The sequence below is a fragment of the Flavobacterium sp. WG21 genome, from assembly GCF_000335775.1.
In the GTDB taxonomy this organism is placed as follows: Bacteria; Bacteroidota; Bacteroidia; order Flavobacteriales; family Flavobacteriaceae; genus Flavobacterium; species Flavobacterium tructae.
This window is the reverse complement of sequence record NZ_AMYW01000003.1, coordinates 173,014-230,684: the sequence shown is the minus strand read 5'-3', so window position 1 is coordinate 230,684 and position 57,671 is coordinate 173,014. Positions and strand designations below refer to the sequence as shown.

The 57,671-nt window shown below is 35.2% G+C and carries 62 protein-coding genes (2 of these 62 only partly in view); 27 read left to right on the top strand and 35 right to left on the bottom strand.

Annotated features, from left to right (window positions below):
- Positions 1–3, top strand: partial view of a virulence RhuM family protein gene (locus C245_RS0104180; RefSeq protein ID WP_017495326.1) — the 3' end only. The gene continues 1,005 nt to the left of window position 1, outside the view; 3 of the gene's 1,008 nt are visible here — the last part of the coding sequence; the start codon falls outside the window, past its left edge; the stop codon is at positions 1–3.
- A gap of 173 nt (positions 4–176) precedes the next feature.
- On the opposite strand, the gene C245_RS0104175 is transcribed toward C245_RS0104180, so the two are convergent.
- The 14 genes from C245_RS0104175 to C245_RS24340 form a co-directional block, all read right to left on the bottom strand.
- Positions 177–2,327: a peptidase domain-containing ABC transporter gene (locus C245_RS0104175; protein ID WP_017495325.1), complete on the bottom strand. Its 2,151-nt coding sequence runs from the start codon at positions 2,325–2,327 to the stop codon at positions 177–179.
- Between the two features lies 1 nt (position 2,328).
- The gene (locus C245_RS0104170; protein ID WP_017495324.1) at positions 2,329–3,471 is read right to left on the bottom strand and encodes an HlyD family secretion protein; all 1,143 of its coding nucleotides are present in this window, start codon (positions 3,469–3,471) and stop codon (positions 2,329–2,331) included.
- Positions 3,468–3,665, bottom strand: coding sequence for a hypothetical protein (locus C245_RS0104165; protein WP_017495323.1), 198 nt, complete (start codon positions 3,663–3,665; stop codon positions 3,468–3,470). The genes C245_RS0104170 and C245_RS0104165 overlap by 4 nt, the downstream gene beginning before the upstream one ends.
- A gap of 117 nt (positions 3,666–3,782) precedes the next feature.
- The gene (locus C245_RS24185) at positions 3,783–3,938 is read right to left on the bottom strand and encodes a hypothetical protein (protein ID WP_017495322.1); all 156 of its coding nucleotides are present in this window, start codon (positions 3,936–3,938) and stop codon (positions 3,783–3,785) included.
- 12 nt (positions 3,939–3,950) lie between these two features.
- Positions 3,951–4,094: a hypothetical protein gene (locus tag C245_RS24475; RefSeq protein WP_232424321.1), complete on the bottom strand. Its 144-nt coding sequence runs from the start codon at positions 4,092–4,094 to the stop codon at positions 3,951–3,953.
- Positions 4,095–4,477: 383 nt separating this feature from the next.
- Complete coding sequence (locus tag C245_RS0104145; protein WP_017495319.1) at positions 4,478–4,945, bottom strand: type II CAAX prenyl endopeptidase Rce1 family protein; 468 nt, start codon at positions 4,943–4,945, stop codon at positions 4,478–4,480.
- Positions 4,946–5,206: 261 nt separating this feature from the next.
- The gene (locus C245_RS24345; RefSeq protein WP_017495317.1) at positions 5,207–5,368 is read right to left on the bottom strand and encodes a hypothetical protein; all 162 of its coding nucleotides are present in this window, start codon (positions 5,366–5,368) and stop codon (positions 5,207–5,209) included.
- A 155-nt stretch (positions 5,369–5,523) separates the two neighbouring features.
- On the bottom strand, positions 5,524–6,765 hold the full coding sequence (locus C245_RS0104130; RefSeq protein ID WP_157495773.1) for a hypothetical protein: 1,242 nt from the start codon (positions 6,763–6,765) through the stop codon (positions 5,524–5,526).
- A gap of 100 nt (positions 6,766–6,865) precedes the next feature.
- Positions 6,866–7,000 (bottom strand): hypothetical protein, encoded by a 135-nt coding sequence (locus C245_RS24685; protein WP_017495315.1) that lies wholly within the window; start codon positions 6,998–7,000, stop codon positions 6,866–6,868.
- Positions 7,001–7,011: 11 nt separating this feature from the next.
- Positions 7,012–7,140, bottom strand: a complete 129-nt coding sequence (locus tag C245_RS23905; RefSeq protein WP_017495314.1) for a class IIb bacteriocin, lactobin A/cerein 7B family — start codon at positions 7,138–7,140, stop codon at positions 7,012–7,014.
- Positions 7,141–7,372: 232 nt separating this feature from the next.
- Entirely contained in the window at positions 7,373–7,528 is a 156-nt protein-coding gene (locus C245_RS24170; protein ID WP_017495313.1) for a hypothetical protein, read from the bottom strand.
- A gap of 245 nt (positions 7,529–7,773) precedes the next feature.
- Positions 7,774–7,974, bottom strand: a complete 201-nt coding sequence (locus C245_RS0104105) for a hypothetical protein (protein WP_017495311.1) — start codon at positions 7,972–7,974, stop codon at positions 7,774–7,776.
- 118 nt (positions 7,975–8,092) lie between these two features.
- Entirely contained in the window at positions 8,093–8,245 is a 153-nt protein-coding gene (locus tag C245_RS24165) for a hypothetical protein (RefSeq protein WP_017495310.1), read from the bottom strand.
- Between the two features lie 29 nt (positions 8,246–8,274).
- Positions 8,275–8,427 carry a hypothetical protein gene (locus tag C245_RS24340; RefSeq protein WP_017495309.1) on the bottom strand — a complete coding sequence of 51 codons (153 nt, stop codon included), beginning with the start codon at positions 8,425–8,427 and terminating at the stop codon, positions 8,275–8,277.
- Positions 8,428–8,820: 393 nt separating this feature from the next.
- On the opposite strand from C245_RS24340, the gene C245_RS23575 reads away from it, so the two are divergent.
- Complete coding sequence (locus C245_RS23575) at positions 8,821–9,531, top strand: helix-turn-helix domain-containing protein (protein ID WP_017495308.1); 711 nt, start codon at positions 8,821–8,823, stop codon at positions 9,529–9,531.
- Positions 9,532–9,718: 187 nt separating this feature from the next.
- On the opposite strand, the gene C245_RS0104085 is transcribed toward C245_RS23575, so the two are convergent.
- Complete coding sequence (locus C245_RS0104085; protein WP_017495307.1) at positions 9,719–11,320, bottom strand: Na+/H+ antiporter; 1,602 nt, start codon at positions 11,318–11,320, stop codon at positions 9,719–9,721.
- A 339-nt stretch (positions 11,321–11,659) separates the two neighbouring features.
- Here C245_RS0104085 and C245_RS0104080 point away from each other — a divergent pair, with 339 nt between their 5' ends.
- On the top strand, positions 11,660–14,008 hold the full coding sequence (locus tag C245_RS0104080; protein ID WP_017495306.1) for a mechanosensitive ion channel family protein: 2,349 nt from the start codon (positions 11,660–11,662) through the stop codon (positions 14,006–14,008).
- Between the two features lie 99 nt (positions 14,009–14,107).
- Here the strand turns inward: C245_RS0104080 and C245_RS23570 are convergent, their stop codons facing one another.
- Positions 14,108–15,103 carry a hypothetical protein gene (locus C245_RS23570; RefSeq protein WP_017495305.1) on the bottom strand — a complete coding sequence of 332 codons (996 nt, stop codon included), beginning with the start codon at positions 15,101–15,103 and terminating at the stop codon, positions 14,108–14,110.
- Between the two features lie 356 nt (positions 15,104–15,459).
- Here C245_RS23570 and C245_RS24335 point away from each other — a divergent pair, with 356 nt between their 5' ends.
- The 8 genes from C245_RS24335 (at position 15,460) to C245_RS0104040 (ending at position 21,336) form a co-directional block, all read left to right on the top strand.
- Positions 15,460–15,636 carry a hypothetical protein gene (locus C245_RS24335; protein ID WP_017495304.1) on the top strand — a complete coding sequence of 59 codons (177 nt, stop codon included), beginning with the start codon at positions 15,460–15,462 and terminating at the stop codon, positions 15,634–15,636.
- Positions 15,637–15,695: 59 nt separating this feature from the next.
- Positions 15,696–17,399: a tetratricopeptide repeat-containing sensor histidine kinase gene (locus C245_RS0104065; protein ID WP_017495303.1), complete on the top strand. Its 1,704-nt coding sequence runs from the start codon at positions 15,696–15,698 to the stop codon at positions 17,397–17,399.
- 7 nt (positions 17,400–17,406) lie between these two features.
- A complete protein-coding gene (locus C245_RS0104060) occupies positions 17,407–18,075 on the top strand; it encodes a response regulator transcription factor (RefSeq protein ID WP_017495302.1) in 669 nt (222 codons plus the stop codon).
- 204 nt (positions 18,076–18,279) lie between these two features.
- On the top strand, positions 18,280–18,882 hold the full coding sequence (locus C245_RS0104055; RefSeq protein ID WP_017495301.1) for a PH domain-containing protein: 603 nt from the start codon (positions 18,280–18,282) through the stop codon (positions 18,880–18,882).
- 3 nt (positions 18,883–18,885) lie between these two features.
- Positions 18,886–19,095 (top strand): TM2 domain-containing protein, encoded by a 210-nt coding sequence (locus C245_RS23900; protein WP_081603505.1) that lies wholly within the window; start codon positions 18,886–18,888, stop codon positions 19,093–19,095.
- Positions 19,096–19,117: 22 nt separating this feature from the next.
- Positions 19,118–19,540, top strand: a complete 423-nt coding sequence (locus C245_RS0104050) for a hypothetical protein (protein ID WP_157495772.1) — start codon at positions 19,118–19,120, stop codon at positions 19,538–19,540.
- A 24-nt stretch (positions 19,541–19,564) separates the two neighbouring features.
- Entirely contained in the window at positions 19,565–19,768 is a 204-nt protein-coding gene (locus C245_RS23895) for a hypothetical protein (protein WP_081603504.1), read from the top strand.
- A 215-nt stretch (positions 19,769–19,983) separates the two neighbouring features.
- On the top strand, positions 19,984–21,336 hold the full coding sequence (locus C245_RS0104040; RefSeq protein WP_017495299.1) for a GH1 family beta-glucosidase: 1,353 nt from the start codon (positions 19,984–19,986) through the stop codon (positions 21,334–21,336).
- Positions 21,337–21,649: 313 nt separating this feature from the next.
- On the opposite strand, the gene C245_RS0104035 is transcribed toward C245_RS0104040, so the two are convergent.
- On the bottom strand, positions 21,650–22,282 hold the full coding sequence (locus C245_RS0104035) for a hypothetical protein (protein WP_051041430.1): 633 nt from the start codon (positions 22,280–22,282) through the stop codon (positions 21,650–21,652).
- Positions 22,283–22,615: 333 nt separating this feature from the next.
- Here C245_RS0104035 and C245_RS24155 point away from each other — a divergent pair, with 333 nt between their 5' ends.
- Both C245_RS24155 and C245_RS22650 read left to right on the top strand, forming a co-directional pair.
- On the top strand, positions 22,616–22,798 hold the full coding sequence (locus C245_RS24155) for a hypothetical protein (protein WP_035746157.1): 183 nt from the start codon (positions 22,616–22,618) through the stop codon (positions 22,796–22,798).
- A 295-nt stretch (positions 22,799–23,093) separates the two neighbouring features.
- Positions 23,094–24,563 (top strand): tetratricopeptide repeat protein, encoded by a 1,470-nt coding sequence (locus C245_RS22650; protein ID WP_017495296.1) that lies wholly within the window; start codon positions 23,094–23,096, stop codon positions 24,561–24,563.
- Positions 24,564–24,709: 146 nt separating this feature from the next.
- Here the strand turns inward: C245_RS22650 and C245_RS0104020 are convergent, their stop codons facing one another.
- Positions 24,710–25,258, bottom strand: a complete 549-nt coding sequence (locus tag C245_RS0104020) for a 5'-nucleotidase (RefSeq protein WP_035746215.1) — start codon at positions 25,256–25,258, stop codon at positions 24,710–24,712.
- Positions 25,259–25,342: 84 nt separating this feature from the next.
- On the opposite strand from C245_RS0104020, the gene C245_RS0104015 reads away from it, so the two are divergent.
- Complete coding sequence (locus C245_RS0104015) at positions 25,343–26,092, top strand: DeoR/GlpR family DNA-binding transcription regulator (RefSeq protein ID WP_017495294.1); 750 nt, start codon at positions 25,343–25,345, stop codon at positions 26,090–26,092.
- Between the two features lie 207 nt (positions 26,093–26,299).
- On the opposite strand, the gene C245_RS24470 is transcribed toward C245_RS0104015, so the two are convergent.
- On the bottom strand, positions 26,300–27,292 hold the full coding sequence (locus tag C245_RS24470; RefSeq protein ID WP_017495293.1) for a tail fiber protein: 993 nt from the start codon (positions 27,290–27,292) through the stop codon (positions 26,300–26,302).
- Positions 27,293–27,492: 200 nt separating this feature from the next.
- On the opposite strand from C245_RS24470, the gene C245_RS0104005 reads away from it, so the two are divergent.
- Both C245_RS0104005 and C245_RS0104000 read left to right on the top strand, forming a co-directional pair.
- Positions 27,493–28,302: a helix-turn-helix domain-containing protein gene (locus C245_RS0104005; RefSeq protein WP_017495292.1), complete on the top strand. Its 810-nt coding sequence runs from the start codon at positions 27,493–27,495 to the stop codon at positions 28,300–28,302.
- Positions 28,303–28,450: 148 nt separating this feature from the next.
- The gene (locus tag C245_RS0104000; protein WP_017495291.1) at positions 28,451–29,017 is read left to right on the top strand and encodes a DUF4440 domain-containing protein; all 567 of its coding nucleotides are present in this window, start codon (positions 28,451–28,453) and stop codon (positions 29,015–29,017) included.
- Positions 29,018–29,106: 89 nt separating this feature from the next.
- On the opposite strand, the gene C245_RS0103995 is transcribed toward C245_RS0104000, so the two are convergent.
- From C245_RS0103995 to C245_RS0103940, 12 genes are all read right to left on the bottom strand, one after another.
- Complete coding sequence (locus tag C245_RS0103995) at positions 29,107–30,555, bottom strand: TolC family protein (protein WP_026109855.1); 1,449 nt, start codon at positions 30,553–30,555, stop codon at positions 29,107–29,109.
- Positions 30,548–33,715: an efflux RND transporter permease subunit gene (locus tag C245_RS0103990; protein ID WP_026109854.1), complete on the bottom strand. Its 3,168-nt coding sequence runs from the start codon at positions 33,713–33,715 to the stop codon at positions 30,548–30,550. Before C245_RS0103990 ends, C245_RS0103995 begins: the two co-directional genes overlap by 8 nt.
- A gap of 24 nt (positions 33,716–33,739) precedes the next feature.
- Complete coding sequence (locus tag C245_RS0103985; RefSeq protein WP_017495288.1) at positions 33,740–34,822, bottom strand: efflux RND transporter periplasmic adaptor subunit; 1,083 nt, start codon at positions 34,820–34,822, stop codon at positions 33,740–33,742.
- A gap of 173 nt (positions 34,823–34,995) precedes the next feature.
- Entirely contained in the window at positions 34,996–35,382 is a 387-nt protein-coding gene (locus C245_RS0103980) for a hypothetical protein (RefSeq protein WP_157495771.1), read from the bottom strand.
- A gap of 261 nt (positions 35,383–35,643) precedes the next feature.
- A complete protein-coding gene (locus C245_RS0103975; protein WP_017495286.1) occupies positions 35,644–36,048 on the bottom strand; it encodes a GNAT family N-acetyltransferase in 405 nt (134 codons plus the stop codon).
- 79 nt (positions 36,049–36,127) lie between these two features.
- Entirely contained in the window at positions 36,128–36,739 is a 612-nt protein-coding gene (locus C245_RS0103970) for a hypothetical protein (protein WP_017495285.1), read from the bottom strand.
- A gap of 175 nt (positions 36,740–36,914) precedes the next feature.
- Positions 36,915–37,307 carry an ACT domain-containing protein gene (locus tag C245_RS0103965; protein ID WP_017495284.1) on the bottom strand — a complete coding sequence of 131 codons (393 nt, stop codon included), beginning with the start codon at positions 37,305–37,307 and terminating at the stop codon, positions 36,915–36,917.
- Positions 37,308–37,328: 21 nt separating this feature from the next.
- Positions 37,329–37,520, bottom strand: a complete 192-nt coding sequence (locus tag C245_RS0103960) for a hypothetical protein (protein ID WP_017495283.1) — start codon at positions 37,518–37,520, stop codon at positions 37,329–37,331.
- The gene (locus tag C245_RS0103955) at positions 37,490–38,584 is read right to left on the bottom strand and encodes an alpha/beta hydrolase (RefSeq protein ID WP_017495282.1); all 1,095 of its coding nucleotides are present in this window, start codon (positions 38,582–38,584) and stop codon (positions 37,490–37,492) included. The genes C245_RS0103960 and C245_RS0103955 overlap by 31 nt, the downstream gene beginning before the upstream one ends.
- Before the next feature lie 112 nt (positions 38,585–38,696).
- Positions 38,697–40,568: a M1 family metallopeptidase gene (locus tag C245_RS0103950; protein ID WP_017495281.1), complete on the bottom strand. Its 1,872-nt coding sequence runs from the start codon at positions 40,566–40,568 to the stop codon at positions 38,697–38,699.
- Positions 40,569–40,783: 215 nt separating this feature from the next.
- Positions 40,784–42,364, bottom strand: coding sequence for an NADP-dependent glyceraldehyde-3-phosphate dehydrogenase (locus tag C245_RS0103945; protein WP_017495280.1), 1,581 nt, complete (start codon positions 42,362–42,364; stop codon positions 40,784–40,786).
- A 77-nt stretch (positions 42,365–42,441) separates the two neighbouring features.
- A complete protein-coding gene (locus C245_RS0103940; RefSeq protein WP_017495279.1) occupies positions 42,442–42,753 on the bottom strand; it encodes a rhodanese-like domain-containing protein in 312 nt (103 codons plus the stop codon).
- A gap of 452 nt (positions 42,754–43,205) precedes the next feature.
- Between C245_RS0103940 and C245_RS0103935 the strand changes: the two genes are divergently transcribed.
- Both C245_RS0103935 and C245_RS0103930 read left to right on the top strand, forming a co-directional pair.
- Entirely contained in the window at positions 43,206–43,832 is a 627-nt protein-coding gene (locus C245_RS0103935; protein ID WP_017495278.1) for a Crp/Fnr family transcriptional regulator, read from the top strand.
- Positions 43,833–44,054: 222 nt separating this feature from the next.
- Positions 44,055–44,840, top strand: a complete 786-nt coding sequence (locus tag C245_RS0103930) for a sulfite exporter TauE/SafE family protein (protein ID WP_017495277.1) — start codon at positions 44,055–44,057, stop codon at positions 44,838–44,840.
- 251 nt (positions 44,841–45,091) lie between these two features.
- On the opposite strand, the gene C245_RS0103925 is transcribed toward C245_RS0103930, so the two are convergent.
- The 4 genes from C245_RS0103925 to C245_RS0103910 form a co-directional block, all read right to left on the bottom strand.
- Positions 45,092–45,538: a GNAT family N-acetyltransferase gene (locus tag C245_RS0103925; RefSeq protein WP_017495276.1), complete on the bottom strand. Its 447-nt coding sequence runs from the start codon at positions 45,536–45,538 to the stop codon at positions 45,092–45,094.
- A gap of 319 nt (positions 45,539–45,857) precedes the next feature.
- Complete coding sequence (gene cydB / locus C245_RS0103920) at positions 45,858–46,934, bottom strand: cytochrome d ubiquinol oxidase subunit II (RefSeq protein WP_017495275.1); 1,077 nt, start codon at positions 46,932–46,934, stop codon at positions 45,858–45,860.
- Between the two features lie 2 nt (positions 46,935–46,936).
- Complete coding sequence (locus tag C245_RS0103915) at positions 46,937–48,280, bottom strand: cytochrome ubiquinol oxidase subunit I (protein WP_017495274.1); 1,344 nt, start codon at positions 48,278–48,280, stop codon at positions 46,937–46,939.
- Positions 48,281–48,545: 265 nt separating this feature from the next.
- Positions 48,546–49,139 carry an HD family hydrolase gene (locus tag C245_RS0103910; RefSeq protein ID WP_017495273.1) on the bottom strand — a complete coding sequence of 198 codons (594 nt, stop codon included), beginning with the start codon at positions 49,137–49,139 and terminating at the stop codon, positions 48,546–48,548.
- Between the two features lie 212 nt (positions 49,140–49,351).
- Here C245_RS0103910 and C245_RS0103905 point away from each other — a divergent pair, with 212 nt between their 5' ends.
- The 9 genes from C245_RS0103905 to C245_RS0103865 all read left to right on the top strand — a co-directional run.
- A complete protein-coding gene (locus C245_RS0103905) occupies positions 49,352–50,767 on the top strand; it encodes a rhodanese-like domain-containing protein (RefSeq protein ID WP_017495272.1) in 1,416 nt (471 codons plus the stop codon).
- A 133-nt stretch (positions 50,768–50,900) separates the two neighbouring features.
- Positions 50,901–51,464, top strand: coding sequence for a YeeE/YedE family protein (locus C245_RS0103900; RefSeq protein ID WP_017495271.1), 564 nt, complete (start codon positions 50,901–50,903; stop codon positions 51,462–51,464).
- 10 nt (positions 51,465–51,474) lie between these two features.
- Complete coding sequence (locus C245_RS0103895; RefSeq protein ID WP_017495270.1) at positions 51,475–51,951, top strand: DUF6691 family protein; 477 nt, start codon at positions 51,475–51,477, stop codon at positions 51,949–51,951.
- A 73-nt stretch (positions 51,952–52,024) separates the two neighbouring features.
- Positions 52,025–52,546: a GNAT family N-acetyltransferase gene (locus C245_RS0103890; RefSeq protein WP_017495269.1), complete on the top strand. Its 522-nt coding sequence runs from the start codon at positions 52,025–52,027 to the stop codon at positions 52,544–52,546.
- 189 nt (positions 52,547–52,735) lie between these two features.
- Positions 52,736–54,313, top strand: coding sequence for a glycerol-3-phosphate dehydrogenase/oxidase (locus C245_RS0103885; protein WP_017495268.1), 1,578 nt, complete (start codon positions 52,736–52,738; stop codon positions 54,311–54,313).
- Between the two features lie 28 nt (positions 54,314–54,341).
- Positions 54,342–55,838, top strand: coding sequence for a glycerol kinase GlpK (gene glpK, locus C245_RS0103880; RefSeq protein WP_017495267.1), 1,497 nt, complete (start codon positions 54,342–54,344; stop codon positions 55,836–55,838).
- A gap of 28 nt (positions 55,839–55,866) precedes the next feature.
- Positions 55,867–56,598 carry an MIP/aquaporin family protein gene (locus tag C245_RS0103875; protein WP_017495266.1) on the top strand — a complete coding sequence of 244 codons (732 nt, stop codon included), beginning with the start codon at positions 55,867–55,869 and terminating at the stop codon, positions 56,596–56,598.
- Positions 56,599–57,036: 438 nt separating this feature from the next.
- Entirely contained in the window at positions 57,037–57,498 is a 462-nt protein-coding gene (locus C245_RS0103870; protein ID WP_017495265.1) for a MarR family winged helix-turn-helix transcriptional regulator, read from the top strand.
- A 4-nt stretch (positions 57,499–57,502) separates the two neighbouring features.
- On the top strand, positions 57,503–57,671 hold the 5' portion of the coding sequence (locus C245_RS0103865; RefSeq protein WP_017495264.1) for an NAD(P)H-dependent oxidoreductase. The gene runs 464 nt beyond the window's last position; the window shows 169 of its 633 coding nt (coding positions 1–169); it begins with the start codon at positions 57,503–57,505; its stop codon lies off the right edge, out of view.

Below are 57,671 nucleotides of genomic sequence, written 5' to 3'. Positions count from 1 at the left end.
TAACTGCATCAAAATAACTTACAGAAAACATTAAAAAGCTCTTAGCAACCATCCGCTTGTATCTTTTCCTTACTAAGGGAGCAAGAAAAAGGATACCGCTCCAGTCTGGGTTAGGGCAATTGCACGTACCAGAAGTTTTTATGGCACAAAATCAATCGTTCTAATTTAAAGCCCATCTAAACCAAATTTTGTTTACCCCAAAGATTATAATATTCCGATTCCTGATTTAACAATTCAAAATGACTTCCTGATTCGACGATCGTTCCGTTTTTCATAACCAATATGGTATCTGCATTAGCAATTGTACTTAAACGGTGGGCAATAACAATGATTGTTTTTCCCTGAGTTTTAAAATTATCGATCACCTCTTTCACCATTTTTTCAGAGGCTGTATCTAATGATGCTGTGGCTTCATCCATTAATAGAATATCCGGATTTTTGTATAATGCCCTGGCAATGGCAATTCTTTGTTTTTGCCCACCTGACAACATAGCTCCATTTTCTCCAATTTGTGTTTCAAATCCGTTGGGTAATTTCTCAACAAAATGAGTTATTCCCAGCTGTTTGGACAAATCCAAAATGCTTTGAATATTCGGAAACGAATCGCCTAAAGCAATATTCTCGATAATATTTCCGGAAAACAAATTAAGCTGTTGGGGAATAACTCCTATCACTTTTCGCAAACTCTGGTAATGAACAAACTGTGAATCATATTCTCCAATATAAATCTTACCTTCTTTGATAGGATACAAATTTTGCAGCAATGAAATTAAAGTTGTTTTTCCACTGCCGCTTTCTCCTACTATTGCTGTTGTCTGATTCTTTTTAAATACTGCATTAAAGTTTTTAAAAACTTCCAGACGGGATCCATATTTGAAAGAGACATTTTCAAACCTGATATCTCCTAAATGCTCTTTCTGTAATTCTATTTTATTTTCTGTTTCTTCTCTTTCCAGATCCATAATTTCAAAAAGCCGGTCTGCTGCAATTAAGGCATTCTGAGCTGTCTTATTCATGTTGATTAAAGAAGCAACCGGAGAAGTAAAATAACCAATCAAGGCATAAAAAGAGAATAGTTCTCCCGGAGTAATGGCTCTGTCGATTACATAACCCGATCCGATCCACATTAAAACTATAGTAAAAGCCGAAGCTAAAAATTGTGTAGAAGTTCCTGCAAAGATTCCATTTAAACCTGATTTGTAGGTCGTAAATAACAGCTTCACGAATTTGTTTTCCGCCTTTAGATTAGAAAAATCTTCGATTCCAAATTCCTTTACTGTCCTGACATGGGTAATACTTTCGACCAATTGTGTTTGCAGTTCGGCAGCATTCTCCATGATAGTTCGTTCCACTTTTTTGTTGAATTTATTTAAAACAAAATAGATCACGGCGTAAAACGGAATCACCAAAACAATTACCAAGGCCAATTTCCAGTAATACGTAAACATTAATACAAATGAAAAAACAACAATAAAGAGGTTGACAATCATTTCAATGGCTACTTCGTTTATAAACGAGCGAATTTTTACCGCATCACTTATTCTTGAAGTAATTTCCCCTATTTGCATGGTATCAAAAAAGCGCTGTGGCAAATGCAATAAATGTTTATAGTACCCCAGAATTAATTTTGCATCGATTAATTGTCCCGTTTTCATCACAAAAACACTCTTTTTGGAGCCAATATAGGCTTGCAGCAAAATTATTGCTATCATAGAAAGGCTCAATAAATTAAGCAGTTTTCGATTGCCATCTACCAAAACGTAGTCCGTTATTTTTTGGATGTAAACAGACATCGCCAGTCCCAAGACGGTGAACAAAATGGCTCCAACCAGAGCCTGAAGTAAGATCGTTTTATGGGGTTGGATTAAATTCCAAAACCTTTTTAAGGGTGCTATTTTTTCGTTTACTGTTTTAAAATCTTCATTGGGAGCAAAGAGAATCAATACTCCCGACCATATTTTTTGAAATTCTTCGAAAGTATAGTGCTCCATTTTGCCTAAACCCGGATCCATGACCGTGATTTTAGATTTTTCTACCTTATAAATTACTACGTAATGCTGTAACTGTTGTTTGATGACAACATGTGCAATTGCCGGAAGTGGAATTTTATCTAAGGCATCTAAACCACCTTTGACTCCTTTGGCAGTAAAACCCATTTTTTCCGCGCCTTCAATAATCCCCAAAACATTGGTACCTCGTTTATCGGTATTAGCAAACTGGCGTATTCTAGCTATAGGCAGATTAACTTTAAAATGACTTCCAATAGATGACAGACAAGCAGCGCCACAATCTTTAACATCATGTTGTTTTATTTTTATTGAACTCATTTTATTTGTTATTTGCTCTTTGTTTTGGGTTTAACCAATTGTCTATTTTGTCAAATAACAAATCAAACAAACTTCTTCGGGTAATTATGTATCTTGCTGTTAAGGTCATTCCTTTGGAAATATTTGCCTTATAACCTGATTTGAGTTGTAAGGTACTTGAATTTAAAGCGCATCGTACCTTAAAAAAAGCCTGATCGTTTTGCAGCGTAATATTACGATCAACATCAATCACTTTTCCTTCTAACAAACCCCATTGGTTGTAGTTGAAGGCATCTATCTGAAATTTGACTTTCTGATTTCTCTTAATAAGACCGATATCATTGGGAGAAACATTACATTCGACAATAAGATGATCTGTCGATGAAATGGCTGCGATAGATTGGGAAGCATTTATAAAGGAGCCTTTTTGAATACCTGAATAGTTTTCGATTGTTCCGGAAACCGGAGCCAAAACAACATAATTATTCGATTCTGCATTTATCTTAGCGACAGCGCCATTCAGGTTCTTTAAGCGATCTTCTAAATCTCTCTTTTGGTTTTCCCAGGTTAATTTTTGCTGACTTATGAAACTTTGCAAGGCTTGTTTGGACAGACGTAATTCATATTCAAGTTTTTCAAAATCGGCCTTGGCAATAATTTCTTTATCATACAAAATTTTATTGCGGTCAAAATTGATTTGTGCCTGCGTGATCTTACTTTGTAATTCATTTTTCCCAGACTGAAATTTCAATAGATCCTCTCGTGCTGTTGTGGTCAATAAATGATTCGTTTTATTCTGCAAAAGTACTGAAACGTCTCTGAGCAGTGCTGAAACAGATTTTGATAAAGTATCCTGAGTCCTTTTATCACTCTCCAAATTTTCTTTAGCAATTTTTAAAAGTGTGTCTCCTTTTCGTACAACTCCGTTATTCTTTAAATTGATCCAATTCACCCTTCCACTAACCATCGTTGCAACAGGTACATTATCGGTTCTACTGCGAACAATACCACGACTCTGACTGCTAATATCCACTTTGATAACAGGCAAAAGTGTCAAGAAAACAATGATAAACAAAAGGATAACAAAATAAATAGAAAAGCTCCTGGTTTTATTTTTAGCAATAAGATTTTCCAGCGTGTTTATTGGGTCTGAACTGAAGTTCATTCTTCTTTTATTTTTAAATATGTCTTCACAAATATAAATATCTGTAAAACCGCATAAATCCTATAACTCCATATATCTGCTTCAAAGCCAAAAACATCATAACCAAATCTTGGTTCAATAATAGATTTAATTAAATGGACAACTGCAGCCGCAGACATCACAATGAGTAATATTTTAACTATTTTTGTTTTCAACTTTTGATTTTATTAAGTTGCATGTATAGATAAAGGAGTCATTTTTTACTATTAAAAGCTTAAAAAACAACTCCTTTTCATTCAGTTTTTCATTCAGTAAAAAAACGAATCTTATGATTAGAGTGCAAAAAGAACGGAAACAGTACCAAATAAATTAGCACATTGCTTAACTGTTTTAGCCAATGCTCTTCCCATTCGATACCCCCATTCTTCGGAAGAACCTCCTTCAATATTCAACATTTCAAATTCGTTTAACTCAATTAAATTTTCCATACTCCTTTTTAATTAAAGATTGTCTAAAAATCCGTTAATGAAGCCTTTTGCAAATTTGAATACCTCTCGACCTGCCCACATAGTACCTCCTGTATATGGCATAGTACCACCTTCAATTTCTTCTACTTCCGGAGCACTAAGCTCTACTAAATTCAAATTTTCTAAATTCATAATTTCTAAAATATAATTAAGGTAATAAATAATATAAAGCCGCTCCGCACACGGTCCCTGTAAAGTAAAACATCACGGGAAAGAATATTAGTGCATAAATTACGTACGCTATTTCGTTGTCTTTTTTACTCAAAAAAGTCTCATTTGTTACATTATTAGGTTTCATATTTCTCCTTTTTCATATTCAAAATAAATGTTTAAAAAATTCTTCAATACTATCCCATTTGTAAAAAATACATAGAAGGAAAATGAAAAGGATTAATTTTTTTTGCCACGATCTTAAATTCTTTCTTTTCAATATTTTTAAATTTGTCTCTCATCGTTTATTTATTTTTTCTTTTCATGAATATAATTACTAACCAACAAGTTTAAGGAAAGTAAATTTTCATGATAAAGACAGTCCCATTATAAATTGTGTGTGCAATTAATGTCATTAAGAATGAGTCCCTTACATTTCTACCCGTTACATACAAACAAGCCAACAACATCCCTGCAACAAAAGCAAAGAAGAAATAAAAAACATTATAGAGATGTGTTGAGGCAAAAACTAAAGCAGATACTAAACAACAATACTTGAGTGCTATTTTTAGGCTTTTGCAAATTTCAATAACCCCGTACTGGAACAAACAAGTCTCAAGAAGCGGGCCGACGATAACAAATAAAACTAGTTTTTCATTAATCGTGTAATTTTCATTAAACCCTTTGCCTAAATCACTACCAAAGAACTCTGCAAGAACGCTAAAAGTATAACTATTAAAAAGGTTTAAAAGAATTACAACTAATACAAGTTGCCATTGTTGAAGATCTTGAATGTTTTTTTTTAGTTTTGAGATCATATGCTATTGAATTCAATAAAGAGACTGTTTAAAACAGCCTCTTTAGATTCTACAAAAAATCATTTTTTAAATTACCATCTTTGGGCAACTTGTGGCTCAATGTCTCGCAAGGAACGATACAAAGAACCGGCTGCGTAGCCAATTCCATAGGCAACATCTCCCCAAAATCCTCCTGCATCTATTGATACCATTTCACTTAACGTTAATTCACTCAAATTCAATTCATTCAAATTTTCCATTTTTTTCATTTTTTATTATTTACTAATGGCTGGCGGCTGCCCAACCTTCTCTAAATCCTTTTTTAATTTCATCCCAATGATCAACAATTTCAGCACCAACCCATCCCCAAAATCTGTTGCCAGCTTCAATTGAAATGAGCTCCTGAGCATTAAGCTCAACTAAGTTTAAATTTTCTAAATTCATAATTTTAAAATTTAAGTGGTTAATTAATAACTTAAACAAAATCATCTTCCCTAGAATCGTTCTGTAAGAACAGACTTACTATACTTCTATCTAATAACATTGGACAGAAGTACTAATTTTTCAAATAACTCCAGAGATATTTAAGTCAATACTTTCTAACTTTTGTTTTTCACAGAGACAATAACCCCTAAATAGATCTGAAAATCATTACAAAGAGAAGGGGCTTCAGGAATAAAACCATTCGTTTTATAAGACATCCCTAAATTAAAATATGCTGATGGTTTCGTATCACTTTTCCCTTTTGAGAATCTCATCGCTAATTCAGATTTCACGCCAAATCCGACTTCTTTTACTTTTGTTCTAAATTCTAAATTTCTCGGTTGCTCCCAAAAATCTAGTGATGAATTCAATAAAAATTTATCTTTGAGGAAAGAGTAATTATACAAGCCAATACCACCTGCTAAAAAAGTATAACTTTTGTTGAAGTACTGCCTGAAATAAGGGTTAAGTTTATATTTATTGCTGATCTTTAAATAAGCGTTTTGTTCTATAAAATCTCCGAAAGGTGCCAAAGAATAACTAACCGAAAAATTTCCGGTGACAATATCTGAAAGCTTATAATTTCTACTTTTCCAAAGATTTGGATTCAAAAAATTAACTAATGACATGTACCCTATCCTCCTTGCATATAATTTCTCTTCTGTGGTTAAACCTCCTCTTTGAGTATAACGATAAAACTCCATAGATGGTCTATGCAAATGCCGAATCATTCCGTATATATCATGTCCAACAATATCACGATCAAGTTCATTACTGTCAGCTTCTTTAATTTTCGTTTTTGAATCATAGAAACTGGTCAAATAATAAAATTGAGTAGCCAATTTTCTTATTACATAATCTGGATACAGAACTTTATAATCTTCTTCATTAAAACTAAAGTACCTATCTGATTTTCTCAAATAAGCATAATCTGATTCCAGTCCGGCTGTATGAAGTCTAATGTAATTGGGAAAAGAGTTATTCCTTAAATTGACAAGCGTTTCATTGGTTACTCCTGTTACCTTAGCTACTAAATTTTTATCTATAAAAGGTTTGCTGATACTTCCTATCCCTAGTTCAGAAAGTACAGACTGATGACCCGCTTCATGGGTAATTGCCTGTCCAATTAAAGAGGTAAAGATCAATAATCCTGTTCCGTATAATTTTTCTTCTTTTTTTGTATTCTGTGGATTGTTTATTTGCCCACCTATAAAACGAATAGAGTTTAGCATTACGTCGTTGCTTTGATCCATGGTAAATAAGTAAGACTTTCCTTCATACAAATTATAATTATAGTACTTTGTTTGAGCACTATTTATAAACGGCATTATTAGAAAAACAATAAGTATTTGTTTCATAAATTACTAAAATAATTTTTCTATAAAAATGACTATTCACTATTTGCGTTACAACAAAAAAACATTAAAAATTAAATGCAAAAAAGGTCCTTTTTTGACATTAATCCAAAAGATCAAGAAGCAGACGTGTTCCCAAGGCAACTAAAAAAACTAAGCCCCACATAAAACCTCCAGAGATTGCCGCTTGTTCTTGGACAGATATTTCTGTAACCCCAATTTTATCTAAATCTATCATAACTTATATTTTTAAGTTGTTAACATATATGCAATAGCTCCTATAAGAACTCCTACAAGAATTTCTAAAAGAAACCCTCCTTCAATCTCTTCCATTTCCTGAGCATTAAGCTCAACTAAGTTTAAATTTTCTAAATTCATAACTTTAAATTTTAAAGTGTTAATTAATTCTGCGGTTTATTTTTCCCAAAAACATTATACAAACCATACAGGGAATTTTACTTTGTATTTTAATCCAATTATTGATTTTGAGAAATCATGAGAAATGTGGAAGTCGGTATTAATAACATTCCCCCACCTTTTACTATTACACTAAAAAAACTTTATGAAATGTAAACTTTCTTTGTATCTTAAGTTTTTTCATTTAGTCATATTACTGCCTAGCATAAACAATTTCACATGCTCTTGATATTCCCATAAGGTCAGCATGACCAGAAAATCTAATAAATTCGCCAACTCTATAAGCAAAAGTAACTCCACCTGAAATTTCTTGTGCTTCACTAAATTCTAATTCCATTAAATTTTCCATAATTTAATAGTTTTATATTTAAAAATAGCTTTTAAAAAACTCTTCAATAGTATTCCATTTTGAAAGGATATAAAAGATCAAAACAAAAACAATAATATTTATAATATTTTTTTTAAGTTTCTTTCTGTCAATATTTTCAAATTTACTTTTCATTGAATACTTTACTTTAAATGTCAATTTGCAATTAATTATATTGTTATGATTTCTCTCAAAAATTACAACAGAAAGAAATACGAATAATTCCTTTATACTTTTCGCTCTTTCGCTCTAATTCTAAAATAAGCATAGATAAAAAGAAAAGAAAATATTAATTTATAAATTCTATAAACCCAAATATGAACTACAAAAAAAAATAACTCTTGTACGCCATCTTTAAATAATGATGTAATGAATCCAATACCAAATAATATTCCCAGAATTAAAAAACCATATGTAGATAATTTCATAAGATGCGATATTTTTATATTAGTAATAGTGATAAAAATTCAATCACTACAATTACTTTTAAAAAAAAGTACTAAGTTATTTAATGTGTGGTTGTCTTTAAGACAACCACACATTAACTTAAAGCATAGATGCAATACAAAGTACACATGCTGTTACTAGGAGAGCCTTCCCTGCATAATGACCAATCTGATAGGCTATACCATCATGCCCCCCTTCAATTTCAATTAATTCATTTAAATTAAGTTCTGTTATTCCAATAATATTTTCCATATTTAAAAAATTATAAGTTTGTAATAAATTTAAAACGCATCTAATAGTCCCCTAAAAAAATCAATCATTTGATGAGATAAATATGGTGCGGGATTATGACTACTGTAAGGTGGACATCCCCCTTCTACTCTCAGTATTTCATTAGCATTAAGCTCAACTAAATTCAATTTTTCTAAATTCATAATTTTAAATTTTAAAGTGTTAATTAATTCTGCGGTTTATTTTTCCGCACCCTTGTTTTTTTAGATTCATTACTTTTTGAATCATGGTATAGTAATGGCCAATTCCATTTAAGAAAACAATCTAATTCTTGCAGTGACGTCGAACCGTAAAATAATCTCCATTTTCCTACCAAAACTAGGTAAACACTTCAATACTTACAAAAATAGAATATCGAAATTCCTGAATTTCGATATCAAAATCAGAAATATCACACGAATACCGACACAACAAACTAAAAGTCAACACATTACAAACACAATATCATACTAATTTTTAATGAGTTTCATTGCTGCTTTTTAGCAATAAACTATACTTTTGTAAGAAAAAAAAGAAAAAAAATTATGATTTCTTATATGCACTACAATCTCAAATTTTTATTACTCTTTACAACTCTACTATGCGCACAAAATCCAAAAAAAGACCTTATATATAACACACCCTATTTAATTCTAGAAAAAGAGAACCTGATACAATCACTCACCAATGATCAAACCAAATCATATTGGAGTATTGGTGTATTATTTCTATTGGTAATTATTACAACATTTTTTGGGTTTTATCAGTATCGAATCAAAAAGAGACAGTCATCTCAATTTGAAAAAATAATAGATAAATCAACGAATAATGAAATACAAACCGTTGAAATAAATAAAAAAGAAGCCAAAGCAACTAAATCTGGAATAGAAGGTATTGGTATTAATGAAGAATTAGTGGAACAGATATTAGAAAAGCTAACTCACTTTGAACTAACAAAAGGATACTTATTATCAAGCATTACCGTTCAGTCGCTTTCTGATACTTTTGAAACTAATAGTAAATATATTTCCAAAGTAGTCAATAGCTGTAAAGAAAAAACATTTGTTCAATATATTAATGACCTAAGAATCGAACATGCCTTAGAATCTTTAAAAAAGGATCCCAAATTACAAAAATATACCATTCAAGCATTGGCTATTGAGTTCGGCTTTAATAATGCTGAATCATTTTCTGCCGCTTTTTATAAAAAATCCGGTATTAAACCCGTTTATTTTATAAAACAACTCGAGAAATTAAGCGAAACATAACCAACTATAAATAAAAACAAAACTTCATTATCAGAATCCATTAATTAAGAAAGCTGTTAATTTTAGGTTCTGCAATATTTCTTATCAAGCCATATCCATATGATCATTAACAGGCAATATACTTCTAAACAAAGAACCTATAATCATTGGTATCGTTATACAAAACTTTATGTTACAAAAAGTAAAATCAGTCCTCATACATTTCCATCCACAAACGGGTCTCCTCCAAATCCAGTTCCTTTTCAATTTTCCTGAAAATCTCTTCGTGAACAGAACCGGTTTTATGCATCCATTCGAGTTTGTCACGCTCTATGTTTAAAAGATCTATCTGGAGTTTGGTAAAATCATTGAAAATCTCCCCTCCCAAAACCTTTCCTTTTCCGAAGAAATTAGCCGGAAGTTCCGTTTTTTGAAGACGATTGAATTTGACTTCGTATTTGCTTTTTATGTTGTGCAGTAAATCATCGTTAAGCAAAGAAAAATTATCCTCGATGTGGGTAATGGTTTGCGAAACAATAGTATTTCTGATTTCATATTCTTCGGCAAGAATTGAATACGGTTGCACTTTTAGCTTTTTAATCAGCCAGGGCAAAGTAAGTCCCTGAATGACCAAAGTCGAAAGTATCACACAAAAAACCAGATAGATGATGAGGTTTCGTAAAGGAAATTCGGTTGTTTTGTTCATCATTAACGGTAAAGCCAGCGCAGCTGCCATGGATACTACACCTCGCATTCCGGACCAGCCGAAAATAATCATATTGCGATAATCAAATTCTTCTTTCATACGGATTCTTTTACTAAGCATTCTCGGAAGCAGAGTTGCCGGAACCACCCATAAGAACCGAACCAAAATTACGACTACACTTATCGAAGCGCCCCAAACAAACAAGGACCAACCCGAGTAATCTCCAATTCCGGCAATAATTTGTCGCAGCTGCAATCCGATTAAAATAAAAATCAATCCGTTTAAAATATTGGTCAAAACACTCCAGATCGTTCCGGCCATAATTCGACTTTCGTGCGTAAAAATTGTTCCGGATCGGGCTGACAAATAAAGTCCGGTAGCAACTACGGCTAAAACTCCTGAACATTCAAAATGCTCTGCGATTAAATAAGAGGCAAAAGGCGTTAGCAAAGTCAAAGTAGCTTCGATCACCTCATCACAAACAAATCTTTTGTGAATATAACACATAATATACCCCACAGCCAAACCAATTGCGATTCCCGCTACAGACATTACAACAAAGTTTAACCCCGCCTGCCAAAGCACAAAATTACCGGCCGTAATTGCGGTTAATGCATATTTGTAAGCTACCAGACCACTGGCGTCATTCACCAGACTTTCGCCTTCAAGAATGGAGATTAATCTGGGATGCAAACCCAATCCTTTGGTAATAGAAGTCGCAGAAACCGCATCCGGAGGCGAGACTATCGCGCCTAATAGAAAAGCCAAAGGCCAGGAAATATCATCAATAAGCAGGTGCGCTGCAATCGCTACTGCCACCGTGGTAAACAAGACCAAACCTACAGCTGCCAAAGTAATAGGCCGGATGGTTTGTTTAAAATCGGACCAGCTTGTATACCAGGCGGCGTGGTATAAAAGCGGTGGCAAAAAGATAATAAAAACCACCTCAGGACTTAAAGCAATTACCGGAAGTCCGGGAACAATACTAATCACCACACCACAAAGCACTAGTACAATGGGAATTGGAAAATTGTATTTTTTACTAACGAGGCTCAAAAAAGCGACTCCAAATAGTAACATGATGATTACTGTAATATTTTCCATCTTCGAATTGTTTTGGTATTTCGGTTATACTACTACGAATATACTATTTTTACGACTTTAGTTAGAATTATGTTTCTAGGGGTTCCTTTTTTAGCCACGGATTACATGGATTAAAAAGATTCTTTTCACACATGTCTAAAAACTAGGTATCACCAATATTAAAATACCTTTTATACAAAATTTAAAATCCAAATAATCGTTTTAATCTGTGGCAAAAACAATTGCCAGCGGCAGATAAAATCAGAAGTGATAAAACTCATTTAATCAAATTTTGTTACATCCGACCTTATAAATACTTTAAAAAAAATTACATTTGAACCTTAATTCATATCCCAAATTATGATCCTGAAAAGAAATTTTATCGGTGTACTCGCCTTACTGGCTGTCTTATTTCATGCACCGATTGCCTATTCTCAAACGACTTCTCCAAAAACAGAGACTAAATCAAAACTATTTGAAGAAACCACTACGGATAGTGACTATCTGATGGCTATTGAAAAAGCGGGAGAGGTTTTGGAATCTGCGCATAACGATACTGAATTTGATGGAAACAGTCATCGTTTGTTTGGTGAAATCAAAGGAACGCAAAGTAAACTTGATCTTATTCTGGCCAGCCTAAAAGGAGCAAATCCGAATGTACGCAACCAGCAAATGTATCGCATTGTACTGAAAGAAATTGAGCTGGAACTTGACGAACAAAATACAGCAATCAATTCTCGCAATCTGGCACTTGAAAAAATCAAAAACAGGGTAATTGATTTGCGTAAGGATAAAACCCTGATGGGACTTTTGAAAGACACCCTTCGCCGCAAGCAATTTAAAAGTGAATTTGCGAATCTGAAAAAAAGATACTTGACTACCGACAGTCTGATGACCAAGAATCAAAGTATTTTAAACCACAATAAAAGATTAACGGTTGAAAGAAAAATTGCAGTCTCTAATGCCTTAATTACTGTAGAGAGCAAACTGGAAAAATCCGGAATCAGTATGCTTAAAAAAGAATATCCAGTTTTATGGAGTACAAACGATTCTGTTGCAAAAAAGATCGTAGGTAAAAACATTAAAGCCAAAATAATTATTGAAGAAAACGTTGCGGAATATTATTTAAGTTACAGAGCCGGCGGCTTAATCACATTGCTTTTATTGATGGGAATATTGGGTTGGTACATTTCCCGCAATTTAAAATACCTCAACAGTAATGCACATGCCGAAAACCTGTCTCAGCTTAACTTCAAATACATCAATAGAGGTGTTGTTATTCCGGTTGCTGTCATTGGTCTTAACATTGCTGTAGTTAGCAATTTATATGCTCCGGCCCTATTTATTGAATCGATTCAGCTGGTTCTTCTGGGATTACTTACAGTACTTTTTAAAAATAAATGGTCGGCCGTTGCCATTCGCAACTGGTTACTTCTTTTGGTATTGTTTTTTATGCTGTGTTTCTTAGACTTGTTTATCCCTGTTGGTTTTATGCAGCGTTGTGCCTTTATTGTAATCAACCTCTTCGGAATCCGCTATGGTTTCGTGCAGATCAAAACCTTAAAAGATCAGTTGTACATCAAAGGCTTTTTTAAATGGGCCACCATCATTTTTATTGGTCTGAATGCTTTATCCATTTTCGATAATGTTCTCGGAAGAGTTTCACTTGCCAATATGTTAAGTCTTACTGCTTTTATATCGCTAACGCAGATCGTGGCACTGAGTGTACTTTTAAAAATTGTACTCGAAATTATTCTTTTACAAATTTACACGACCCGCATTAAACGCGGTATCGAGAAAATCTTTGACCATGAAAGCTTATCTGATACACTAAAAAGACCATTCATCATTGTCATCAGTTATATGTGGATTGTCGTCATTGCAGCCAATTTAAACATTTGGGAATCACTGCGCACCGGTTTGGGTTCGCTACTAAGTCATCCAAATACGATTGGAAGTATCACTTTTACGCTGGGCAATATTGTCTTATTTTTTATCATCATCTGGGTTGCGCATTTATTACAAAACTATGTGGCTTATTTCTTTGGAGAAATTGACGATGAAAACGAAGAAACGATCAATAAAAGACAGCATTCTAAACTACTCATCACAAGGCTTGTGGTTTTAATAAGTGGTTATCTTTTGGCTGTAGCTGCTTCGGGAATGCCTCTGGACAAACTGAGCATTCTACTGGGAGCCTTGGGTGTTGGTGTGGGTCTTGGACTTCAGAATGTCGTTAATAATTTCGTCTCAGGTATCATCCTGATTTTTGACAAACCCATTCAGATTGGAGATGTCATCGACATTAGTTCTGAATCTGGCCGGGTAAAATCGATGGGATTGCGTACCACCAAAATCAACTCTTCAAACGGTGCCGAAATCATTATTCCGAACGGTAATTTGTTATCCCAAAATATTACGAACTGGACCTATACCGACAATTTTAAACTCGTTGAAATAACAGCCGAAGTAACTGGTGATGTTATGCCGGAAGCAATCAATGCGATTATTCTGGAATCGCTCGAAAGTATGGCATTGGTCAATACGACAAAAGTTCCGCAAATTTATTACAGCGCCATTTCTGATGGAAAATTCAAACTGCAAATAAAATTCTGGTGTAGCATTTACCGTACTGAAGAAACGATCAGCAATGCAAGACAGGTTCTTTTCAGTAATTTTAAAGAAAAAGGTTTAACGCTGTCTACCTAAACATACTCCTACTTTTCGAATTCAAAGGAATAAAAAAAACGGAAATGACTTTCTTAAAAGTTATTTCCGTTTTTTTATTTAATCTTCTAATGAACTCATTTACCTCTTTACATATTTATTCAGGATGTAATGTGTTACAGGTCGTAACGGACTATTATTTTCCGGATGTCTGCCGTGTGCATCAAAAAATTCAACTCCATTTGCCGTCTTAGCATACCATATAATCGCTACTCCGTTTTTATCAAAATAAGTGGTCGTATCACAAACCTTAATCTTTTTAAGATTGACAAGCGTTGGGTCTATTATTTCAATATTTGCAGATTTAGCCAGCCCTTGTATCTTTAAATCACAATCTACCATCTCATAATGGTCGCCCGACCATTGCATGCATTCCTTATCCTGAAAAGCATAATAAGTACTTATACTTATTAAACACAGGAAACTAACAATTCCCATAATAACAAGTTGTCTTCTTGTCGGAAATTTAGAGTTAGGATTAGGGACAGGATTAGAGTCAGAATCAGGACTTTTTTCAACATTTACATTTACAAATGAATTGATTTGTGGTTTTATGACTTCAATACCATTTATTTCCTCTGTCCCGTTTACTTTTTCTCTTTCTTTTCTATCCAGAAATGTTTCCAGAATTCCAGAACCCTCACTTTGTTCCTTTTGTGGATTCAATACTTCTAACTTGTCCTCATCTTCAAGTTGAACCTCATCTTCAAATAATTCCTGAATTCTAAATTTATTAAAAGGTCTTGCCTTGAAATCTACCAGGATTGCAGCCATATTTACCGCATCAACAATTGCAGGATCTGATCCTCCTTTAAAAAATTTTTCGATAGGTCTGAATTTATCGATTTGCTCCTCAAACTTGTTCTTTTTATTCACATCAAAAGCCAGTCCTAACAAAGAACTAAAAACATTTAAATCGTCCTGATTTCTATTTTGCTGCTGAAATAACTCCCAACATAAATTGCGGAGTTTTGCTCTGGTAGGACTATTCAAATAAACAAAATGATCGTTGTTTTTTTCTATCTCATATTTCTTCTTAACCGCTTTTTTGTAATCTTCAAAAGTATTGTTTGGCATGATATCTTAGGATTTTTAAGGATTTGTCAATTGGATTTTCAAGGACTTTTACGGAATTATAAGGACTTCAAAAAATACATCGGAATTCCCGGAATTCCTTATCAATACAGGCTTACAAGCGTCGTTACTTTGCCTTCAGAATCAGTTAACGTTTTGATCTGCAGGTCAAAAACAAATGTACAAAACTAGTTCAATTAAAAAGTGCGGAAAACCGTAAAACGGAGTTTATCCGGGAAGTATAAATGAAAATTTTACGGCCTACGCACTTCACTTCCCAACAAAATTGGCATCGCCATAACAAGATTCAGAAAAGTTCTGAACGGGCATGCCGCATATAATTTTTAAATCCAAAAACCATGAAAAATTTATATTTGATGGGAGCAATTGTGCTTCTTAGTGCCTCTTTATACTCTTGCACCGCTGACGAATACGATACAGCAAAAACAAATGACAAACCTGCAGTACCTGCATATGCTGACGGTCCCGGAGATCAACCCATAACAGTTCCGCCACCACCACCACCAACAAAATAATGGCAAATTAGATTATTACATTTACAATTAATTACTATTTTTAGGGGAAAGTAACTTTTATGGTACGATCCCCTTTTTTTTATTTTTTATTTTTCCTGCTGCTTCTTTCCTGCAAAGAAAAAACCGTCGATACTATTGATACTACCTCAACTAAAAAAGAGGCAAGAGGGTATCTCAGTAAAGGGATGGAAAATTTTCAGAATAAAAATTTTAACACTGCATTCTACCAATATAATAAAGCAAAAATAGCCTGCGAAACCTTAAAAGACAGTGCCAATATTGTATACAGCCTGATTCAGATGGCTAATATACAGCAGATCAACGGAGATTATTACGGCAGCAAAGAAACCCTAACTGAAGCACTGCCCTATCTCAAAAAGAAAGATGTGTATAGTGCTGCCATTAATAATTCATTTGGCATTGCTGACAAAGAACTCTCTATCTATAATGACGCTATTTTCTTCTATAAAGAAGCTTTAAAAGACTGTACCGATGATGCATCCAGACAATCTCCCTTAAATAACATTGCCGTTGTTTACATTCAGCAGAAAAAATATACTGAAGCGATCAACATCTTAAACACCATATTGGATAAAAAACTCTTAGATAAGGAACCTCCTAAAAAAGCAAGGGTTTTAGACAATCTGGGCTATGCCTATTTTAAAATGGGTGAGACAGAAAAGGGATACTCCCTGATGAACGAAGGGCATAAAATGAGAACTCAGAGTGAAGATTTCTATGGAAGTATCGAGAGTAATTTACATTTAGCCGAATTTTATTCCAAATCAAATTCCCAAAAATCTAACCAATATGCTCAGGCAGCCTATCAGCTTGCAACACATTTCAATAGTGTTGATGAACGCTTAAGGGCTTTGTCCTTTTTAATGTCTAATGATTCCGGAACTAAAAACGTACAGTATGCCCAAAAGTTCATTTTCCTGAACGACAGTATTATTAAAATCCGAAACAATTTTAAAAATAAATTTGCTAAAATTAAGTACGATTCTAAAAAAGAGAAAGATGAGAATCAGAAACTTCGTTTAGAAAGAGCCGAGAACTTGCTTTCAATTCAGGAAGCCAAATACCAAAGGGCGTTTTTTATAATCGGAATAGCTGCTTTGTGTCTTTTACTATTGTATTTGAGAAAATTTTATCAAAACCGAAACCGAATCGAAAAATTAACAGCGGCATACGATACCGAAACCCGGATTGCCAAAGACATTCATGACGAATTGGCAAATGATGTTTTTAATACCATCACCTTTACACAAACACAACCGCTGGAAAGTACCCATATAAAAGACAATTTAATTCAGAAACTGGATCAGATCTACAATCGGGTTCGTGGAATTTCAAGAGAAAACAATGAAATTGATACGAAATCCAATTATGCGGTTAACTTAAAAGAAATGCTTTCGACTTATAACAGTCCTACTACAAACGTCAGTATTAATACTATTGAAAAAGTAAGCTGGGACGCCGTTGACGATGTTAAAAAGGTTGCTATACATCGGGTGTTACAGGAATTAATGGTCAATATGAAGAAACACAGTCAGGCATCGGTAGTCGTTTTAAAATTTGAAAATACCGCCAACAAGATACTTATCAACTACACCGATAACGGCAAAGGCTGTGAAAAAGATAAAATAATCAAAAATGGCCTTCAAAATATGGAAAACCGTATTCTGGCCACAAAAGGAACTATTACTTTTGACACTGAACCCCACAAAGGTTTTAAAGTAAAAATAACACTGCCTAAATAAATAACTTATGTTTAAAAAAGTACTAGTTGCCGAAGATCTTGATACTATGAATTTAGGAATTGAACAAGTCCTGAAGGATTTAAATATCAGCCATTTTCAACAATCAAAATATTGTGATGAAGCCTTTCTCAAAATACGGAGAGCAATTCAGGATGATGAGCCTTATGACTTATTAATTAGCGATCTTTCCTTCAAGACTGATCATCGCGAAGTAAAAATTGCTAACGGAGACGAACTGGTTCAAAAAGTACGTGAATTACAGCCCAATATTAAAATCATTGCTTATTCGGTCGAAGATAAAAGTTATCGCATCAAATCACTTTTTGAAGATGCAAAAGTGGATGCTTTTGTATTAAAAGGTCTCAATAGCATCCAAGAACTGAAAAAAGCGATTCATCTTATTTTTACTTCAGATCAAAAATTTATTTCGCCTGAGGTTGCTTCTGCACTTCAGGAAAAAAATAATTTTGAAATCGATGATTTAGACATACTCATTCTAAAACATTTATCGCTCGGAACTCTTCAGGATGATATCATAGAAACGTTTAAAGAGATGGGAATAAAACCCAATAGTAAAAGCGCCATCGAAAAAAGAATTTCGAAACTGAAAGATTTTTTCAAAGCCAATAATACCATTCATTTGGTTACCATTACCAAAGACATGGGAATTATTTAAGATCCCTGATTTTTAATCCTACCTATTCAAAGCTCCTTCGGGAGCTTTTTTTATGGTCCAATTTTAAATTTTCCAGATTATGGATTTCCGTAAAATACTGGTTCTTAATGAACCTACATTTGATAAAAATAAAAGAATGATTCGTTCAGATCAGCTATTATTAGAATTACCCTAACGCAAATAATAATTTAAAAAAAACCAATTATGATAAACGATTTAAAAAAATTCTTAAACGAAGAACAAGACCCAAAAGCAGTTGAAAAACTATTAACCAAAGTCAATGGATTACTCACCTCAGGTGAACATGTAGAATACATAGCAGTACAAAAAAAACCGGCCTTAAATTTATCTCCTGACTGTATTGCCTTAACTAATAAAAGAATAATCTTCTGTAGGCCGAAAAATTTAGGTTTGTCAATGGATTTTCAGGATTATGCCTGGAAAGATATTTTAGATTGTCACATGAAGGAAGGAATTATGGGTGCAACTTTTACTATGAAGACGACCACAGGAAAAATGAACATGCTTGATTATTTGCCAAAGTCACAGGCTAGAAAATTGTATCAATTTGCTCAGGAAAAAGAAGAAGAAATGATTGTTTACAGACGCGAACGCGATCTTGAAAACAAGAGAGCAATTGCTGGAGGAGGAATAACTGTAAATACCGGGACATCAGTTCCTCAAAGTACAGAGCAAAAAGAAGATCCTATTGAAACACTTAACAAACTCAAAAAATTACTGGAAGGCGAAATCATTTCGCAAATAGAATTTGACTCAAAAAAAACAGAAATATTATCTAAAATGTAAATTATGAAAAGTAAACTAACTGCAACAATTTTAACTTTCTTTCTTGGAGGACTTGGAATTCACAAATTCTATTTAGGAAAATCAACACAAGGAATAATGTATATTTTATTTTGCTGGACATTAATCCCCTCGATACTAGCTTTCTTTGAATTTTTCGGATTGTTATTTATGTCCGATCATTCCTTTAATGTGAAGTACAATAATGGATTCTAGCTTTTAAACACATTAAAAAAATATGCTTAATAATTATAGAATCTTCTATAAAATCTCATTTCTACTTCTAACATTAGGAATGTGCTCATGCCATAAAAAATTACCTCCTCAAAAAATAAACACTTTTTATCAGGAGGTAATTACTCCGGCAGATCGCCAGACTATTAATCCCGAAGAAGCCAAAACCTACCACATAGACACTGAATATCAATATAAATACCGCACAGGCACTTCAGGGAATTATGAATACAACTATAACGTAAAAGGGGTTGATATCAAAGGAGATTCGGTTTTTGGAAACATCAATGTAAAAGGAAAATATGGCGCAGGAATCTTAATGTTTGATACCATTCCTGATCTCGAAATTAAAACAGAATGGATAGAACATGGAAAACTAAATGCCACAGATTTAAAAGGGAATACTTATCAACTAGTCGTTCAGTAGCCAATTTCCCAAAAACCTATTCTTATGAAATACACTTTACTTTTTATATTTTTAACCTCTTTTCATCCTTTTGAAGCGAAAGTATTTATCTGTGGCCCAACAGGTGCCAAAAAATACCATTACAAGGAAAATTGTCGTGGTCTGAGCTCCTGTCGTAGTGAAATTTCCAAAGTGTCTGTTAAACGTGCACAGGGCCTTGGACTCACCCTTTGCGGTTGGGAAGACTGACCTTATCAAAGCGATAGAAATTCTTTTAAACATTTGATAATAATCACTTTACATTTAATTCACATTAGTTTTATTAATTTGAATAAAACTAAACGTTATGAAATTCTTTAATCTAAATTTTCTAGTTTCATTCAAAGAATGGCTTTTTTTAAGAGCAATGCAATCTTCTTTCCTTCATTAACAAATTACAATTTTAAAAAGGAAAGTACAATTGAATGAATAAAGTTGAGACCTCATTTTTGCATAAAAACCAATTTGGAGATGATTTCTTGTGGGGTGTTTCAACCGCCGCTTTCCAAATTGAAGGCGCACATGATACCGACGGAAAAGGTCCTTCTATTTGGGATGTTTTTACTTCTCAGAAAGGAAAAATAAAGAACGGACATCATGCTTCAAATGCTTGCGATTTTTATAATTCGTACCAAAACGATATCGATTTAATTCGTGAGCTGAATATTCCGAACTTTCGATTTTCGATCAGCTGGCCCCGAATCATGCCTACCGGGGTTCCTCCAATTAATCAGGCCGGAATAGCCTATTACAACAAAATCATTGACGCTCTGCTCTCGTCCGGAATTGAACCGTGGATTACACTTTACCACTGGGATCTTCCACATGATTTAGAGCTAAAAGGAGGCTGGACCAATCGCGAATCGGTTAACTGGTTTTCGGCCTACGTTGAAATCTGTGTCCAAAGTTTTGGTGACCGGGTTAAAAACTGGATGGTAATCAATGAACCCTCCGTTTTTACAGGTGCGGGGTATTTTCTGGGCATTCATGCTCCAGGAAAAAAAGGCATTACCAACTACCTAAAAGCTATGCACCATGTCACTTTAGCTACCGCAGCAGGTGCCAAAATAATACGAAATCGTATACCGGACGCTCATATTGGAACAACTTTCTCCTGTACACATATTGAACCCGCAACTCAGTCTTCTAAAGACATCGAAGCAGCGAAACGGGTAGACACTTTATTAAACAGAACTTTTATCGAACCCATTTTAGGAATGGGTTATCCCCAAGGCGATTTACCGGTATTAAAGAAACTTAATGCTTATATTGTAGAAGATGATCTCAATAATTTGTCTTTTGACTTTGATTTTATTGGTCTGCAATGTTACACCCGCGAAGTTGTAAAATCATCTTTACTTATTCCGTATATCGGTGCCGAACTAATCAGTGCCGAAAAAAGAAATGTCATTTCAACCGATATGGGATGGGAAGTTTACCCTCCTGCTCTTTATGAAGTACTTAAAAAATTTAATGCCTACAATGGTATCAAAAAGATTATTATTACCGAAAATGGCGCCGCTTTTCCCGATACTCTAAAAAATGGAAAAGTATATGATATTAAGCGCACGCACTACATTCAGGACCATTTGGAGCAAATTCTGAAAGCTAAAAAAGAAGGTCTAAATGTTGACGGTTATTTTGTTTGGACACTTACTGACAATTTTGAATGGGCCGAAGGTTACAACGCCCGTTTTGGATTGATACACGTAGATTTCGACACCCAACAAAGAACCATCAAGCATTCGGGATTGTGGTTCAAAGATTTTTTGTCTTAAGATAAACGCTGAATAAAATAATTTTGCTCCACTTCCATTGACGAAATCAGAACAAATTTTATTGGCTTAAAAAGTAAAAAATACGACACCGAAATCTTATAAAATTCCTGTGTTAAAAAGCAAAAAAAACACCAAAAACCCTTGATTTCATTAGGTTTACTGGTGTTTTTTTCTTATCTTTATAGTATAAATAACAGCCAATATATGCCGAAAAACACACTCTTTACACGCCTGAATTTTGTTTCAAAAAATGATTCATTTTACTTCTTCCTGCATTTTATTTTTCAAAATGCTTCTCTGTTTTATTTCAAAACTATTCCGTTTGGTCTTTTTTGCGCACAAAGTATAAACGTGCAGAAGACACAAAAGCGACCGCCCCGACTGTAGCTGTAATTATTTTTCGTGGATAGATTTTCTTAACTATTTTTCTTGAGAGTACGTACTTAAAATTATAGAAACGATTTCCTTTTTCAGAATAACTTTCCACGAGATTGCCTTCTTCGAGGTTACCTTCTTCGATGATCTCGACCTCAGCAGCTGCATTAATTTCGACAACACTTATCATGTGTTTGACCTCATTAATTCGACACTTTTCATTGTACTTTTTAAAAGGGCGTGGTTGAAAGTCTACCATAATTGCTGCCAGATTTATGGCATCAATATTTGATGGATCAGTCTCTCCTTTAAAAAAAGTTTCGATCGGTCTGAACTTATCTTTTTGTTCATTAAACTTATTTTTTCGTGTATGATCAAAATCTAAACACAATAAATTTCTGAAAACATTTAAGTCGTCCTGAGTCGGGTTATTTTCAAAAATAATCCAACACAAGTCACGGAGCTTTGCGCGCGAAGGGTTGTACAAATAATCAAAGTATTCACCTTCTTTCTCGATCTCGTATTTGCTCTTAATCGCTTTTTTGTATTCTTCTAATGTCTGGCTATGCATGGTATTTTTTTGGGAATTTTCGGGAATTGTTGGGAATCTCAGGAAAACGAGGGAATTCTGGGAATCCCCTACCATTAAAGGCTTTAAAGTGTCTTTTCTTTGCCATAGAAATTAGTTCAAGTTTTATCTGCAGATTAAAACAAAAATATAAAACTAGTTCAAATTAACAGTGTAAAAAAAACCGTAAGACCGATTTTATTCGGGAAGTATAAATAACGTCTTACAGTTCTACACATTGTACTTCCCAAAAAACCAAAATTGGTATTGCCCTAACCAACCTCCGGACTATTTCCGGTCAGCAATACCCATGTCTAATTTCTAAATCTAAATAATATGAAAAAGCTAATAATTTTTATCGCTTTCACGATACTATTCACCATGTTCTCCTGTACACCTGATGAATATGAAACTCCAACCAAACAGGAAACAAAGAAATCTATTGATCCTGCAAAACCAACTTTTGCTGATGGTCCTGGTGATGACAAAAATCAACCACCACCTCCACCAGAAATTTAATAAATATATCTTTGTAGTATCTAATTAATTACTATTTTCGGGGAAAGTAAACTTATATGTTACGGTCCCCGTTTTTTTATTTTATTATCTTTTTTTTACTGTTTTCCTGTACAGAAAAAAAACTATTAATATCAACATAGAATCTAAACGCAAAGAGGCACTTAGCATAAGAAATAAAGCAATTCAAAATTTTAATAACCAAAATTTTAATACTGCTTTTGACCAATTTAACAAATCAAAACTACTTTATGAAAATTTAAAAGACAGTGCCAATATTGGATACATACTTATTCAAATGGCGGCAATTCAGCAAGTAAATGGAGACTACTATGGTAGTAAGGAAACAGTAACCGATGCATTACCATATGTTAAAAAAAAGAGTCTCTACGTCGCTGCCATAAACAATACACTAGGTATTGCAGATAAAGAACTCTCTCTTTATGATGACGCCATTCTTTACTACGAAGAGGCAGCTAAAGACTATAAAGACCCCGTTGAAAAACAAGCTCCTTTAAATAATATTGCATCCATCTATATCCAGCAAAAAAAATACGATAAAGCAATCAATCTTTTAGAATCATTTTTAAGAAAAAAATTATTAAACGAAAAAGCTCAACCAACGAAGAAGCCCTTAATTTTGGATAACTTAGGTTATGCATATTTCAAAAAAGGAATAAATGAAAAAGGATTTCGTTTAATGAGCGAAGCTCTTCAAATAAGAAATGAAATTAATGATACTTATGGAAGCATCGAAAGTTACCTGCACCTTGCCATTTACTACTCTAAAAAAGACAATCAAAAATCTAACAAAAATGCCCTTGAAGCATATAATATAGCTACAAACCTAAATAGTATTGACGAAAGATTAGAAGCACTTCAAATTTTAATCTCAAATGATCACAGTCCACAAACCAGCAAATATGTACAAAGATATTTTAAACTAAACGACAGTATCATTAAGGTTCGAAACAACTTTAAAAATAAGTTTGCCAAAATTAAATACGATGCTAAAGTAGAAAAGGATGAAAATGCTAAACTTCGTTTAGAAAAAGCCGAAACTCAATTGTCTCTCCAGAGAGCTAAATATCTCAAAATTGTATCTGCAATTATTTTCTTTTTCTTAATCGTTCTAATTGTAATTGTAGTGCGTTACTATAAAAACAAGAACAAAGCAATCGAATTTAAAACTTCGTATATGACCGAAGCCCGCATCGCAAAAAAAATTCATGATGAGCTGGCAAACGATGTTTATAATGTCATTGCTTTTGCAGAGTCACAGCCTTTATCTAAAGAAAACACCAGAGAAAATCTACTCCAAAAACTAGATGATATTTACAGCCGTGTAAGAGGAATTTCCAGAGAAAACAACAAGATTGAGACTGGTGCAGATTTCACTTACAGCATTAAAGAAATGCTTTCGACTTACAAAACCAACGAAAGAAACATTATTGTCACCAATTTAGAAAGCATTAACTGGGAAACGATTAACGATACTAAAAAGATCACCATTAGCCGAATTTTACAGGAATTAATGGTGAATATGAGAAAACACAGCAACGCCACTATTGTTGGGATAAAATTTGAAAATAACGAGAAATCAATCGCTATAAACTATACCGACAACGGTAAAGGTTTTGAAAAGGCCACTATTGCAAAAAATGGTCTGCAAAACATGGAACAACGCATCCAGGCCGTTAAAGGAACTATTACTTTTGATACAGCACCGGATAAAGGATTTAAAGCGAACCTATCTATACCTAAATAAATTCAACATTATAATTTGACTATCTAATAACTTGCATATACAAAAAAAGCCTTTCAAGATTACTCTCAAAAGGCTCTTTCCCTTCAAAAAACAGGTTGTAAAAAACTAATCCTGTGTACTATTTCGTTTTTTAAGGCAAATAAACTTTAGTTTAAATTAGATACAATGTCTTTCTCTAAAATTTCAACGGCTTCTTTCCAGTTGTTTACCCTTAAATGGTGCGTAAGATTAACGTTATGAAATGCGGTAAACATAATTGGTTTTCCCATGCAATGATCTAAATTTTTTCTGTGATCATCAATCATATAATCGGTATTGATAATTCGTTTGCTGCCGCATAAAATGATGTTTTCCCATGTGATAAAAGGAAAATGCTCTGCCAACCAGGCTACTTTCTCAGCCAGTGATACCGGAAACTCTGTTGCAGCAGAAACAATAAATATTTCAAAATTTTCCTGTAATCGGCGTAAACTTTCGACTGCGTCGGGTATTACCGGCAGATTTCTGAAAAAATTATCTGCATTCAAAACTTTACGCAAAAGCACCCTGTCACTAAAAGCTTCTTCTTCGCTTAATCCCTGAATACTTTCTTTTGAAAGTGAGGTTCCGCTCTCTTCGTTATACTGTTTTATTAATTGTGCTTCAATGTCGGCAAGTACACCGTCCATATCGATGGCAATAGTTTTCTTTTTCATTTCGATTAATTTTGCAACAAATTTACGCAAATATTGCAAAGTATTGCAATTTTAACTTATTTTTGCAATATAAATTTGCAAGACATGAAAAAAGAGGAACGTCAAAAAGTAATTTTAGAATACCTGTCAAAAGAACATCGACTTACTTTACAAGAACTTAGCGTCTATTTAAATGTTTCTGAAGACACGATAAGACGGGATGTAAAAGAACTTTCAGATCAGGGATTGTTAAAGGCTGTCCGCGGTGGTGCGGTTGCCCCGTCTCCGATTCCGCTTCATTTTAGAAATAGAGAGAAACATGACCTTGAAAACAAAAAAATAATAGCCGAAAAAGCAATCTCTTATCTAAAAGACGGGCAGGTTGTTTTTATCGATGGTGGAACCACTTCATTAGCTTTAGTAGCCAGTTTCCCTTATGATTTGAAAATAACGGTTATTACAAACAGTTTTCCTGTAGCGGCCCTAATCGAAGATTTGCCCAATATCGAATTGATTTTTGCAGGGGGAAGAATGTGCAAAACTTCTTTCGCGACTGCAAGTATAGAAACCATAGATTTTTTCAGAAACTTCAGAGCTAACATTTGTATTCTCGGACTTTGCAGCATTCATCACGAACGTGGTGTTACAGGGATTTTACACGATGATTCTCAGATAAAAAGAAACATGATTCAGCACTCCGATTTTGTTATTGCTCTGGGCTCTATCGAAAAAGTAGGCACTGCTGAATCCTATTTTGTTTGTCCGATTAAAGATATAGACGTACTGGTGACCAATATTGATCCGAAGGATGAAACCTTAAAACCTTATCAAAATGCAGGAGTGACACTTGTTTAATTTTTGTGATGATAAAGAATGCATTTTATCGTATTAATAAACTGATCCCATCTTTTACTATGATATATTTTAACTTAAAGAAAAATAACAAGGAATGTCAAGTACATCTTCACTAGAACGTTCTTTGTTATAGCAAAATATCAAATAACCTAAACAGTCGAAAAAAAAGTCTTTAAAATTTAATTTTTAAAGACTTCTAGTTTTTAATTACTTTTTCTCAAGAACATTTAACCTATAATTTTGTTCTTCTACTATTTTAATTAAATAGTCAACATTTTTTTGCTGCTCAATTGCATGTAAGGTTAATTCTTCTATTTTTTTAAGCAAACTCAAATTCATCTCTGCTAACATTAATCCATTTTTCTCTATTTCCTGAGCTGAAGGTATTTCTGGTAAATGATTATTTAGTTTAATATATTTTTCGACTTCTCGTAATGATTTTAATTTATAATCATTGGCAAAAACATAATCCGGAACTCCTCCTGCGTTAACCGTTACTTTTACTTCCCGAGCATGAATATCTCCGGCAACCGTAAGTTTTGAATCTGGATTTTTCGTACCTATACCAACATTTTTACTATAATCAATACGCATCACTTCTGTGGCATCGGCTCCCCCAATCATAAAAATTGTAGAGGCTGCTCCTCCGGTATTCGGTCCTATTTTAATATCTCCACCATTACCCCCCATAATGTCGTTTACATAGAGATTTGATCTCACCATTACTTTACCATTAACATCTAAAAGAGTTAAGCTATTTGGTTGATCTGTTCCAATACCTAATTTACCTAAAACGTAACTTGTCCCACTACCCCCAATTTTTAAATTTCCAGAAGATTCTACATCGCTTTTGGAGTCTAAAAGATAACGCCAGCTTTCCCATGTATTTTGCTGAAAAAATGCACTCCTGTATAATATTCTGCCCCCATTCCATGTATTGTCAAAATAAAGTTGTGAATCTAAATGACCTCCTCTACCATTTATCTCTAGCAGAGAGCCCCAGCTAGAGGGTGCACCTGCCCCTTCATAATTATCCCAAAGTCTTATAGACATTGGTTCTACACCAGCTCTGGGTGCACTATTAAAATCTTTTTGACTCTGGCTCCAGTTTAAACTTTTAGTCCCCAAATTACCATCAAAAGTTTGACTGTACGAAAACGAACAAAGTAGTACAATAAATGAACATAGCTTTTTCTTCATGTGTTTTGTTTTGTTTATTCTGACAAATTTAGATAATCTTAAAAAAAGACTCCTAAAATGCTCTTATTTTTTCTAGCACGGTAATATTTTATTTCTATGTCCTACTATAAAATTTTCCTTACTATTTTTTATAACTTTACATCTATCAATAAATTAATCCTAAAAATCCATTTACTATTTGAAAATTAAACATCCGTAAAATGCAATTCCAATATTTTTTGCCATCAGAAATTCTGAAGCCTTATATCAAACATTACTATATTTTTGAATCAGATTCGGATAAGGAGTTTGAAGATACGGTATTTCCCAGTGGCGAAATGGAAATTATTTTCAATCTTGGTGATGGCATTTGGGAATCATTGGTTGACCAGACTTTCTACAAAACTCCAAAAATTGAATTATGGGGACAGATCACTAAACCTCTTGCCATAAAATCAAAAGGCAAACATACGATGTTGGGAATTCGGTTTTATACGCACACGGCAGCTTATTTTTTTAAGGACGAAATCGGAATATTCAACAATCAGATTTTCGATCTCGAGGATATAATTGGTAATCCAATAAAACATTTGCACGATCAGTTACTAGAAACTTCTGATATTAAAAAAAGGATCGAACTGATCGAAACCTTCCTGATACAAAAAATTATAACAAACGATAAAATATCGGATAAGATCGAAAAAGTAGCTCACATCTTATCCAGTTTACTCAACGACCCGACCGAAAGCAATATCAACAGTATTTCAGTAAAATATGGTATAACACCCCGTTATCTTCATAAACTAGTCTTTCAGCATACGGGACTCGCTCCAAAAGCATTTAATAAAATCAAACGTTTCCAACACAGTCTTAAGCTCATTAACACTACCGAATATCCCTTTACTTCTATTGCTTATGATTCTGGCTATTTTGATCAATCCCATTTTATAAGGGATTTTAAATCCTTTACGGGAACTACGCCAACTTCCTATTTAGAGAATCAGTCTCCTATCAATCAATTAATTATCTAAAAAGAATATTCTGCATTACAAAATTAATTCTTAGTACCTTAGAAACTAAGCCCCTTCATTTAAAATTCAGTTCCGATTTGTACAATTCAGACGTTTTTACCCTGACTATCTTTGACAAAAATAATAGTCAATCTAAAAACTTTATACTATGAATTCTTTTAATACGACATCAGAATTGAATCCAAAATCAACCTTTTTCTTAGTTGGTTTTTACAACCTCTTTTTTAATCGAAATCTCATTTATCTGACATTCAAATTCATTGCAATTGTCCTGTTGCTTTCCGGCTGTAATTCATCTTCCAAAAATAAAACAGCAGATTTAAGCGAAGCAAAAAAAGCAATACAGGAAAGCAATGCCATTTATTTTGATTCTTTTAAAAACAATGATCCATCCCTATTCATAGACCGCTATGCTGAAGATGCTTCTATCTTACTCCCAAACGCACCACAAATCTATGGAAAAGAAGGTGCGGCCAAATTTTTCAGAAAAGCTTATGATGAATATGGCTTAAGAGGTGGGAAATTTATCACCACAGCAGTATACGGTGACGGCATAGAGTATGTGACCGAAGAAGGCTTGTGGCAATCCTTAAACTCCAAAGGTGAATTAATGGATGATGGGAAATTTTTGGTTCTCTGGAAGAAAACTTCAAAAGGCTGGAAAATGTTCAGAGATTCTTTTAGCAGTAATCGAGAAGCTAAACAATTGAAATAATCTCTTTTACATTCTTTTCACCCGCAATTAAAAAAGCCTTTCAAGTATAAAATCTTGAAAGGCTTTTGTCTACAAATTAAAAAGCAATATTATTTCCAACCGCCACCTAAGTCTCTGTAAACATGGACTGCAGCATTCAATTGTTCTTTTTTAGTATCTACCAATTCCAATTTTGCTTCTAATGCATCTCGTTGTGTCATTAAAACCTCAAAATAATCTACTCTGGCCGATTTAAACAAATCATTAGAAACATCTATTGAAGTGTTCAGAGCATCTACCTGTTGCGATTTAAGATCATACCCTTTTTGTAAGTTTTCAATCTTCGAAAGTTGATTAGAAACTTCTAAATAAGCATTCAAAATGGTACGATCGTAATTGTACAAAGCCTGAAGCTGTCTTGCATTTGCGCTGGCGAATTCTGCTTTAATCGCATTTCTGTTGATCAGCGGTGCGGCCAGATCTCCTGCTAATGAATACAGAAGTGACTCCGGAAATGTTAACAGATAAGAAGGTTTAAACGCCTGCACTCCTATTGCAGCTGAAATGTCTAATGAAGGATAGAATTCTGCACGTGCCACTTTTACATCTAATTTTGAAGCGACTAATTCTAATTCTGCCTGTTTCACATCAGGACGATTTGCCAGTAATTGAGACGGAATTCCTGAAGTCACAACAGCCGGTAATAAGCTCAGGAAGTTGTTTGTATTGGTTCTTTTGATTTCCTGTGGATATCTTCCCAATAAAAAGTTGATTTTATTCTCCGTTTCTTTTATTTGCTGAAGAATTCCAAATTCCATACTTTTTGAAGTTAAAACCTCAGCTTCAAACTTCTTCACGCCCAGTTCGGTCGCTCTTGCTGCCTGCTTCTGAATTTTTACAATTTCCAAAGCATTCGTCTGCAATTTGATGGTTTGTTTTACAATGTCCAATTGGGTATCTAAAGCCAGTAACTCATAATAAGAATCGGCTACTTCGGCAATAAGATTCGTAATTACAAAGTTCTTCCCTTCAACTGTTGCTAAATATCGGTTTAAAGCTGCTTTTTTAGAATTGCGCAGTTTTTTCCAGATATCAACTTCCCAGTTTGCATAGGCCGAAATAGTAAAATCTCCCAATGGATCTGGGGTCTTTACCCCCGGTTTGATGTCTGTATTGGCATCACCCGCACCCTGACTGGTATAGCGGCCCACTTTCTCTACTCCCGCTCCGGCACGAACACCAACAGTTGGCAATAGAAGTCCTTTTTTTACACGAATGTCATTTCTTGCAATCTCAATTTCCTGCAAAGTAATGTTTAATTCCTGATTGTTCTTAAGGGCAACATCAATTAGCTCTACCAGATTCTGATCTTTAAAATAATCTTTCCACGCTAATGTTGCTGTATTGTTGTTTGCATCCTGAATCTGAGTTGTTGTACCAAACGACTCAGGAACTGGTGTGCTTGTTGTTTTAGTCTCAGGAGCAGGGGCTTTACACCCTGCAACCATGAGACATGCACTCAATGCAATACTATATTGATATGATTTGAATTTATACATGATTGTTATCAATTTCTTCTGTTAATGGATTCTCTTCTTCATGTTTCACTAGTTTGTATCTCTCTGCTATTTTTCCAAAGATGTAATACAAACCAGGAATCAAAAACACCCCACAAATCGTTCCGATAAGCATACCTCCTGCTGCTGCAGTACCAATCGTACGGTTACCAATTTTTCCGGGACCGGTAGCAAATGCAAGTGGTAATAAACCTGCAATAAAAGCAAAGGAAGTCATCAAGATTGGACGGAACCTTGCTTTGGCTCCTTCCATTGCAGCTTCCAGAACTGATTTACCTGCAGCATGTCGCTGGATTGCAAACTCTACAATCAACACGGCATTTTTACCCAATAAACCAATAAGCATTACCATGGCTACCTGTGCATAAATGTTGTTCTCTAATCCTGTTAATTTCAGTAAAAAGAAAGCTCCAAAAATACCTGCCGGTAAAGAAAGAATTACAGATAATGGTAAAATAAAACTCTCGTATTGAGCTGCCAGTACCAGATATACGAATCCTAAACAGATCAGGAATACCCAGATTGCCTGATTCCCCTGTGCCACCTCATCAGCAGAAATACCTGCCCAGTCGATGTCGTATCCTCTAGGCAATTTTTTAGCAGCAACTTCCTGAACAACTTTAATTGCCGTACCGGAACTATATCCCGCTGCAGCCGAACCACTAATTTGTGTGGAAGTGTACATATTATGTCTTGTGATTTCAGAAAGTCCGTATACTTTTTCCAATCTCATAAAAGCGGAGTAAGGTACCATTTCATCACGGTTGTTTTTCACATACAGTTTTAAGATATCATCGGGCTGAGCACGATATTCCGGAGAAGCCTGAACAATTACTTTATAGTTAATTCCGAATTTAATAAAACTGATTTCGTAGTTACTTCCCACAAGAGTTGACAAGGTATTCATGGCATTTTCGATGGAAACTCCTTTTTGTTGTGCCAGATCATTGTCGACTTTCATCATGTATTGAGGAAAACTCGAGCTATAGAAACTAAACACGTTAGACAATTCCGGATGTCTGTTCAATTCAGCAACAAAGTCATTATTTACCTTTTCCATTTTTTTGTAATCTCCGGAACCTGTTTTATCCAATAAACGAAGTTCAAATCCTCCGGCAGCACCATATCCAGGTACAGCAGGCGGTTGGAAAAACTCGATATTAGCTCCTGCAATATCTTTACATTTTTCCTCCATTTCATGCATGATCTCCAAAACAGATTCTTTTCGGTCGCTCCAATCCTTAAGGTTAACCAAACAAGTTCCTGAGTTTGCTCCTGTACCTTCAGAAAGAATTTCATAACCTGCCAATGAAGAAACTGATTTTACTCCATCCATTCCTTCAGCAATTTTCTGAACTCGCTCTGCAATATTGTTGGTTCTTTCTAATGAAGAACCCGGAGGTGTCTGAATAACAGCATAGAACATTCCCTGATCCTCATTCGGAATAAATCCGGAAGGAACTGTGCTGCTCACTAACCATGTTCCGGCACAAAATCCTAACAAAGCAATTACAGTAACGGCTCTTCTGTTTACGATCTTACCTAATACATTTTGGTATTTCCCCTGAGCCAGATTAAACTTATTGTTAAAACCATCTATAAAAACATTAACAGGTGTTTTCTTTTTAGGCAGAGCATGATTATTTTTTAACATCATAGCACAAAGTGCCGGTGTCAGGGTTAAAGCCACAATACCCGAAAGTATAATCGCCGTTGCCATAGTAACTGAGAACTGACGGTAAAACACCCCAACAGGACCTGACATAAAAGCCACCGGAATAAATACCGCCGCCATCAGGAATGTAATCGCTATAATTGCCCCTGCAATCTCATGCATCGCTTTTTTCGTTGCTTTCAGAGGCGACAGATGTTCTTCTTCCATTTTGGCGTGAACTGCCTCGATCACAACGATCGCATCATCGACGACGACTCCAATTGCTAATACTAAAGCAAACAAAGTAATTAAGTTCAATGAAATATCTAAGAAAGTCATGAATACAAAGGTTCCAATCAACGATACCGGTACCGCAATTGCCGGAATAACAGTCGAACGCCAGTCTCCCAAGAAAAGAAATACCACTAAACCTACCAAAATAAAAGCTTCTACCAACGTGTGGATTACTTTTTCGATAGAGGCATCCAAAAATTTAGAAACGTCGTATGAAATTTCATAATCCATTCCTTTTGGGAATTTTTGCTTAATTTTTTCCAATTTCGCTTTTACCTCTTCAATAACCTGATTGGCATTACTTCCAAATGACTGTTTCAATACAATAGCCGCAGAAGGCTTACCATTTAGGTTCGAGTAAATATCATACATCGAACTTCCAAATTCAATATTGGCAATATCTTTCAAACGTAAAAGTTCTCCGTTAGCATTGGACTTTACCACAATATTTCCATATTGCTCTTTTGTGGTAAAACGTCCTGAATATTTCAATACATATTCAAATGCCTGAGAACGTTTACCTGAACTTTCTCCTGTTTTACCCGGAGAAGCCTCCAAACTTTGACTTGACAATGCTTCCATTACCTCATCGGCAGAGATTTTATACGCCAGCATACGATCCGGTTTCAGCCAGATACGCATAGCATATTCACGAGTTCCCAAGATATCTCCGGAACCGATACCATTTACCCTTTTCAATTCTGAAAGTACGTTGATATCAGCGTAGTTGTACAAGAACTTCATGTCGGTATTTTTGTCTGTACTGTAAAGGTTCACGTACATCAACATACTTGGTACTTCTCGGGTAATTTTTATACCCTCTCTAATTACCAATGGAGGTAATTTATTGGTAACCGAAGCTACACGGTTCTGAACGTTAACCGCCGCTTGGTTGGGATCTGTTCCTAAGTTAAAAACTACTTTTATAGTCGCCTCACCATCATTTCCGGCATCAGAAGACATGTATTTCATTCCCGGAACTCCATTTAAAGCTCTTTCTAAAGGAATAATAACTGCCTTGATCATCAATTCACCGTTAGATCCGGGATAATCTGCAGTAACATTCACCATTGGTGGTGAGATTGTAGGGAATTGCGTGATAGGTAAATTCAATACCGACAATACTCCTAAAAAGACAATTATAAGCGATATTACTATCGACAGTACAGGTCTTTGAATAAATTTATTAAACATTTTTTATTTTTTTAATGATTAAACCTATTCTGCTTTTAAGCGTAAATTGTTCATTACCGCTTTAGGAGATTGGAATTCATATTTGATTTTGTCGTTCTCTTTTACTTTTTGAACTCCTTCAAGTAAAATTTTATCGGTATCGGCAAGTCCGGTTCTGATCACATACAAATCAGGGATTTCGCCTGTTATTGTGATTTCTCTTGAATTTACTTTATTGTTCTTATCGATCACAAAAACATATTTTTTATCCTGAATTTCGTAAGTCGCTTTTTGAGGAATTACGATGGCATTCTTAAGCGGAACAATCATCTGAACCTGTCCTGTTTCTCCATTTCTAAGCAATTTTCCTGAATTAGGGAAACGTGCTCTGAACGCAATATTTCCGGTTTCATTATTAAACTCGCTTTCGATAACTTCTACATTTCCTTTTTCTTTAAAGGTTTCACCGTTAGCCAAAACCAAACTTACTCTGTTATCAGCACGATCTTTTACATCGGTTTGATATTGCAGATATTCCGGTTCTGAAACATTGAAATAAGCAAACATCTGACTGTTGTCTGAAAGACTCGTCATCAATTCACCTTCATCAATAAGGCTTCCTAATTTTAATGGAATACGATCGATAGTTCCGTCAAACGGAGCTCTGATTTCTGTAAATGACAAATGAAGTTTTGCCAGTGCTACTTCGGCTTTTGCAGATTGCAATTTTGCCTGTGCTACACTTAATTCGTTCTTAGAAACGATATTTTTATCTGCCAGTAATTTGGCATTTTGAAGTTCTATTTCTACTGATTTTTGTTCAGCTTGTGCTTTTAATAATTCTGCCTGATACATATTTGGCATAATTTTAAACAACAGCTGCCCTTTTTTTACAAATTGTCCTTCATCGACAAAGATGTTTTGTAAAAAACCTTTTTCCTGAGCACGGATTTCAATGTTACGTACTGATTTGATTTGTGAAACGTACTGTTTCGTAAACGAAGTGTCTATTTTTACCGGATTGGTAACAACAAATTTTTCTACTTCTTCTTTTTCTTCTTTTTTAGTTGTACAACTAGTTAGGCACACCAGGGCAATTAAGCCTGTGAACAAGATAATTCTTTTCATGATTTTAATGGAAATTAAGCGATTGAGTGCTTGGAATACGGTGATTCCTTTAGATGAAAAAATGCATCAGGTGCCCTTAGTCAGAACTTAACTTTCATATAAGATGAAGTAGCAAAAAATACATCAACAAAATATGCAGATCACAACTTAGGCAACCGATGTATACTGTTGAATCAAATTCTTAGTACTTGTTGAGTAATGTAGAAAGGATTTGAGTTGCCACAGAATGGCAGAAAGATTTTAAAACGATTATAATCGTTTGCAGCAGTCTGACTGGTAGCAAAGGAAAGATACCAACTGTCAAGTAAGCTGTAATTTGTTGTAAACAAATGGTTTGAGAGACCACCTTTAAGATCATCACTTCCAAGGCATTCTTCTTCAGTATCACAGTCAGCGTCTTCTATGATCGAACTGCCCTGATCCTGATTGGTGAATTTCACACGGTGTCTTTTCTCAAGATGGTGAGAATGAGAGTCTTTAGGAGTACCCGCATTAAGATATTGCCCTCCGCCAAGCAGAAGCAAATTCATAAATACTAAAAAGACTATTAACTTTCTCATTTGGGTGCGAAAGTAAGGAAAGTATCGAAAGAAAAAAAGATTTTTTTATAAGCTTTAACATTTAATAAAACACGAAAACGTTTTCAGAGTTTTAATAGGCTGAAATTGTGATAAAAAGATATCCTTTCTTGTCTAAAAATCATAAAAAATAGACTCTGATTCAGAATCAAATTGATAACATTTCAAAAACAAGCAAAAAAACATCAAAATCGCAAACATCTGAGAATGTATATTGTATTTCGAAAAAATACGCTCTCTTTTCTAAAGTAAAATTTCCATTATGGTAAATTCCTGTCCTGCTTTTGCAAAGACCTGCCCCGTATCCTGCATGCCCAATTTCTCGTAAAAAGCTTTTTTGTTAACTCGAGCGTTACACCAAACTTTTTTCAATTTCTTTTCTTTTGCTAGTTGCAAAATATATTTTACAAGCTCAGAACCAATGCCTTTCCCCTGATATACTTCCAGCGTAGCCAGCTTTCTAAACTGCATTTCGCCATCATTGATGAAACAGGAAATAATTGAAACCTGTTTATCCTCCACAAAAACGCCAAAGTGTAATCCTAAAGCATCTTCTTCTAACTGTACAAACTCAAACAGCTGATCGGGCCACATTACTTCATGCCTGATCTGCCAGGTCTCCGAAGCTTCTATTGTTTTGATTTTCATTGTTCTGCCAATTACTCTTTTACACACAAAGATATTTCATAAAAACAAAAAAGGGAATCTAAGTTGATTCCCTTTTTTACTATTCTACTTTTATATAAAATCGCTCTGTATTATTGTCGGTTATTTTTTCAATACCATCATCTCCCTTCTTACCAACATTAATGACATGTAATTCATTTCCATTTATAGTGCAATTCCAAACTGTACCATCAGATAAAATAATGTCCGAAAACAATGCATCTGATTTCTCTTTGTTGTAATACACTAATTTCTCAGACTTAATAAGTTTTTTTTCTTGTGTTTTCGTATTTTTCTCATACGAAAAGATTTCATCATCTTTAATCTCAATTAATTCCTCAAAATCTTTCTGAGAAGCTGCATTGTTTTGACTAGCAGCCCAAACCGGCTTATCTCCAACCATTTTCCAGGTACCAATAGCCTGCTTTAAAAGATGTTCTCTCAGAACTGTTCTTAAGGTATCTACTTTTTTAATCGATTCCTGACCTATTGTATTATCAGGTTTAATTTTTGAGGCAATGTAAAACAAGTCAATTGCTTTCTTATAATCTGCTTTTTCATAGTAATCTAAAGCTAATTCGTATCTGCTTTTCTGAAATGCGATTTTAGGGTTGTTTTGAGCAAAGTTTTTAAAACAGATTAATAAAACAATAAAAAATAGTTTCTTTTTCATTAATAATGTAGGTTTTCATTTTTTTGCAAACCTAGTTTTTTAATCGCAGACTTCCATCTCCTTTTTAACTTTTTTTAATTTAAATATAAGATTTTACCTATAAATCATCAGAGAAGAAATTCAACGACCCTGTCTCTCTTATATTTACTGCTACTTTTTACTATTTTACTCTAATTTAGACTGAAAATAAATTTAAAACCTCCATTGCTTTATCTGTGTCTTTTTTAGCCACGAAGATATGATCATGATAAAAAGCAGCCACAACATTACAGCTAATACCATTCTCAGAAAGTGCTTTCGAAAAAGCCGCCGTTAAACCAACTGCTTCTAAGGAAGAATGCACCGTGAGTGTGATCCAGGACATTAAAACTGAGTAATCCAGCTTTAAGGTATCAGCAATTTCTTTTTTCAAAATCAGAGTAATTGCTTCATTTTCTTTGAACAACATTACAATATCATCCATAGACATGTTCTCGATCTTTTCTACTTTACAGAAAACATAATCTCCTAAATTATGCTGAGGTTTCATGCTTTTTAGCAATTTTTCCAAATCTTTTTCTCCTGACATTTTAAGTTTTTGTTAAATCGGTTATTTTAGTTTCTCCAGCTTTCCCTTTGCTTCCGAAAAGTTTTTATCCAACAGCAGCGCCTTTTCGTAACTGGCAATTGCATTTTTCTTATCACCATTAGCTTCATAAAAATCTCCAAGGGAATCATATAAATTTGCACTTTTAGGATAATTGGCAACATTTAACTTAAACAGATAACCGGCCAAATCCATATCTTTTTTCCTAAAGACTGATAACCATAAGCATTTACGGTATTTTCAGGAACATTAACGGTATAACCCAATTTTTTTGAAACATTCTCGAAGTGTTTTTCAATCTTAGCAAAAACTGCTTTATTAAAATTAAACTGTTCCGTAATGGAAAGTTTCAATTGATTGAACTTAAACAGAAAACGCAGACCATCATAGGTGGCGATCAATGGCACAGATCCGTGATTGTCATCGTTGTAATATTGGTACGCATAATTCAGATTGCTTTTCTTATTGTTCTGCAAAAAATCATTTAAATCTAAAATAGAACGGATATGTTTGGTAAGAAGTGTTGTATCTTCTCTAACTTTTTCAATATTCATCCCCTCATCCATTGTATTGGCAGCCGCCATAAATAAGGAAACTTTTGACAGGTTTTTATTGGCTAATTTTTTCTTCGTATCTGCTAAAAACTTCTGACGATCCCACCACAAACTTGGATCGATCGCAATATAAGAGTTAAATAAGTCGGTATGATTAGTAAGGATATTCAGGGCTGTCAACCCTCCAAAAGAATGTCCAATCAAAGTTTTAAAAGGTGCTGTGGGGTATTTACTGTCGATATACGGAATCAGTTCTTTTTCAAGGAATTCAACAAATTTTTCTCCTCCACCAGATTGATCACTTAGGCTTTGGGGTACAAAAGGAGGATCAACCTCCGAATGTGTTGGAGTTAAATCACGATTTCGATTAGTGTTGGTAATCCCGACTATAATCATTTCCGGACAATTTGTATTTCCGTTCACTTCGCTCATTTCTTCAATTATCCCAACAACGGAGCTAAAATGTCCCTCGGCATCGAGTAGATAAACGACCGGATACTTTTGTTTTGCTAGACCTGTATTTCGGGCACTTTTAGGAAGATGAATCCATATTTTTCTATTTTCGTTCAGGACTTTAGAAGAAATACTATCGATTGTTCCTATTTCAATTCTATCTTTATTTTGAGCAAATGCAAAACTCGTTAACAATACAAATAAACTGAAGAAGAGTATCTTTTTTCTAAAAACAATTTGTAAACTATTCATTTCTTATTGATTTTTTTCAATTTGTTACTAAAAATTCAAAACTTATTGTGCTGCTTTTATGAAACACAGAAGTCGTCTTTTTAGTAAAAAAAACGACTTCTGTTGTACTCTTTTATTTTGCTGACCAGGTATTGTCGGCAGGAGTAGCATCCATAAAAATACCACCATCAAGCACTACTTTTTTAATTTGCTTGCTGCTCTTCACTGTAACAGCGGCCAATTTTTGATTCGCCTGCCAAACAGCCGGTGTGCTATGAACTGTTTCTGTCGTATTATCTGCGTAGGTTACAATGGCATCAAACGGAATTGCAAAACCACCAACATTGGCTACAGAAATCACATTTTTAGCCACCTTTTTAACGGAAAGATCTAAGTAATTATTCGTGAAAAACCAATTATCAAAAAACCAATTCAAATTTTTACCCGAAGCTGTATTAATCGAATTAAAATAATCCCATGGAACCGGGTGTTTACCATTCCAATTGTCCATATAGGCATGCAATGCTTTTTTAAACAAATCATCACCCAACAAGTCTTTTAAAGCAAGGTATGACAAAGAAGCTTTTCCGTAGGAATTATTGCCATAACCAGAATCTGATAACTGTGACGACATCGTAATGATAGGCTGATCTTCTTCTGTAGACGGATCATTTATATACTGTTCTACGCGAAATTCTTTATAAAACTTATCGGCAGCTTCTTTTCCATGCTCGGCGATTCCTATTAAATATTCAAAAGTTGTCGCCCAGCCTTCGTCCATAAAAGCATAACGCGTTTCGTTGATTCCCATATAAAAAGGAAAATAGGTATGAGCTACTTCATGATCCTGAACCAATTGTGCAAAAACAGGATCTCCCATTTGCGAATCATTACACATCATTGGATATTCCATATCTGCAAAACCCTGAAAAGCCGTCATTTTAGAATACGGATAAGGAACTCCCGGCCAATTGTGTGAGAAGAAATCTAAAGCATATTGGTTGTACTTAATAGAATTTTCGAAATCGGTTCCTTTTACATCATAAGCTGCTTGGATACTCGCGCGTCGTTTTGTTTTTTTATCTACAATTACACTTCCGGCATCCCATAAATAATGATCGCTTAAACCAAAACAAACATCTGTAATGTTTTTAGCTTCAAATTTCCAAACGTTCCAATCGCTTTGTTTTGTTACCAAACCGCTTTTCATTTCCTGCTCATTGGCAATGTGTAAAATTTCATCTGTTACGTATGATTTTTTTAAACGTGCAGCAAATTCAGGCTGTAAAACCTCATCCGGATTCAATAAATCTCCTGTTCCGTAAACCACATAATTTTTAGGTGCTTTTACAGAATACGTATAATCATTAAAATCATTATAAAACTCCTGACCTGAAGTATGAGGCAGGTTATCCCATTTATTGTAATCATCAAAAACAGAAACACGAGGATAACTATAGGCTACAAAAAAAGTAGTGTTATCGATTTGCCCCTCTCTCCCGCTCACTTCTGATAGCGGATAATTCCAATCGATATCAATTGTAATTTTACTATGAGGCGGCAAAGGTTTCTTCATTTTTACGCTCCCAACTGTACCCCAGCTTTTAGCATCTTCTTTGTAAACTTCGCCTTCTATTTTTAAATTTGTAATTGTCAATCCTTCCGTAAAAAAACCTTCACTATTTAGTACCGCTCGTGGCGAGGTTTTTTTATGAATATTATTCACAAATCTAATTCGTAAATTTCTTAGCGTATCATTACTGTTGTTTTCATACACGATCGTTTCGGTTCCGCTAACTATTTTTGTATTGGCATCTACAGTCAAAGCCATGTCATATTTACCATGATTTTGCCAATAATTTTTCCCGGGTTTTCCATCCATAGAACGAACACCGTTTGTATAAGACTCTTTAATATTTCTTGGCATGTAAAGTTCCTGTGCAAAACTATTTTGTGCTAAAAACAAAAACGCTATAAATAGCAATTGAAGTGATTTTTTTTCCATAAGTGATTTTTAAGATTTTGGTGGTTTGATTGATTATAGTAGTTAGATGACATTTTTAGCTTTAAGTTACATTATTCAAAAAATTTATTTCTAAAAATAAACAATAAAGTCAGAACCTCAATCACACAGAAAATCAAAGACTTAAAAAGAAAACAAAAACCGTCCAATTCAAAAAGAAAAAGACGGCCTCTACAATTAATATATAACCTTGGAAACTACAAAATATAATCGGTATTAATAAAATTCGATTCCCTGCTGTTTAGCAATTCCTGCAAAATTTCATTGTTATAAGCGATATCTTTTGAAGCCACAAACGTACGAATAGAAAAAGAACGCAAGGCATCCGGAATACTTAAAGTTCCTACAGCAGAATCTTTACGCCCCGTAAACGGGAAGGCATCAGGACCACGCTGACAAGAACTGTTGAGGTTTACTCTGCATACTAAGTTTACTAAGGCATCAATAAGCGGTGCCAAAGTTTTAATATCTTTCCCAAAAAGACTCACCTGTTGTCCGTAATTCGATTCGGCCATATCTTCAAGCGGTTCGTTGATATCTTTGAAAGAAATAATGGGAACCACTGGTCCAAACTGCTCTTCGTGATACACTCGCATTTCTTTGTTTACGGGATACAAAACTGCCGGAAAAATATAATTTTCACTATGCTTCCCTCCTTTTTCATTCAATACTTTTGCCCCCTTATGTAGGGCATCGTCAATTAAGCCCTGAATGTATTTTGGTTTGTCTGTTTCCGGAAGCGGTGTTAAAGAAACTCCTTTTTCCCACGGATTTCCAAATGCCAGAGCATCCACTTTTTCAGCAAAACGTTTATTGAATTCTTCCGCAATAGATTCATGTACATATAGAACTTTTAGTGCCGTACAACGTTGTCCGTTAAACGATAAACTTCCGGTAATACATTCCTGAATCGCTAAATCTAAATCGGCATCGGGTAAAATAATCGCCGGGTTTTTCGCTTCCAGACCTAAAATCAAACGAAGTCTGTTTTTATTTGGATGCTGATCCTGTAATGCTATGGCCGATTTACTGTTTCCGATTAACGCTAAAACGTCAATTTTTCCTGACTTCATAATAGGCGAAGCTACTTCTCGGCCACGACCGTAAACAATATTGATGACTCCTTTCGGAAAACTGCTTCTGAACGCTTCCAACAATGGCGAAATACATAAAACACCATGTTTTGCAGGTTTAAAAATCACAGTGTTTCCCATAATTAAAGCGGGAATCAACAATGAAAAAGTCTCATTCAAAGGATAATTATAAGGTCCAAGGCACAAAACTACACCCAGAGGCCCACGACGAATCATCGCATTAACACCCTGAACTTTTTCAAAGTGCGAGCTACGTCCGTTTAGTTCCTTATAACTGTCTATGGTATCCTGAATATATTCAACGGTTCTGTCAAATTCTTTTTGCGAATCGCCAAGGTTTTTTCCAATTTCCCACATCAAAAGTTTCACCACCTCTTCGCGGGTTTCCTTCATCTGTTTTACGAAATTCTCCATGCATTTAATGCGGTCAACGACCTTCATCGTTGGCCATAAGCCCTGACCTTTGTTGTAAGCGGCATTGGCAGCTTCTACTACTTCGGCAGCTTCTTTCTCTTCCATAAACGGAATCGATCCTAATAAAGTTGGCGTGTATTTTTCGGTTGAGGAAATGGTCGAAAAAACCGGGGTTGTCTGTCCCGTCCATGGTTTTAATTCTCCATTTACAAGATAAGTATCTTGATTAATCAAATTTTTAATTTGAAATTCTTCGGGTATTAAACTCATAATTTGGTCTGTTATAGTTTGGTTATTAATAGCATTTGAAAAAGAAAAAAGAGGCTTTATAGGCCTCTTCTTCTGTTTTATGGGTTTACGGTTTCACCTTCCCAATCCAGAATTCCACCAAGCAAATTGTAGGCATTACTAATCCCTAACTCATTCATAATCTGACATGCTTTGGCACTTCTGGCACCAGAACGGCAATACACATAATAGTTTTTGTTTTTATCAAGCTCTTCGATTTCATAAATAAACCCTTGTCCTTTATTAATGTCGATGTTTACGGCATTTTCAATGTAGCCGTCATTAAATTCGTCTTCAGTTCTTACGTCCAGTATAACTGCATTCTCGTCAGCAGCCAGCTGATTAACCCAATCTTCTTGTGATAAATTCATAGTAAATGTGTTTTTGTAAAATTACGACGTTTCTATTGATTAAAAACGTGCCAAATGCGATTTCGATTATTATTCTCAGAAAACGTTTTAGAGAAAGTACTATAATCAGTGAAAAGCAAATTTACTTACTATTTTTAAAAATATAGTCTATAAATTCGATAGAAAATAGGATTTTTTCATTTACACAAAACACCTCTTAAATATAATTTTCTGATAATTTATACCATTGCAATCCCTTATCTTTGTAATAAATTATAGATTTTAATTTTAATTTAATAAAAATGTTCTTCACGAATGTTTTTTGTCACTGATTAAAAGGATTAAAAATATTCGCCACGAATTGCACGAATTTCCACAAATTAATTAGTGTTAATTCGTGGAATTTGTGGCAAAAAAAGTGTAAACCTGTTCAAACCGTTAAAACCGTGGGCATTAATTCCCTCCTATTATCAATGCAAAACTCACTAAAAAATATATTCCCTAATTTTTCCGACGAACTTATTGCAACAATTGAAGAAAACGGAAGTCCGCAGGATTTTGAAGTCGGAACCATCCTAATGCGAACCGGGCAATACATTAAAAATACCGTGTTAATCACCAAAGGAAAAATTAAAATTTACCGCGAAGGTGAAGATGGCGGCGAGTTTTTAATGTACTACCTACAACCCGGGCAAGCCTGTGCCATTTCGATGATCTGCACCGCTAAAAGCGAAAAAAGCCAGATAATGGCAAAAGTTGTCGAAGATGTTTCGGTTATGATGATTCCCTTGCAAATGATGGACAAATGGATGATGGAACACCGAACCTGGTATGAATTTGTAATCGATACCTACCGCAGCCGCTTTGAAGAAGTTCTCGAAGTGGTAGACAATATTGCTTTCCGGTCTATGGATGAGCGTTTAGAGTTTTACCTCAAACGACATTCTGATGCTTGTGGCTGCTCTGAAGTCAATCTGTCTCATCAGGAAATTGCAACCGAATTAAATACTTCCAGAGAGGTAATCTCCCGACTCCTCAAAAAAATGGAACAAAGAGGTCTGGTCAAACTCAACCGCAATCAAATCGAACTATTAAAGTAAAAACATTTACTTTTTTGTTCTTAACCATTAAAAGATTAAGAAAAATTAAGATTTAAAGACAACGATTGTCACATTGAACGAAATCGAAATGCTTTACGTGTTCTCGACTCCGCTCGAACTGACCAATAAACTTGTGTAATTCGTGGCAGAAAAAAAACTTATGTGATAAATGTTACTGTAGTTTTCTTTCCAACAAAGCATCTTTGCATTAAAACAACTGCAATGGAATATTTGGGATATTTTGCTTCGATTATTATCGGAATTTCACTGGGCCTTATTGGCGGTGGCGGGTCTATACTAACTATTCCAATTTTGGTGTATTTGTTCAAAGTAAATCCGGAACAAGCTACCTCTTATTCTTTATTTATAGTGGGATTAACTGCCATGTTTGGAAGTTACAGTCATTACAAAATGGGGAATCTTAAACTTAAGTCGGCTTTGTATTTTGCGATTCCTTCTGTCATTTCGATTCTGATTATTCGGGAAGTTATTTTTCCTCAAATTGCTTCTACCCTGTTTTCTATAGCTTCATATTCGGTTTCCAAAGATTTTCTCATCATGATTATCTTCTCGGTATTGATGATTACAGCAGCAATTTCGATGATCCGAAAAAATAAACCCGAAACAAAAGCCACCGAAACTAATTATATTCAATTAAGTATAATTGGATTTTTAGTTGGAATTGTGACCGGATTTTTGGGTGCCGGAGGTGGTTTTTTAATTATTCCTGCACTGCTTTTCTTCGCTAATTTACCCATGAAACAAGCCGTTGGAACTTCATTGTTGATTATTACGATTAACTCTTCGATAGGTTTCGGCGGCGATTTATACATCGGAACTCCTATCGATTATACTTTTTTATTAGGCGTTTCGGCAATGGCACTCTTTGGAATGTTTATAGGAAGCCAGCTTTCTAAAAAAATCGACGGGGCAAAACTAAAGCCTATTTTTGGATGGTTTGTTCTCGTAATGGGATTTTATATTATTACCAAGGAAGTTTTGTTTTAAAATTATTTTTTCTCGCAGATAAAGCCGATTTTTATTTTAGTTAAGTGTAGAATATCTTTACTTAAGATCTAAAAAAAGCATAAAAACTTTATTTTTAGACCAAATAATCACAATCATTGTCATTTCGACGAAGGAGAAATCTCCGCGAGAAGCTCAACAAAGATTGACTTTCTTTGGGGAGTTACTTGCGGAGTTTCCTCGTACCTTTGAATGACAAAAGTGCGCAGGCTAACTTTACACTTAAGCCTTTTTTACTTCCACCAATAATAATAGTTATGTTGACCGTCGTATTCAAAACCACAGCGCGGATATAATTGGTTTCCTATATCATTTGTTTTTTCGGTTTCCAGCATCAAACCACAAGCATTGGTTTCCTCACACCATTCTTTACTGCGATCAATTAACGCTACAGAAAATCCTTTGCCTCTGTAATCAGGATGCACAAAAAGATCATTTAGTAACCATAGTCTTTGCATTTTAGTAGAGCTAAATAATTTATAGAGCTGTACAAAACCAACAGCTTTTCCGTTTGCAATCGCTAAAAAAATATCCGATTCATTATGCAACAATCGTTCTTTAAGAAATGTTTTTCCTGCCTCAACATCAGATTTCTGACGATAGAAAACACGATAGAGGTCAAAAAGTTCTGCTGTTTCATTGAGATCTTCTAAACTTGCTTTTTTGATTTGGTAATCCATTATTTTAAATTTTGAGATTAAAAGAACGAAAATATTCTAAAACTTAAACTCTTTTATAGTCCAGATTTCATAAAACGGGATCATCCAGCGTTTCGGTCAAGCCTGCAAAAAAGGGTTTTAACTAGCGCGAACTCATGATATATTAGAAATTTCGAATTTATCAAAATTGAATAGACGTGGGTTTTAACCCATGGAATCGTAATAATCATTTATTTGGGCTAAAGCCTCCTCAGGATTAAACAAAAAAAACCGCTGGTTAAAACCAACGGCTATGCATATCATTAACTCGTAAAAATTTGTGAATTCGCGGCTATAAAATCTAATGTTCCCCATACCCGATATCATCCATTTTCCCACTAAAAACACGGTATTGAATAATAAAATAGATAATCACCAAAAACAAAGCGATAAAAAACCAACTCATTCCGGCATTCAATCCATATTCGCCGGCGGCAGTGTTATAAATAGTTAGGGATGGATTTATATTATTTGTAGAAGGCAAAACATTCGGAAAAATGGAAACGGCAGTTGAAGCAAATCCACCTACCAAAAACAAAGATGAAAACAAAAATCCATAACCGTCTTTTTTCCACGAACGTACTTTGAATAATCCTAAAATCCCAACAAAAGTCATCAATGGAAAAAACCAAAGAATTGGATTCTCTACAAAATTATGGAAAGGCTTTGGCTCAATAAAGTGCCAGATTTGCAATGAAATACACACCAAAACCAACAAAACAATATTCAATTTAAAAACAACATTTTTAAGCTGTGGATTCAAAGCTGAATTGGTTTTAAAGATGATCCAGTTCGCACCGTGGATGGTTAAGGAAACCACACTCACAATTCCCAGGAAAAGTGTAAACCAGTCTATAATCCCCAATTCACTTGCCTGCGGACTAAAAGTTGGATTCCACAATGGTAAAAAGAAATAATGCGCCTCCTGAGTCGAAACGCCGTTGGTAACCATTCCAAGGTTGACACCGCGAACGATATTCCCCAAGGCAATTCCGAAGAACAAAGCCAAAAGTAAACTTGCAATTCCAAAAGCCTTATCCCAGATTGCTTCCCACATGGGATGATGCACCTGTCCGCGCATTTCCAAACCAATGGCACGAAAGATCAGTAACCATAAAATCATGATCAAAGGCAGATAAAATCCGCTGAAAGAAGAAGCATACAAAGTAGGGAAAGCAAAAAACAAAACACCTCCTGCAGCGATAATCCATACTTCGTTGGCATCCCAAAACGGACCGATTGCGTTTGTAATTGCTTTTTTATCTTTTTCAGTTTTGGCAAAAAATAAATGAATAATTCCTGCTCCAAAATCATAACCGTCTAACACAATATAAACGGCCAAAATTCCCATTAAAACTACGTACCAAAAAAATTCCATACTTATATATTTTCAGTTATGACTTCAGTGTGAGGCCCCTTATTGATGATTTTTCCAATCAAAAGCAAAAACAACATTCCCAGTAAAAGATACAATCCTATAAAACCCAGTAAGGTAAATAGTGTATTTCCGGAAGATACGGTTGGAGAGGCTCCGGCTGCGGTTCGCATTAAATTGTAAACAAGCCAAGGCTGTCTGCCCAGTTCGGCCGTGTACCAGCCAGTTGTATTGGCGATGTAGGGGAATGGCATCATAAAAAGCAAAGACCAGAGAATCCACTTGGTTTCGTACAATTTACCTCTGATCAATTGAAACAAAGCAAGGGACATCAAACCAATAAAAACTGTTCCAAGTCCCACCATAATATGATAGGCATAATACAAACCTGAAATATTAGTAGGATGAAGATCTTCTTCAAACTGATCCAAGCCTTTAATTTCCTGCTCCCAGTTTCCGTAAGTCAAGAAACTCAGAATATTCGGAACGGCAATCTTGTTGTCCAGTTTTTTATCTTTAACATCAGGCTGTCCTATTAAAACAATTTCAGAACCTTTTTTCTCGGTATGAAAAATTCCTTCCATAGCCGCAAAAGTTACCGGTTGGTATTTCACCACATTTTTGGCCAGTAAATCTCCAGTTGGAACAGCCACAATCATACTGGCAATCAATCCAAAGATCACTCCCGTTTTAAGAAACAGTTTTCCGAAAACAATATTCTTTTTGCTTAAAATATAAAAAGAACCAATTCCTGCCACAACAAAAGAACTTGTCACTAAAGAAGCGGCCTGATTGTGTAAATAGGATGGCCATAACCAAGGATTTAGAAACAGTGCTTTGAAATTGGTCAACACGAATTTTCCGTTCTCCAAAATCTCGTAACCTACCGGATTCTGCATCCATGAATGTGTTGCGATGATTAAATAACCACTGGCCCAGGAACCGATACAGATTAGTAATCCGGTGACAAAATGCCATTTATGTCCCAATAATTTTTCTCCAAACAAAAACAGACCTAAAAAAGAGGATTCCAGAAAAAACGAAAACATACCTTCCATGGCCAATGTCTGACCGATAATCCCTCCGGTTAACTCGGAGAACTTTGCCCAGTTGGTTCCAAACTGAAACTCCATCGGAATTCCGGTTACCACCCCCATCGCAAAATTCAGGGCGAAGATTTTCATCCAGAAATGGGTGGCGTGATTGTATTGTTCGTTTTTAGTTTTGAGATATTTCCATTTGAAGTACACAATGATCAGCGAAAGACCCATTGTAAGTTGCGGAAAAAGATAGTGGAAAGTAATCGTGAAGGCAAATTGCATTCGGTCATAAAAAAGCATTTCTTCCATAGCGGTATTTTATTTATGAAGTCCCACAAATTTACCCATTAAAACCCGAAACTCCTGCCTTTAAAAAAAGTTTATCCCCTGATAATTGTTAAACTTTTCAACAATTTGAAAGTACCAATTATATTTATAGTTTAACTACTTCGCCATTATTTGTCATTTCGACGAAGGAGAAATCACATCCAATATTCCACAAAGTTTAGCGATTTTGATTGCGGAGTTTCTTGTACGATTTCTCCCTTCGGTCGAAATGACAAGATTATCCATACTATTCTTTCTTCAAAATCCCTTTTTCAACACTTTCGTTTATTAATCCTTCGGCATAACTCCATAATGTTTTAGAGCCTTCTTTTATCACGCTCTTTTTCTCGTACACTTTATCATAACTTACACCAAACTCTTTCCAGGTTCCTCCATTGTTAGAAGTATTCTGCAACAAAGGCTCTAAACGATCCATCGATCTGGCAAATTTAGCTTCGTTGGTCTCACCTGTTTCAAATTCTTCCCAGATAGCAATTAGTTCTTCGGCCTGCTTTTTCGGAAGCAAACCAAAAATACGATTCGCCGCCAATCGTTCTTCATCGGTATTCGAATGATTCTTTTGTGAATCATATATAAAGGTATCACCTGCGTCAATTTCTACAATATCGTGTATCAAAACCATTTTCACGACTTTCAAAACATCAATTGGTTCATCTGAATGTTCGGCCAAAACGATTGCCATTAAAGCCAAATGCCAGCTGTGTTCTGCATCATTTTCGTTTCGGTCACTATGAAACAGCTTCGTTTTCCGCTGAATGTATTTTACCTTATCAATTTCTTTTATAAAAGCAATCTGATTCAATAAATCTTCTGTTTTCATCTTTTTAACTGTTTATTGGTTTTAAAATGACATTCGTCATATGCAAAATTATAAGTTAAAGCTTAATTGCACGGGTTTAAATCAAATAATATAACTTCTATGATAAAATCCGCTTTTTATTTCACACCGAAATTAAATTTCTGTAACAATAGTCACTTAATTTCCCGAAAAACAGACTTACCTTTGTATCACATTATTTTAGATTTCAAATCATGAAAATAGAACAAATTTACACCGGATGCCTTGCGCAGGGTGCCTATTATATTACTTCAAATGGTGAAGCCGCAATTATTGATCCGTTAAGAGAAATTCAGCCTTACTTAGACCGTTTAGAACGTGATGAGGTAAAATTGAAATATATTTTTGAAACGCATTTTCACGCCGATTTTGTTTCCGGACATGTCGATTTAAGCAAAGAAACTCAGGCGCCAATCGTTTACGGACCCAACGCTGCCTGCGAATTTGACTGTATTTCAGCAAAAGACGGACAGGAATTCAAAATTGGAAATATCACCATCAAAGCGCTGCATACTCCGGGGCATACCATGGAAAGCACCACTTATTTACTAATTGATGAAAACGGAAAAGATCACGCCATTTTCTCCGGAGATACTTTATTTATCGGAGATGTTGGACGCCCAGATTTGGCTCAGAAAGCAGCCGGGATGACACAAGACCAATTAGCAGGGATTTTATACCATTCGTTACGAGATAAAATTATGACTTTGGCCGATGATGTGATCGTTTATCCTGCCCACGGTGCGGGAAGCGCTTGCGGAAAAAACATGAGCAAAGAAACGGTTTCTACAATAGGAAATCAAAAAGCAACCAACTATGCGTTGCGTGCCAATATGACCGAAGCCGAATTTATTACTGAAGTCACAGACGGATTATTGCCGCCTCCAGCCTATTTCAGTATGAATGTGGCAATGAACAAACAAGGTTACGAAAGTTTTGAAACGGTTTTGTACAATGGAATGAAAACCATCAAAGCAGAAGAATTTGAAGCCGTAGCTGAAGAAACAGGTGCTTTGATTCTGGATACCAGAAGCGCTGCCAATTTTAGTAAAGGATTTATTCCGCAATCAATTAATATTGGAATCAATGGCGATTTTGCTCCTTGGGTTGGAACTTTAATTGGTGATGTAAAACAGCCTATTATACTAGTAACGGAAACCGGTCTTGAAGAAGAAACTGTAACCCGTTTAAGCCGTGTAGGATTTGACACGATTATTGGTCACTTAGAAGGCGGTTTTGAAGCCTGGGAAAAAGCAGGTTACGAAATTGATACTGTAAACAGAATCACTGCTCAACAATTTTCAAATGAGTTCAAATTCGGAGAAGACAAAGTAATCGACATTCGTAAAGAAACGGAATATGCTGCAGAGCACATCGAAGACGCATACAGTAAACCACTGGCTTACATTAATGATTGGGTAAAAGACATTAACCCAAACGAACATTTTTATCTGCATTGCGCCGGAGGATATCGCAGTATGATTGCTGCTTCAATCTTACAGGCTCGCGGTTTCAGAAATTTTAGCGAAATTGAAGGCGGTTTTGGAGCCATTTCTAAAACAGAAATTCCGAAATCAGATTTTGTTTGTCAAAGTAAAGTGCTGAAATAAAGTTGCTGAGGCTCTAAGTCGCTAAGATTCTAAGATTTTACCTTTGAAATTTAACGACGAGACCTTATTAATAAAACACTTAAAAATACAACTCAGAACCTTAGAATCTTAGTAACTTAGAACCTCAAAAAAAATGCTTGAAATCTTAAAAGAACCTTGGCCTTGGTATGTTTCCGGGCCGTTAATCGGATTAACTGTTCCTGTTTTATTGATTCTCGGAAATAAATCTTTCGGAATCAGTTCTTCACTTCGTCACATTTGTGCGGCTTGTATTCCTGCCAATATTTCTTTCTTTAAATACGACTGGAAAAAAGAAAGCTGGAATTTATTTTTCGTTTTCGGAATCTTCCTGGGCGGAGTCATTGCCGCATATTTCCTGGCAAATCCAAATCCAATAGAAATTAGTCCCGAATTATCAACGAAATTAGCTGCCTATGGAATCACCGATCATAACGGTTTGGTTCCTGCACAATTATTCTCCTGGGAAAGTTTATTCACACTTCGTGGTTTTATCATGATTGTGGTAGGCGGATTTCTGGTAGGTTTTGGAACGCGTTATGCCGGCGGATGCACCAGCGGACATGCCATTATGGGAATTTCAAATTTACAATGGCCATCATTGGTAGCGACAATCTGTTTTATGATTGGAGGTTTTGTGATGACACTTTTGATCTTACCTTATATTCTTTCACTTTAAAATTTCAAAAATGAGTTTAGAAAATAAAACAGTCGATGGCGAGGGAATCAATGCAAGCCAGAAAAAAGAAACGGTCTTTGGAAATCTTAAATATTTAATTGTTGGGATCTTTTTCGGAATCGTATTCGTAAAAACTGAAATCATAAGCTGGTTCCGTATTCAGGAAATGTTCCATCTTGAATCATTTCATATGTACGGTGTAATTGGAAGTGCAGTTGCTGTTGGAGTAATCTCCGTATTTCTTATTAAAAAGTTCAACATAAAAACACTGCAAGGCGAAAAAATCGAAATTCAACCCAAAACATTCAGTAAAGGACAAATTTATGGAGGTCTTTTATTTGGTTTTGGATGGGCCATTACAGGCGCTTGTCCGGGGCCTTTATTTGCCCAAATTGGTACTGGTGCAACTGTTATTATTGTAACACTGATAAGTGCCATCTTTGGAACCTGGGTTTATGGTCTTATTAAAGACAAATTGCCTCATTAATATTCTTACTTATATTATACACATCAAACCCAACAAGTTTTAAAAACCTGTTGGGTTTACTAATAGCTAACAGATGACTCACATTACCGAAAACTTAATTTTAAGAAAAGCGATTATTTCTGACGTTCCTTTCATTTGGGAGATTCTGCAAGATGCTATCGAACAGCGAAGACTGGACGGAAGCACACAATGGCAGGACGGTTATCCTAATGAGCTTACCATTCATACCGATATTGAAAACGATCACGGGTACGTGCTTACAGAAAACGACACTATTTTATCTTATGCGGCGATTCTTTTTGATAAAGAACCGGCCTACGAAGTCATAGAAGGTAAATGGCTCACTGATGGTGATTATGGAGCTGTTCATCGGGTAGCAGTATCAAAACTCGCAAAAGGTAAAGGTATTGCAACCAAACTGTTTGAAAAGATAGAAAGTTTATGCCTCAAACAGAACATATACAGTATAAAGGTAGACACGAATTTTGACAATATTCCAATGCTTAAAATTTTAGACAGACTGAAATATACCTATTGTGGTGAAGTTTTTTTCAGAGGAGGAGCACGAAAAGCGTTTGAAAAAAAGCTGATTTAGAAAATATAACAATAAAATAAGTAAACCCGACAGATTTCAAGAACCTGTCGGGTTTTATTTTGCCTGCGATTAAGTTCTGTCGTTTTTTTAAGACATTTTTTTCTACTAAGAGTATTATCTTCATTTTACTTTCATTAAGTTTACAATACCAGATTTAATCTTACAAAAAAGCGAACCAATCACAGTCCTATGAAACGCTCAGAACAATTGTCGAAACTAGAAAATACAGAACACTGGGATGTAATCATAATTGGCGGGGGAGCAAGCGGTTTGGGGACTGCTCTTGATGCCGCAAGCCGGGGTTATAAGACCATTTTGCTTGAAGCAGTCGACTTTGCAAAGGGAACCTCCAGCCGAAGTACCAAATTAGTTCATGGCGGTGTTCGCTATTTAGAGCAGGGAAATATTCATCTGGTCATCGAAGCTTTGAAAGAAAGAGGATTACTTGCCAAAAATGCCGGCCATTTAGTAAAAAATCAATCTTTTATAATACCTAATTACAACTTCTTTGCCGGTTTATTCTACACCATCGGATTGACTGTTTATGATTTATTGGCAGGGCATTTAAGTTTGGGACGATCAAAATACCTTTCCAGAAAAAAAACAATTGAAATGCTTCCTGCTGTAGCAGAAAAAAATCTCACAAATGGCGTAATTTATCATGATGGCCAATTTGACGATTCCCGACTGGCGATAAACATTGCTCAAACGGCTATTGAAAAAGGAGCCTGCCTTTTAAATTATGTCAAAGTTGTCAATTTACTAAAGAATGATCAGGACCAAATCATCGGTGTTGAAGCCATAAATCATGAGACTGGTAAGAAGTACGAAATCAAAGGGTCGGCTATTATCAATGCAACAGGTGTTTTTACAAATGCCATCATGAAACTTAACGACACTGTGTACAAAAAATACATTGTGCCAAGTCAGGGAATTCATCTTGTATTTGATCAATCCTTTTTGCCGGGTGAACATGCTTTGATGATTCCTAAAACAAGTGATGGAAGAGTTTTGTTTGCCGTTCCCTGGCACAATCGAATTGTAGTCGGAACCACTGATACCTTAATTCGAAAACACAGTCTCGAACCCATTGCGCTAGAGAGTGAAATTGAATTTGTTTTGGAAACTGCTCAACGTTTTCTGGCTAAAAAACCCACAAGAGCCGATGTTTTATCTGTTTTTGCCGGTTTACGACCTTTGGCTGCACCGGAAGAAGAAGGCAAAAGCACCAAAGAAGTTTCCCGAAGCCATAAAATCATAGTTTCAGAAACCGGATTAATCACAATTACCGGAGGCAAATGGACTACTTACAGAAAAATTTCTGAGGATATTATCGATAAGGCTATCAAAATAGGCAAATTACCTAAAAAAACTTGTATTACTGAGCATCTTCCGATTCATGGAAATAAAGCCACTACAAATTCAGACAGAACAAATCATTTATATATCTATGGATCAGACCTTCCTAAGATAATAGAATTGCAGAAGAGAGAGCCTGAACTGAAAGAAAAACTACATCCGGATCACGAATTCACCATGGTTGAAGTTGTTTGGGCTATTCGATATGAAATGGCAAGAACGGTAGATGACATTCTCGCAAGACGTGTTCGCTTGTTGTTCTTAGATGCCAGAGCTGCCATAGCTTCTTCTGAAAAAGTAGCGCGCCTTCTGGCAAAGGAACTCGGACATGATGAAACCTGGGTCCTTAGAGAAATGACCAACTTTCATGGAATTGCAAAAGGTTTTCTTCTAAAAGAATTTCAATAGATTTTTATTAACTTAAGAATATAAGATCATGCAGGACAAATTAATTCTGGCTTTGGATCAGGGAACTACTTCATCCAGAGCCATTGTATTCAATCATAAAGGAGAAATAGTCAGTATTTCTCAAAAGCCATTTAAACAAATTTTTCCAAAACCAGGATGGGTCGAACATGATCCTAACGAAATCTGGTCTTCGCAAGTTAGTGTCGCTGCCGAAGTAATAGCAAAAGTTGGAATTACAGGCCGCGAAATTGCAGCCATAGGAATTACCAACCAGCGAGAAACTACCATTGTCTGGGATCGCGAAACAAGTGAACCTGTCTACAAGGCTATTGTCTGGCAAGACCGCAGAACAGCAAAATACTGCGACGAACTAAAAGCAAAAGGACATACAGAAATGATCCAGAAAAAAACCGGATTAATTCTCGATGCTTATTTCTCCGGAACCAAAGTAAAATGGATATTAGACAATGTTCCCGGAGCACGCGAAAAAGCAGAACAGGGAAAACTTTGTTTTGGAACTGTAGATACCTGGTTAATTTGGAAACTAACCCGAAGTAAATTGTTTATGACGGACGTTTCTAATGCCAGCAGAACTTTATTATTCAATATAAACACTCTGGACTGGGACGACGAGTTGCTAACATTATTTGATATTCCGAGAGCTATGCTTCCTGAAGTAAAAGAAAGCAGTGCCATTTATGGAGAAACAAGCACTACCCTATTCTCGACAAAAATTCCAATCAGCGGAGTTGCCGGAGATCAGCAGGCAGCCCTTTTCGGTCAACTGTGTACCAACTCCGGAATGATTAAAAATACGTATGGAACAGGCTGTTTTATGCTGATGAATACCGGTGAAAAACCTATTTTTTCAGCGCACAACTTATTGACTACAATTGCCTGGAAAATCAACGGAAAAACTACCTATGCTTTAGAAGGCAGTGTTTTTGTTGGAGGTGCAGCCGTACAATGGTTACGAGACGGCGCAAAAATAATCAATTCATCAGATGAAATCGAAGCTCTCGCAGCAACTGTGCCTGACAATGGTGGTATTTATTTTGTTCCTGCTTTGACCGGTTTAGGAGCGCCACATTGGGATCAATACGCAAGAGGTGCCATCGTTGGAATTACCAGAGGTACTACAAATGCACATATCGCCAGAGCAACTTTAGAAGGAATTGCTTATCAGGTAAACGATCTGCTCAAAGCTATGGAAGCAGATTCCGGATACAAAGGAATAGAACTACGGGTAGACGGTGGCGCAGCCGCAAATAATTTATTAATGCAATTTCAATCAGACATATTTGGGTCTAATGTAACCCGGCCTACCACATTAGAAACTACAGCTTTGGGAGCCGCATATCTGGCAGGACTAGCCGTGGGATATTGGTCTGGTTTGGACGACCTAAAAGAACAATGGTCGATTGACCAAGTATTTTCTCCAAAAATGGATCAGGCAAAAGTAAAACTACTGGTGAAAAACTGGGACAGAGCTGTTGGCCGCGCATCACATTGGATTGAAGAATAAATTTTAATTACTAACTAAACCGTAAAAAATGACTCCTTTTATAGCAGAAATTTTAGGCACAATGATTATGATTTTATTAGGGAATGGTGTTGTGGCAAACGTCTTACTTAAAGATACCAAAGGAAACAATTCGGGTTGGATGGTGATTACATCAGCTTGGGCATTTGCCGTTTTTGTGGGTGTTACTATCTCGGGACCAATTAGCGGTGCTCATTTAAATCCTATTGTTACACTAGGTTTGGCCCTAATTGGAAAATTTAGCTGGAATCTGGTTCCTGCTTACATCCTTGCTCAAATGATTGGAGCAATGTCAGGTGCTTTTTTAGTTTGGTTGTCTCACAAAGATCATTTTGCAGCAACAGAAGACGAAGGAACTACGCTTGCCTGTTTCTCTACCTCGCCGGCAATCAAAAACAATCTCTCCAACTTAATCAGTGAAGTAATTGCGACTTTTGTCCTAATATTTTCAGTCTTTTATATTGCCGGACCGAGTTTACAAATCGCAACCGATTCTAACGCAACAATTGGTTTAGGAACTATTGGAGCACTTCCGGTAGCAATAGTCGTATGGGCAATTGGTCTGTCATTAGGAGGAACTACAGGTTACGCCATAAATCCCGCAAGAGATTTAGGTCCGAGAATCATGCATGCTATTTTACCTATAAAAGGAAGCAGTAACTGGACGTATGCCTGGATTCCTATTGTAGGCCCCATAATTGGTTCGGGATTAGCTGCCGCACTATATCTGGCAATTAATTAATGCTTAACACACTGAGAGTTCTAAAATTTAGAGCTCATGGGTTTCTCCTATTGTGAGATCGCGTGAGGGATAGAAGCTATCTGCCGAAGCAGTGCGGATAGCCCGACAGCATCCTGATAAGAGGGCGTATAAGCACAACGCAACTTTGCCCTCTTATCGGGATGGTGGCACGCCCTGCTCACTATTTAATTATTTCTTTATATAAGATTTTACCAAGGTTTAATTTTTTGAAAAAGCTTAGTTCGTTTTAAATAAACATTAAATAATTCACAAATCTTACATTAAATTAAAAACTTATAGTATTTTTACCCTAGTTCTATAGGGTATATGAAGTTTAAAATCAGCGTTATTTTTAATTAACAAAAAATTAACGATACATTTGTATATACAAATATGAAAAGTTATACATTTGTATATACAAATTATACACTTACGACTATGACAATTGAAGAGGTTATAAAAAGTACAGTTAAGATGGATAATGCGAGAAAAGTTATTCTGAATATCATGTACACGCAAAATGTGATTCAGGATCATTTCAACGAATTGATAAAACCGTATGATCTGTCCGGAGAGCAATATAATGTACTGCGTATATTAAGAGGACAAAAAGGAAACCCTGCTAATATGTGTGTGATACAGGAGCGTATGCTGGCCAAAACGAGCAACACGACCCGATTAGTAGACAAATTATTATTGAAAGATTTCGTTACCAGAAATGTTTGTCCCGGTAATCGACGCAAAATTGAAGTTTTAATCACCCAAAAGGGACTGGATGTACTGAAAGAATTAGATCCGAAAGTAGACGAGCACGAGCGTTTGTTTGCCAAGAACATAAGCCCAGAAGAATTAGAATTATTAAACCAATTATTAGAGAAATACAGAACCCAACAAAATTAAAATTATGAGTACATTATTAGACAATCTAAACTGGAGATATGCAACAAAGAAATTTGATGCTACCAAAAAAATATCTTCACAAGATTTAAACACTTTAAAAGAAGCTGTTAGATTAAGTGCTTCTTCATACGGATTACAACCCTACAAAGTTATTATCGTTGAAAATCCGGAAA

Excerpts from the sequence above, each read along its gene's own strand:
- C245_RS24170 (WP_017495313.1), bottom strand. The coding sequence starts at position 7,528 with ATGGAAAATTTAATGGAATTAGAATTTAGTGAAGCACAAGAAATTTCA.
- C245_RS0103905 (WP_017495272.1), top strand. The coding sequence starts at position 49,352 with ATGAAAATAGAACAAATTTACACCGGATGCCTTGCGCAGGGTGCCTAT.
- C245_RS0104035 (WP_051041430.1), bottom strand. The coding sequence starts at position 22,282 with ATGCATAGCCAGACATTAGAAGAATACAAAAAAGCGATTAAGAGCAAA.
- C245_RS23570 (WP_017495305.1), bottom strand. The coding sequence starts at position 15,103 with ATGCCAAACAATACTTTTGAAGATTACAAAAAAGCGGTTAAGAAGAAA.
- C245_RS0104175 (WP_017495325.1), bottom strand. The coding sequence starts at position 2,327 with ATGAGTTCAATAAAAATAAAACAACATGATGTTAAAGATTGTGGCGCT.
- C245_RS0104050 (WP_157495772.1), top strand. The coding sequence starts at position 19,118 with ATGCTTAATAATTATAGAATCTTCTATAAAATCTCATTTCTACTTCTA.
- C245_RS0104040 (WP_017495299.1), top strand. The coding sequence starts at position 19,984 with ATGAATAAAGTTGAGACCTCATTTTTGCATAAAAACCAATTTGGAGAT.
- C245_RS0103875 (WP_017495266.1), top strand. The coding sequence starts at position 55,867 with ATGACTCCTTTTATAGCAGAAATTTTAGGCACAATGATTATGATTTTA.
- C245_RS24340 (WP_017495309.1), bottom strand. The coding sequence starts at position 8,427 with ATGAATTTAGAAAAATTGAATTTAGTTGAGCTTAATGCTAATGAAATA.
- C245_RS0103975 (WP_017495286.1), bottom strand. The coding sequence starts at position 36,048 with ATGAAAATCAAAACAATAGAAGCTTCGGAGACCTGGCAGATCAGGCAT.
- C245_RS23575 (WP_017495308.1), top strand. The coding sequence starts at position 8,821 with ATGCACTACAATCTCAAATTTTTATTACTCTTTACAACTCTACTATGC.
- C245_RS23900 (WP_081603505.1), top strand. The coding sequence starts at position 18,886 with ATGAAAAGTAAACTAACTGCAACAATTTTAACTTTCTTTCTTGGAGGA.
- C245_RS24345 (WP_017495317.1), bottom strand. The coding sequence starts at position 5,368 with ATGAATTTAGAAAATTTAAACTTAGTTGAGCTTAATGCTCAGGAGCTC.
- C245_RS0104055 (WP_017495301.1), top strand. The coding sequence starts at position 18,280 with ATGATAAACGATTTAAAAAAATTCTTAAACGAAGAACAAGACCCAAAA.
- C245_RS0104105 (WP_017495311.1), bottom strand. The coding sequence starts at position 7,974 with ATGAAATTATCTACATATGGTTTTTTAATTCTGGGAATATTATTTGGT.
- cydB (WP_017495275.1), bottom strand. The coding sequence starts at position 46,934 with ATGGAATTTTTTTGGTACGTAGTTTTAATGGGAATTTTGGCCGTTTAT.
- C245_RS24335 (WP_017495304.1), top strand. The coding sequence starts at position 15,460 with ATGAAAAATTTATATTTGATGGGAGCAATTGTGCTTCTTAGTGCCTCT.
- C245_RS0103945 (WP_017495280.1), bottom strand. The coding sequence starts at position 42,364 with ATGAGTTTAATACCCGAAGAATTTCAAATTAAAAATTTGATTAATCAA.
- C245_RS0103925 (WP_017495276.1), bottom strand. The coding sequence starts at position 45,538 with ATGGATTACCAAATCAAAAAAGCAAGTTTAGAAGATCTCAATGAAACA.
- C245_RS0104015 (WP_017495294.1), top strand. The coding sequence starts at position 25,343 with ATGAAAAAAGAGGAACGTCAAAAAGTAATTTTAGAATACCTGTCAAAA.
- C245_RS0104085 (WP_017495307.1), bottom strand. The coding sequence starts at position 11,320 with ATGGAAAATATTACAGTAATCATCATGTTACTATTTGGAGTCGCTTTT.
- C245_RS0103915 (WP_017495274.1), bottom strand. The coding sequence starts at position 48,280 with ATGGAAGAAATGCTTTTTTATGACCGAATGCAATTTGCCTTCACGATT.
- C245_RS0103900 (WP_017495271.1), top strand. The coding sequence starts at position 50,901 with ATGCTTGAAATCTTAAAAGAACCTTGGCCTTGGTATGTTTCCGGGCCG.
- C245_RS0103940 (WP_017495279.1), bottom strand. The coding sequence starts at position 42,753 with ATGAATTTATCACAAGAAGATTGGGTTAATCAGCTGGCTGCTGACGAG.
- C245_RS0104065 (WP_017495303.1), top strand. The coding sequence starts at position 15,696 with ATGGTACGATCCCCTTTTTTTTATTTTTTATTTTTCCTGCTGCTTCTT.
- C245_RS0104020 (WP_035746215.1), bottom strand. The coding sequence starts at position 25,258 with ATGAAAAAGAAAACTATTGCCATCGATATGGACGGTGTACTTGCCGAC.
- C245_RS0104145 (WP_017495319.1), bottom strand. The coding sequence starts at position 4,945 with ATGATCTCAAAACTAAAAAAAAACATTCAAGATCTTCAACAATGGCAA.
- C245_RS0103930 (WP_017495277.1), top strand. The coding sequence starts at position 44,055 with ATGGAATATTTGGGATATTTTGCTTCGATTATTATCGGAATTTCACTG.
- C245_RS22650 (WP_017495296.1), top strand. The coding sequence starts at position 23,094 with ATGGCGGCAATTCAGCAAGTAAATGGAGACTACTATGGTAGTAAGGAA.
- C245_RS0103870 (WP_017495265.1), top strand. The coding sequence starts at position 57,037 with ATGACAATTGAAGAGGTTATAAAAAGTACAGTTAAGATGGATAATGCG.
- C245_RS23895 (WP_081603504.1), top strand. The coding sequence starts at position 19,565 with ATGAAATACACTTTACTTTTTATATTTTTAACCTCTTTTCATCCTTTT.
- C245_RS0103955 (WP_017495282.1), bottom strand. The coding sequence starts at position 38,584 with ATGAATAGTTTACAAATTGTTTTTAGAAAAAAGATACTCTTCTTCAGT.
- C245_RS24165 (WP_017495310.1), bottom strand. The coding sequence starts at position 8,245 with ATGGAAAATATTATTGGAATAACAGAACTTAATTTAAATGAATTAATT.
- glpK (WP_017495267.1), top strand. The coding sequence starts at position 54,342 with ATGCAGGACAAATTAATTCTGGCTTTGGATCAGGGAACTACTTCATCC.
- C245_RS0104005 (WP_017495292.1), top strand. The coding sequence starts at position 27,493 with ATGCAATTCCAATATTTTTTGCCATCAGAAATTCTGAAGCCTTATATC.
- C245_RS0103895 (WP_017495270.1), top strand. The coding sequence starts at position 51,475 with ATGAGTTTAGAAAATAAAACAGTCGATGGCGAGGGAATCAATGCAAGC.
- C245_RS23905 (WP_017495314.1), bottom strand. The coding sequence starts at position 7,140 with ATGAATTTAGAAAATTTAAACTTAGTTGAGCTTAATGCTCAGGAAATG.
- C245_RS0103950 (WP_017495281.1), bottom strand. The coding sequence starts at position 40,568 with ATGGAAAAAAAATCACTTCAATTGCTATTTATAGCGTTTTTGTTTTTA.
- C245_RS0103935 (WP_017495278.1), top strand. The coding sequence starts at position 43,206 with ATGCAAAACTCACTAAAAAATATATTCCCTAATTTTTCCGACGAACTT.
- C245_RS0103960 (WP_017495283.1), bottom strand. The coding sequence starts at position 37,520 with ATGGATTTGGCCGGTTATCTGTTTAAGTTAAATGTTGCCAATTATCCT.
- C245_RS24685 (WP_017495315.1), bottom strand. The coding sequence starts at position 7,000 with ATGATAGATTTAGATAAAATTGGGGTTACAGAAATATCTGTCCAAGAA.
- C245_RS24470 (WP_017495293.1), bottom strand. The coding sequence starts at position 27,292 with ATGAAGAAAAAGCTATGTTCATTTATTGTACTACTTTGTTCGTTTTCG.
- C245_RS0104080 (WP_017495306.1), top strand. The coding sequence starts at position 11,660 with ATGATCCTGAAAAGAAATTTTATCGGTGTACTCGCCTTACTGGCTGTC.
- C245_RS0103970 (WP_017495285.1), bottom strand. The coding sequence starts at position 36,739 with ATGAAAAAGAAACTATTTTTTATTGTTTTATTAATCTGTTTTAAAAAC.
- C245_RS0103885 (WP_017495268.1), top strand. The coding sequence starts at position 52,736 with ATGAAACGCTCAGAACAATTGTCGAAACTAGAAAATACAGAACACTGG.
- C245_RS0103985 (WP_017495288.1), bottom strand. The coding sequence starts at position 34,822 with ATGAAAAGAATTATCTTGTTCACAGGCTTAATTGCCCTGGTGTGCCTA.
- C245_RS0103965 (WP_017495284.1), bottom strand. The coding sequence starts at position 37,307 with ATGTCAGGAGAAAAAGATTTGGAAAAATTGCTAAAAAGCATGAAACCT.
- C245_RS24155 (WP_035746157.1), top strand. The coding sequence starts at position 22,616 with ATGAAAAAGCTAATAATTTTTATCGCTTTCACGATACTATTCACCATG.
- C245_RS0104000 (WP_017495291.1), top strand. The coding sequence starts at position 28,451 with ATGAATTCTTTTAATACGACATCAGAATTGAATCCAAAATCAACCTTT.
- C245_RS0104060 (WP_017495302.1), top strand. The coding sequence starts at position 17,407 with ATGTTTAAAAAAGTACTAGTTGCCGAAGATCTTGATACTATGAATTTA.
- C245_RS0104170 (WP_017495324.1), bottom strand. The coding sequence starts at position 3,471 with ATGAACTTCAGTTCAGACCCAATAAACACGCTGGAAAATCTTATTGCT.
- C245_RS0103910 (WP_017495273.1), bottom strand. The coding sequence starts at position 49,139 with ATGAAAACAGAAGATTTATTGAATCAGATTGCTTTTATAAAAGAAATT.
- C245_RS24185 (WP_017495322.1), bottom strand. The coding sequence starts at position 3,938 with ATGGAAAATTTAATTGAGTTAAACGAATTTGAAATGTTGAATATTGAA.
- C245_RS0103995 (WP_026109855.1), bottom strand. The coding sequence starts at position 30,555 with ATGTATAAATTCAAATCATATCAATATAGTATTGCATTGAGTGCATGT.
- C245_RS0103990 (WP_026109854.1), bottom strand. The coding sequence starts at position 33,715 with ATGTTTAATAAATTTATTCAAAGACCTGTACTGTCGATAGTAATATCG.
- C245_RS0104130 (WP_157495773.1), bottom strand. The coding sequence starts at position 6,765 with ATGAAACAAATACTTATTGTTTTTCTAATAATGCCGTTTATAAATAGT.
- C245_RS0103980 (WP_157495771.1), bottom strand. The coding sequence starts at position 35,382 with ATGAGAAAGTTAATAGTCTTTTTAGTATTTATGAATTTGCTTCTGCTT.
- C245_RS0103890 (WP_017495269.1), top strand. The coding sequence starts at position 52,025 with ATGACTCACATTACCGAAAACTTAATTTTAAGAAAAGCGATTATTTCT.